Below are 55,210 nucleotides of genomic sequence, written 5' to 3'. Positions count from 1 at the left end.
TCGCCTACGAGCCGGTCTGGGCGATCGGCACCGGCGAGGTCGCGACCCCCGAGGACGCGCAGGAGGTCTGCGGCGCGATCCGCGGCCGCCTCGCCGAGCTGTACTCGCAGGAGCTGGCCGACAAGGTCCGCATCCAGTACGGCGGCTCCGTGAAGGCGAAGAACGTCGCCGACATCATGGCGCAGCCCGACGTCGACGGTGCCCTGGTGGGCGGCGCCGCGCTGGACTCGGACGAGTTCGTCAAGATCGTCCGGTTCAGCGACCAGTGAGTATGCGGTAGCGGCGATACGTCGTACCCTTGCGGGGGTCGGAGGCTCGACAAGCTGGCTGGAATGCCCGCCGGCGAGAAGCCCCCGGCCCCCGTCGTCGAATCAGATCCGAGGAAGTTGGTCCAGCCGTGGTTATGGGGTTCTCGATCGCCCTGATCGTCTTCAGCCTGCTGATGATGCTGCTGGTGCTGATGCACAAGGGCAAGGGCGGCGGTCTGTCCGACATGTTCGGTGGCGGCATGCAGTCCTCCGTCGGCGGATCCTCCGTCGCCGAGCGCAACCTCGACCGCATCACGGTCGTGGTCGGTCTGCTGTGGTTCGCGTGCATTGTCGCTCTGGGGCTGCTGATGAAGGCGAACAACTAGCGCCAGGCACTCGCCGCTTGTCCGGTGCGCGCTCGCCTGCGCGGCTTATCATGGGGCTTGCGTCCGGGAGAGGGGTGTAACTCCCCACGCTGGACGCGCGTTGGGCCTTACGTAAACTGAGGCGCCCGCAGCAGCACCATCACGCAGGGAGTTACGACCGTGGCAAGTGGCAACGCGATCCGAGGAAGTCGGGTCGGGGCGGGGCCGATGGGCGAGGCCGAGCGCGGTGAGTCCGCGCCGCGACTGCGCATCTCCTTCTGGTGCTCCAACGGGCACGAGACGCAGCCGAGCTTCGCCAGCGACGCGCAGGTCCCCGATACGTGGGACTGTCCCCGCTGCGGCTTTCCGGCAGGTCAGGACAGGGACAACCCGCCGGACCCGCCGCGCACCGAGCCGTACAAGACGCACCTGGCGTACGTACGCGAGCGGCGCAGCGACGCGGACGGCGAGGCCATCCTCGCGGAAGCGCTCGCCAAACTGCGGGGCGAGATCTAGTACTTGAGAACCGGCCGGACACCGAGAAGGTGTCCGGCCGGTTTCTTATGTCGGTACGGGTGCGGACAGACAGTTTCAGACATCTCATACCGGTCCCTGATCGATTAGGTTGGAGGGTGCAGCGGGGCAATGGACGTACGCGGGTACGAGAGAAGGCTGAAGTCCGAGATGAACGCAGAAAGCCGCGCCAGGCTCAACACGACGCCCGAGTGGGCGGCGCTCACGCACCACCGCGAGCAGCTCGGGGAGGTGCGGCTGCGCGAGCTGTTCGCCGCCGATCCGGCGCGCGGCACGACGTACACCCTCCAGGTCGGTGACCTGCACGTCGACTACTCCAAGCACCTGATCACCGGCGAGACGCTGACGCTCCTGCGCGAGCTGGCCGCCGCCACCGACGTCTTCGGGCTGCGGGACGCCATGTTCCGCGGCGAGAAGATCAACACCACCGAGGACCGCGCGGTCCTGCACACGGCGCTGCGCGCCCCGCGGGACGCCGTCGTCGAGGTCGACGGGGAGAATGTCGTCCCGGCGGTGCACGCCGTCCTCGACAAGATGAGCGCCTTCTCCGAGAAGGTCCGCTCCGGCGAGTGGACCGGCCACACCGGCAGGCGCATCAAGAACATCGTCAACATCGGCATCGGCGGATCCGACCTCGGTCCGGCGATGGCGTACGAGGTCCTGCGCTCCTTCACCGACCGCGACCTCACGGTCCGCTTCGTGTCCAACGTGGACGGCGCGGACCTGCACGAGGCCGTGCGGGACCTGGACGCGGCCGAGACGCTGTTCATCATCGCCTCGAAGACGTTCACCACCATCGAGACGATCACCAACGCCACCTCCGCGCGCGACTGGCTGCTCACCGAGCTGAAGGCCTCTCAGGACGCGGTGGCCCAGCACTTCGTGGCCCTGTCGACGAACGCCGAGAAGGTCTCCGAGTTCGGCATCGACACGGACAACATGTTCGAGTTCTGGGACTGGGTCGGGGGGCGCTACTCCTACGACTCGGCGATCGGCCTCTCCCTGATGATCGCCATCGGGCCCGACCGCTTCCGTGAGATGCTCGACGGCTTCCACCTCGTCGACGAGCACTTCCGCACCGCGCCCGCCGAGTCCAACGTCCCCCTGCTGATGGGCCTGTTGGGCATCTGGTACGGCAACTTCCACGACGCGCAGTCGCACGCCGTCCTGCCGTACTCGCACTACCTCTCCAAGTTCACCGCCTACCTCCAGCAGCTGGACATGGAGTCCAACGGCAAGTACGTCGACCGGGACGGCGCGGAGGTGGCCTGGCAGACCGGCCCGGTCGTCTGGGGCACCCCGGGCACCAACGGCCAGCACGCCTACTACCAACTCATCCACCAGGGCACGAAGTTGATCCCGGCCGACTTCATCGGCTTCGCCGAGCCGGTCGCCGACCTGCTGCCCGGCCTGGTCGCCCAGCACGACCTGCTGATGGCCAACTTCTTCGCGCAGACGCAGGCGCTGGCGTTCGGCAAGACGCCCGACGAGGTGCGCGCCGAGGGCGTCGCGGAGGAGCTCGTCCCGCACAAGACGTTCAAGGGCAACCACCCGACGACGACGATCCTCGCCAAGGAGCTGACCCCCTCGGTCCTCGGCCAGCTCGTCGCGCTCTACGAGCACAAGGTGTTCGTCCAGGGCGCCGTGTGGAACATCGACTCCTTCGACCAGTGGGGCGTCGAGCTCGGCAAGGTGCTCGCCAAGCGCGTCGAGCCCGCGCTCACCGAGGGCGTCGAGGTGCCCGGCCTGGACGGCTCGACCACGGCCCTGGTCGCCAAGTACCGCGACCTGCGCGGCCGTTGAGCCCGCGACGCTGAATCCCGGCGGGCGTTAATCGGATGCGGGCGCCCCACCCGGCGGGTGACACTGCTTCGGCTCTGTCATCCGCCGGGAGGGACCCCGTCATGGACCAGCTGCACGCCGCGCTCGCCGACCCCGACAGACTCAGGCTGTACGCACGCATAGTCCTGGACGACCTGCCGCCGCGCGAGGCCGACTCCGCCGTCGCCCGCAAGCACCTGGGCAGGCTGCTGGCCACCGGACTCGTCGAGCGGCTGCCCGACGGATCGCTGCGGGCCGACCCGGGCGTCTTCCGCCGCTCCCCGGGCCCCGTGGACATCCACCCCACCGTGCCGCGCCGCCTCACCGGCTTCTTCGCGCACGGCCGCCTCACCGCCATCCCGGTACGCCCGGTCGTGCGCCACGAACTCCTCGTCCACCTCACGGGCACCCTCTTCGACGCCGGGCGCGCCTACAGCGAGCGCGAGGTCAACGACGCGTTCGGCACCGTCCACGACGACACCGCGGCCCTGCGCCGCTACTGCGTGTCCGACGGGCTCCTGGTGCGCGAGCAGGACGGCAGCAGCTACCGGCGCGTCCTCGTCGACGCCTGAGGGCCCCGCACCGGGTGGTGCGGGGCCCTCAGGACGTGTGCGGCGCGGCGGCTACGCCACGGCCGGCGGATACAGCTCCGGGGGGAGCTGCGCGGCCGCGGCGGCGTCGAGCAGCCACAGCGTGCGCGCGCGGCCGTAGGCCCCGGACGCCGGCGACTGCACCTCGCCGGCGCCCGACAGGGCGATGGCCGCGGCCTGCGCCTTGTCCTCGCCCGCCGCGAGCAGCCACACCTCGCGGGCCGCCCGGATCGCCGGGAGCGTGAGCGAGACACGGACCGGCGGGGGCTTCGGCGCGCCGTGCACGCCGACCACCGTGCGCTCGGTCTCGCGCACCGCGGGCAGCTCGGGGAAGAGCGACGCGACGTGCGTGTCCGGGCCGACGCCGAGCAGCAGGACGTCGAACGTCGGCACCTGGCCGTGGTCCTCGGGCCCCGCGGCGGCGGCCAGTTCGGCGGCGTAGACCTCGGCCGCCGCGTCCACCTCGTAGGCGCCGTCGGACGCCGGCATCGGGTGCACCCGGGCCGGGTCGAGCGGCACCGAGTCCAGCAGCGCCTCGCGGGCCTGCGTGTAGTTGCGCTCCGGGTCGCCGTCCGGCAGGAAGCGCTCGTCGCCCCACCACAGATCCAGGCGCGACCAGTCGATCGCGTCCTTGGCCGGGGAGGAACCGAGCGCCGCCAGCAGGCCGTTGCCGTTGCGCCCGCCGGTGAGGACCACCGACGCGTGGCCGCGGGCGGCCTGCGCGTCGACGATCTTCGTGATGAGGCGGGCCGCGGCGGCCTGCGCCATCAGCTCCTTGTCGCGGTGGACGACGAGCTGCGGGGTGCCGCTCACTTCGCGGCCGCCTTCTTCGCCGGGGCCTTCTTGGCCGGCGCCTTCCCCGCGGACTGCTTCGGCCCGTCGGCGGAGGAGTCACCGGCGGAACCGGTGGACTTCTCCTCGGCGGGCGCCACCTGCTCGGCGGACTCGCCCAGGCGGTCCACGCCGTACTTCAGCGCGGAGGCGTAGGTGTCGTCCGGGTCCAGGCGGCGCAGCTCCTCGGCGATCAGCTCGGCCGTCTCGCGGCGCTTGAGCGCCACCGCGCGGTCGGGCTGCCCCTGGATGGAGAGCGTCGCCAGCGAGCCGTCGGCGCGGTCGAGCACGATGGGACCGCAGCTGGTCTCCATGCGCACGCCGGTCAGGCCGGGGCCCGCCGACAGCGAGCGCTTGACCGGCACGTCGAGCCGGTCCGCGAGCCACATGGCGAGCAGCTCGCAGCTCGGGTTGAACTCCTCGCCCTCCACCTGCACCGAGGTGACCTTGCAGGTCACCTGGTCGAGTGCGGCGGCGAGCATGGAGCGCCACGGCGTGATGCGGGTCCAGGAGAGGTCCGTGTCGCCGGGGTGGTAGGCCTCGGCGCGCGCGGTCAGCTCGTGGATCGGCTGCTCGGCCGCGTAGGTGTCCGTGACGCGGCGCTGGGCCAGGGCGCCCAGGGGGTCCTTGGCGGGGTCCAGCGGGGCGTTCACCGGCCACCAGGCGACCACGGGGGCGTCCGGCAGCAGCAGCGGCAGGACGACCGACTGGGCGTGGTTGAGCACCTCGCCGTACAGCCGCAGGATCACCGTCTCGCCGGTGCCCGCGTCCGCGCCCACCCGTACCTCGGCGTCCAGGCGCGAGGTGGTGCGGTCGCGGGGCGAGCGGGCGGCGCGCTTGATGACCACGAGGGTGCGCGAGGGGTGCTCGCGGGAGGCCTCGCTGGCCGCCTTCAGGGAGTCGTAGGCGTTCTCCTCGTCGGTGACGATGACGAGGGTGAGCACCATGCCGACGGCCGGCGTGCCGATCGCGCGGCGGCCCTGCACGAGCGCCTTGTTGATCTTGCTGGACGTGGTGTCCGTAAGGTCGATCTTCATGGCCGACGCCAGCTCCGTCCGTCTCGTGCGAGCATTTCGTCCGCCTCGGTCGGGCCCCAGGTGCCTGCCGGGTACTGCGCGGGCTTGCCGTGCTTGTCCCAGTACTCCTCGATGGGGTCGAGGATGTTCCAGGACAGTTCGACCTCCTCCGTGCGCGGGAAGAGGTTGGCGTCGCCGAGCAGCACGTCGAGGATCAGGCGCTCGTACGCCTCCGGGCTGGACTCGGTGAAGGACTCGCCGTAGGCGAAGTCCATCGACACGTCCCGGATCTCCATGGAGGTGCCGGGCACCTTCGAGCCGAACCGGACCGTGATGCCCTCGTCCGGCTGGACGCGGATGACGATCGCGTTCTGCCCGAGCTCCTCGGTGGCGGTGTGGTCGAAGGGGGAGTGCGGAGCGCGCTGGAAGACCACCGCGATCTCCGTCACCCGGCGGCCGAGCCGCTTGCCGGTGCGCAGGTAGAACGGGACGCCCGCCCAACGGCGGTTGTCCACCTGCAGCTTGATGGCCGCGTAGGTGTCGGTCTTCGACTTGGGGTCGATGCCGTCTTCCTGGAGGTAGCCGACGGCCTTCTCGCCGCCCTGCCAGCCCGCGGCGTACTGCCCGCGCACGGTGTCCTTGCCGAGGTCCTTCGGCAGCTTGACCGCGCCGAGCACCTTCGCCTTCTCGGCGACCAGCGCGTCGGCGTCGAAGGAGGCGGGCTCCTCCATCGCGGTCAGCGCCATCAGCTGGAGCAGGTGGTTCTGGATGACGTCACGGGCGGCGCCGATGCCGTCGTAGTAGCCGGCCCGGCCGCCGATGCCGATGTCCTCGGCCATGGTGATCTGGATGTGGTCGACGTACGACCGGTTCCAGATCGGCTCGAACATCTGGTTGGCGAAGCGCAGCGCCAGGATGTTCTGGACGGTCTCCTTGCCGAGGTAGTGGTCGATCCGGAACACCTGGTCCGGGGCGAACACCTCGTGCACGATCGCGTTCAGGTCCTGCGCGGACGCCAGGTCGTGGCCGAACGGCTTCTCGATGACGGCGCGGCGCCAGGAGCCCTCGGGGGCGTCGGCGAGGCCGTGCTTCTTGAGCTGCTGGACCACCTGCGGGAAGAACTTCGGCGGCACCGAGAGGTAGAAGGCGAAGTTGCCGCCCGTCCCCTGCGCCTTGTCGAGGTCCTGGATGGTGGCCTTCAGCTGCTCGAAGGCGTCGTCGTCGTCGAAGTTGCCCTGGACGAAGCGCATGCCCTGGATGAGCTGCTGCCAGACCTCCTCGCGGAAGGGCGTGCGCGCGTGCTGCTTGACGGCGTCGTGCACCTCCTGCGCGAAGTCCTCGTCCTGCCACTCGCGGCGGGCGAAGCCGATGAGGGAGAAGCCCGGCGGCAGCAGACCTCGGTTGGCGAGGTCGTAGACGGCAGGCATCAACTTTTTACGGGACAAATCGCCCGTGACGCCAAAAATGACCAGGCCCGACGGCCCCGCGATACGCGGGAGCCGTCGGTCTGCGGCGTCACGCAGCGGATTGCTGCTTGACAAGGTGGTCAGCCCTTCGAGGGAGCGAGCCGGGAGAGTTCGGCCTCGGTCGACTTGAGCAGGTCGTTCCAGGACGCCTCGAACTTCTCGACGCCCTCGTCCTCCAGGAGCTGCACGACCTCGTCGTACGAGATCCCGAGCTTCTCCACGCCGGCGATCTCGGCGCGCGCGGCGTCGTAGGTGCCCGCGATGGTGTTGCCGGTGATCTGACCGTGGTCGGCGGTGGCCTCCAGGGTCGCCTCCGGCATGGTGTTCACCGTGTTCGGCGCGACGAGGTCGTCGACGTACAGGGTGTCCTTGTACGCCGGGTCCTTGACGCCGGTCGAGGCCCACAGCGGACGCTGCTTGTTGGCCTGCGCCTTGTCCAGGGCGGCCCAGCGGTCCGAGGAGAAGACCTCCTCGTACGCCTCGTAGGCCAGCCGGGCGTTGGCGAGGGCGGCCTTGCCCTTGAGGCCCTTGGCCTCGTCCGTGCCGATGCCGTCCAGGCGCTTGTCGATCTCGGTGTCCACGCGGGACACGAAGAAGGACGCCACCGAGTGGATCTTGGCGAGGTCCAGGCCGCGCTCCTTGGCCTTCTCCAGGCCGGCGAGGAAGGCGTCCATGACCGCGCGGTAGCGCTCCAGCGAGAAGATCAGCGTGACGTTGACGCTGATGCCCAGGCCGATGACCTCGGTGATCGCGGGCAGGCCCGCCTTCGTCGCCGGGATCTTGATGAGCGTGTTCGGGCGGTCCACCAGCCACGCGAGCTGCTTGGCCTCGGCGACCGTGGCCGCCGTGTCGTGCGCCAGGCGCGGGTCGACCTCGATCGACACCCGGCCGTCCTGGCCGCCGGTCGCGTCGAAGACCGGGCGCAGGATGTCGGCGGCGTCACGGACGTCCGCCGTCGTGATCATGCGGATGGCCTCTTCGACGGTGACCTTGCGGGCGGCGAGGTCGGCGAGCTGCTGCTCGTAACCGTCGCCCGACGAGATCGCCTTCTGGAAGATCGACGGGTTGGTCGTGACGCCCACGACGTGCTGCTGGTCGATCAGCTCGGCGAGGTTGCCGGACGTGATCCGCTTGCGCGACAGGTCGTCCAGCCAGATCGCGACGCCTTCTTCGGAGAGGCGCTTGAGTGCGTCTGTCATGGAATTACATCTCCTACTTGGTCGTATACGGGCGTCAGCGCTGAGCGGCGGCGATCGATTCCCGCGCCGCCTCGGCCACCGCGTCGGCGGTGAACCCGAACTCGCGGAAGAGCACCTTGGCGTCCGCGGAAGCACCGAAGTGCTCCAGCGAGACGATGCGGCCGGCGTCGCCCACGAAGCGGTGCCAGGTCAGACCGATGCCGGCCTCGACCGCCACCCGCGCCCTGACGGACGGCGGCAGGACGCTGTCGCGGTACCCCTGGTCCTGCTCCTCGAACCACTCGACCGACGGCATCGAGACGACGCGCGTCGGCACACCGGCGGCCTGCAGCTGCTCGCGCGCCTCGACGGCGAGCTGGACCTCGGAGCCGGTGCCGATGAGCACGACCTCGGGCGAGCCGCCCTCGGCCTCGAACAGGACGTAGCCACCCTTGGCGGCGTCCTCGTTGCGCTCGTAGGTCGGCACGCCCTGACGGGTCAGCGCGAGGCCGTGCGGGGCGCCCTTGCCGAACTCCTTCGTGTAGCGCTTGAGGATCTCGCGCCACGCGACGGCGGTCTCGTTCGCGTCGGCCGGGCGCACGACGTTCAGGCCCGGGATGGCGCGCAGCGAGGCCAGGTGCTCGACCGGCTGGTGGGTCGGGCCGTCCTCGCCGAGGCCGATGGAGTCGTGCGTCCACACGTACGTCACCGGGAGGTGCATCAGCGCGGACAGCCGGACGGCGTTGCGCATGTAGTCGGAGAACACCAGGAAGGTGCCGCCGTAGATGCGGGTGCCGCCGTGCAGCGCGATGCCGTTCATCTCCGCGGCCATGGAGTGCTCGCGGATGCCGAAGTGCACGGTGCGGCCGTACGGGTCCGCCTCCGGGAGGGGGTTGCCCGCGGGGAGGAAGGAGCTCGTCTTGTCGATCGTCGTGTTGTTCGAGCCCGCGAGGTCGGCGGAGCCGCCCCACAGCTCGGGGATGATCCCGCCGAGCGCCTGCAGCACCTTGCCGGAGGCGGCACGCGTGGCGACGGCCTTGCCGGTCTCGAACTCCGGGAGCTTCTCCTCCCAGCCCTCGGGCAGCTCGCCCGCGGCGATCCGGTCGAACTCCGCGGCGCGCGCGGAGTTCGCGGTGCGCCAGGCGGCGAAGCCCTTGCTCCACTCGGCCTTGGCCTCGCGGCCGCGGTCGAGGGCCTTGCGGGCGTGCGCGAGCACCTCGTCGGAGACCTCGAAGGTCTGCTCCGGGTCGAAGCCGAGGACGCGCTTGGTGGCGGCCACTTCCTCGTCGCCGAGCGCCGAGCCGTGCGCGGCCTCGGTGTTCTGCGCGTTCGGCGCGGGCCACGCGATGATCGAGCGCATCGCGATGAAGGACGGGCGCCCGGTCTCGGCCTTGGCGGCCTCGATCGCGGCGTAGAGCGCGGCGGGGTCGAGGTCGCCGTCCTCCTTGGGCGCCACGCGCTGGACGTGCCAGCCGTACGCCTCGTACCGCTTGAGGGTGTCCTCGGAGACCGCGGTCTCGGTGTCGCCCTCGATCGAGATGTGGTTGTCGTCCCACAGCAGGATCAGGTTGCCGAGCTTCTGGTGCCCGGCCAGCGACGAGGCCTCGCCGGAGATGCCCTCCTGGAGGCAGCCGTCACCCGCGATCGCGTACACGTAGTGGTCGAACGGGGACGCGCCCTCGGCGGTCTCCGGGTCGAACAGACCGCGCTCGTAGCGGGCCGCCATCGCCATGCCCACGGCGTTGGCGACGCCCTGGCCCAGCGGGCCCGTGGTGGTCTCCACGCCGACCGTGTGGCCGTACTCCGGGTGGCCCGGGGTCTTGGAGCCCCAGGTGCGGAAGGCCTTCAGGTCGTCCAGCTCCAGGCCGAAACCGGCCAGGTAGAGCTGGATGTAGAGGGTCAGGGACGAGTGGCCCGCAGAGAGGACGAACCGGTCACGGCCGGTCCACTCGGCGTCCGCCGGGTCGTGGCGCATCACCTTCTGGAAGAGGGTGTACGCGGCGGGCGCGAGGCTCATGGCCGTACCGGGATGGCCGTTGCCGACCTTCTGTACGGAGTCCATGGCCAGGACGCGAGCGGTGTCAACGGCCCGCTGGTCCAGTTCGGTCCACTCGAGGTCTGTGGTGGTCGGCTTGGTGCTCACCCTGAGTCAGGGCTCCTCTCCACATGTCGAATGCCGGCGGTGTAGATCCCACCGGCCGATGTCGAGCCTACCGCTGCTAGAACGCTCATTTTTTCGAGTCATTCCAGACTGCAGTGACATGCGAGGATCCGCCTCCCGAAAGGAAAGCGCGGGCATTCGGCAAGTGAATATGGGGTCGCTCATATGTCCGCTCATAAGGTCACCGGTACCGCCCGTTTGTCCGCTCAATGAACACCCGGTTCCGCTCAGCTGACGGCTCAACTCGCCACGGACGCCGTTCGACCGGTCGCCCAACACGAACCCACCCCCGCGAAGGGCGAGGTATGGGCAACGTCTACAGTGGCGTGGTACGCGCGGGCCTTTACCGCTTCTTCATGTCTGAAGGCGCTGGTCGGCCCGCTGGGATGTCTCTGTCAGGGGTGTGCGTGACGGCCGTTGAATCCCGTCCAGCGGGGGTTTCCGGGACGGACCTTAGCCCGAGCCATCGGCCGTTCGGGGCTCGTGTCAAGGCCTTCGTGGCGCTGACCAAGCCACGGATCATCGAGCTGCTGCTCATCACCACCGTTCCGGTGATGTTCCTCGCCGAGCAGGGGGTGCCCGACCTGTGGCTGGTCTTCGTGACCTGCCTGGGCGGATACCTCTCCGCGGGGGGCGCGAACGCCCTCAACATGTACATCGACCGCGACATCGACGCCCTCATGGACCGCACGTCGCAGCGGCCCCTGGTGACCGGCATGGTCAGCCCGCGTGAGTGCCTGGTGTTCGGCATCACCCTCGCGGTGGTCTCGACCCTGCTCTTCGGCCTCGCCGTCAACTGGCTGTCGGCCTGGCTCTCACTCGGGGCGCTGCTCTTCTACGTGGTCGTCTACACGATGATCCTCAAGCGCCGCACCTCCCAGAACATCGTCTGGGGCGGCATCGCGGGCTGCCTGCCGGTCCTCATCGGCTGGTCCTCGGTGACCAACTCGATGTCGTGGGCGCCGGTCGTCCTCTTCCTGGTGATGTTCTTCTGGACGCCGCCGCACTACTGGCCGCTCTCCATGAAGGTCAAGGACGACTACGCGCGCGTGGGCGTCCCGATGCTGCCGGTCATCGCCTCCAACAAGGTGGTCGCCCGCCAGATCGTCCTCTACAGCTGGGTGATGGTCGCCGTCTCGCTGCTGCTGCAGCCGCTCGGCTACACCGGCTGGTTCTACACCGCGGTCGCGCTGGTCACCGGCGGCTGGTGGCTGTGGGAGGCGCACGGGCTGCAGAACCGCGCCAAGGCCGAGGTCACCGGCGGCAAGCTCAAGGAGATGCGGCTCTTCCACTGGTCCATCACCTACGTCTCGCTGCTCTTCGTGGCCGTCGCGGTGGACCCCTTCCTGCGTTGATCCCGCGCTGATTCCCGCGCTGAGCACCGCCGCGCCGACGGGCGGGGTGCGTGGTGTCCAACACCACGCACCCCGCCCGTCGCCAGTTGATCTACCCGTCGGTAGCATCCTGCCCATGGCAGACACGCAGCAGGTGGACGACAGCAAGCAGGCCGCGAAGGCCGAGCGCAGGGCGGCCCGGCTCGCCCGGCAGATCGGCTCCTTCGCGCAGGCCCACGGCGGCGCCGAGGCGCAGGTCGCCTACATCGGCCACGAGGGCACCCGGATCGTCCTGGTGGGCGCGGACGGCGGCTGGGGCGACCTGGTGGCCCCCACGTACGCCATCGCGCGGAGCGCCGTCGAGAAGGCCGGGGTGACCGTCCACGAGGACTTCGACGGCGAGTTCGCGGCCAAGGTCAGGACCGGCCCGTACGAGTGGAAGCGGATGGCCGGCATCCAGCTCGGCGGCCCGAGCAACGGCTGACGTCCGGCCGTACTTCGGCCGAGACCGGCCGTGAGCAACACCTGACGCCCGGTTCACCCGTTAGGACCGTAAGAACGTAAGAACACGGTCCACTCATCGGGAGTCCGGATGATCGAAACGCCGTCCCTGGTGGACCAGTACTGCCACGGCGTCCTGCGCACGGAGCTGGGCCTCGGCACGTTCGAGGCCCACCTCGGCCGGGGCGGGGGCCCGCCCGCCCCCGGCACCACCTTCTTCGACACCCAGACCGGCTTCGCGGTGCGCCGCTGGTGCCCGCCGCTGCTCGGCATGGAGCCGCACTGCCCGCCGGCCCGCTATCTGGCCCGCCGCAGGGAGCTGGGCGTCCTGGAGTCCGGGCGGCGCCTGCTGCGCGGCAGCGGCATCACCACCTACCTCGTCGACACCGGGCTGCCGGGCGACCTGACGGGCCCCGCCGAGATGGCCTCCACCGGCGCCGCCGCCGCCCGCGAGATCGTCCGCCTGGAACTGCTGGCCGAACAGGTCGCCGACACCTCGGGCACCGCCGACTCGTTTCTCGCCAACCTCGCCGAGTCCGTGCACGCCGCCGCCGTCGGCGCCGTCGCCTTCACCTCGGTGGCGGGCGTGCGCCACCCCACCGCGCTGGCGCCCGAGCCGCCGGGGCCGGGCGAGGTGCGGGGCGCGGTGGGCCGCTGGCTCGCGGGGCGGCAGGTGGGCGGGGCGCTCGCCGATCCCGTGCTGCTGCGCCACCTGCTGTGGATCGCGGTGGCCTCGGGACGGCCGCTGCAACTGCACGCGGGCGCCGGGGACCCGCAGACCTACTTCGGGGACTTCGCGCGGGCCACCGCCGGGCTCGGCACCGACCTGGTGCTGCTGCACGGCTACCCCTACCACCGCAGCGCGGCCCACCTCGCGGCCGTCTTCCCGCACGTGTACGCCGATCTGGGCCCCGCCCTGGTCAGCACCGGGGCCCGGGCGGCCGCGGTGCTCGCGGAGATCCTCGAACTGGCGCCGTTCGGCAAGCTGCTCTTCTCCAGCGGCGCGCACGGGTTGCCCGAGCTGCACGTCGTGGGGGCACACCTGTTCAGGGAGGCCCTCGGACGGGTGCTCGGCACCTGGGTCGCGGAGGGCGCCTGGTCGCTCACCGACGCGCAGCGGGTGGCCGGGCTGATCGCCGCGGGCAACGCCCGGCGGGTCTACGGCCTGCCGGACGCGGGGGAGCCGTGCGGGGCGTAGGCCTCTCTGCGCGCGGCGCGGGCCCCGGGACGCGCCCCGCTCAGACCGTCGAGAGCCGTGAGTCGTCCGCCTGCGCGGGCAGGTCGGCCGTGGTCACCGGCCGCTCGCGCAGCGAGAGCAGGACCCGCAGGACCGCGATCCACACCAGGCACGAGCCGAACATGTGCAGGCCGACCAGGAGCTCCGGCAGGTCCGTGAAGTACTGGACGTAGCCGATCGCGCCCTGCGACAGGAGGATCAGGAAGAGCTGGCGGGTGCGGGCCAGCGGTCCCGGCGGCGCGTCGACCGCCTTCAGGACGAACCACAGGGCGAACGTCAGCGTCACCACGATCCACGCGAGGACCGCGTGCAGCTTGCTGACCGCCTCCCAGTCGAAGCCCATCCGCGGCACGTCGCTGGAGTCGCCCGCGTGCGGCCCCGAGCCCGTCACGACGGTGCCCACGGCGATCAGCAGCACGGAGGCGGCGACCAGCACCCAGACGAGCTGCACCACGGCCTTGCCGACCAGCGGGCGCGGCTCCGCGTCGCCCTCCCGGGTGCGCTGCCACATGGTCCCGGCGACCGCGATCAGGGCCGAGGAGAGCAGGAAGTGCGCCGCGACCGTCCACGGGTTCAGGCCGACGAGGACCACGATGCCGCCGAGCACGGCATTGCCCATGACCAGCCAGAACTGGGTCCAGCCGAGCCGGGTCAGGCTGCGCCGCATCGGCTTCTGCGAACGGGCCGCGATGATCGCCCAGCCGACGGCCGCGCACAGCACGTACGTCAGCATGCGGTTGCCGAACTCGATGACGCCGTGGAAGCCCATCTCGCTCGTCGCGGTCAGCGACTGGTCCGTGCACTTGGGCCACGTCGGGCAGCCCAGGCCCGACCCGGTCAGGCGCACCGCGCCGCCCGTCACCACGATGACCACCGTCATGACGAGCGAGATCAGGGCCGCCTGCTGGACGGTCCGCTGGGTGGGGGTCCAGCGCTCGGCGATGAAGGCGAGCGGGTTCCGTGCGGCTTGAGCGATGTCGGCTCGGGTCACGTTTGGCACGCGCACCATCGTAGGGGGCCGCTTGTGCATGTCTTCACGAGGGGGACGAGTCGGCCCAGAGCGACCGGTGGATGCCCTGCGCGCGAGACCGGAGCTCCGCCGCTGCCGCCGGGTCCGCGGCGCAGTCGGCGAGGAATGCGTACACCGCCACCAAGCAGGGGTGTTCCTCGCCCAGGCCGGTGACGAAGATGCGTTCGGCGGTGCGCAGCGCCCGCTCGGCGCCGTCCCGGTCGCCCGCGGCCCGCAGCACCGGGCCGAGCCGGGAGAGGGTCTTCGCCCGGTAGTGGTGGTCGGGGCCGTACGCCGTGACGTAGATCTCCTCGGCCTCGCGCAGCGTGGCGGCGGCCTGGTGCGGGTGGCCCTGCGCCCACTGGAGCGAGCCGAGCTTGTTGAGGCAGGCGGCGTAGGTGTGGGCCTCCGTCGTGCGGCGCTTGCCGAGCAGCGTCAGGACCGGCCCCAGGAGCTCGTGCGCCGCGGTGAGGCGGGCCTGCGCCTCGGCGCGCAGCCGGCGCTTGCGCAGCGGGCTGCGGGCGGCGCGGGAGTCCGCCTTGCACCGCTGGCCCGTGCGGCGCAGCACGTCCGCGAGGAACTTGGCGACCTGCGCGGTCTCGAAGTCCTCCGCGCCGCGCTTGGTGCGGAAGACCTCGTGGGCCGCCGAAAGCTCCCGCTCGGCGGTCGCCAGGTCGCCCCGGTCCTGCGCCACGATCCCCACGTCGCGGCGGAGCATGGCGTGGAACAGCACGTGCTCCTCCAGGCCGGTGGAGCCGCCGCCGCCGACCAGGTCGCGGGCGCGCCCGTAGCAGTCGAGGGCGTCGGTCAGGCGGCCCGCGTTGCGGTGGATCATGCCCGCCTCCTGTTCGGTGACCGCCCAGTCCAGCACCTCCCAGCCGGAGCCCTGGTGTTCGTAGATCCGCAGCGCCGCCTCCAGGTAGCCGCCCGCCTCGCGGAACCGGTTGCGCTCGCGCAGGATGCCGCCGAACTGCCGGCAGCAGCGCGCCCGCACCTGCTGGAAGGCCTCGTCGTCCTTGTGGGTGTCGCACAGCGCGAGCGCCCGGCCGCAGGCCGCCTCCGCCGTGTCCAGGTGGGCCAGCAGGTAGTGCTGGCGGGCGACGGCGAGATAGGAGGTGGCCAGGGCGTGGTCGGAGCCGGTGTCGATGCGGCGCAGCTCCGCCTCGCGGGTGAAGAAGGCCAGCGCGCTCTCCCAGTCGCAGCGGTGGTTCTGGTAACTGCCCGCCCGGTGCAGCAGGCGCACCAGGGCCTCCGGGTCGCGGGCCGCGCCCAGCTCGCCGTCGCTGTCCGCGGCCCAGGCGGGCTCGGCGGTGACCGCGTCGACGTGCGGCATGAGCCGCTCGCAGGAGCCGCGCGACTCCAGCTGGTCGGGGACCAGGGGGAAGGCGGCCTCGATCAGCCGGACCGCGGCCTGCGACCACTCCAGGCGCTCGTGGCCGGTCAGCCGGGAGCGGATGAAGATCTGCACCCGGGGGTGGATGCCGTACGTCACCGGTTCCGTGCGGCCGTCGCCCTGGCGGGTCATCAGGGAGTGGTGGACCAGCTTGAGGACGAGCCGGGTGAAGGCGAGCTGGTCGTCCATGACCAGGCGGAGCCGGTCGGGCAGGACCGAGCGGTAGCGGAAGAGGGTCGTGCGGGGCACGTCCTCGGAGGCGAGGAACGAGCACAGCCGCATCAGGTCCTCGGCGGCCGGCTGCTGCGCGCCGATCCGCTCGATCGCGAGCTCGAAGGTCTTGGCGTCGCTGTCGGCGCTCTGCTCGGAGAGCCGCTGCAGATAGGCGTCGTAGTCCTCGCCCCGGACGCTGATCTCGGCCTGCTCGATGTAGGCCCCCGCCTGCTCCAGGGCGAGCGGCTGCCAGCCGAGCTGCCGGCCGAGCCGGGCCAGGCGCTCGTCGGCGTCCGAGCCGGTCCGCAGCCGCAGGAAGGCCATGCCGTCGGCCTCGTCGTAGACGGCGAGCTCCACGGGGTCCGGGCACAGGCCGGTCCAGCCCTCGCGCAGCTGCGTGGTGATCAGCACCTCGCCGACGCCCTCGGGCGGCAGCAGGGGCTGCAGCCGCTGCTGGCGGTCGACGGGCCCCTCGCCGGTCGCCTCCGGGCCGTCGAGCTGGACGTTGTCGTAGACGAGGAGCCAGTCGGGGTGGTCGCGCAGCCAGCTCCACAGCCGGGTCAGGACGACGGTCTTCGACTCGTGGTACGGGATGCCGAGCAGCTCGGCCAGTTCGAGGAGGTCGCACAGCAGCCGGTCGGGGCTCGCGGCGTTGAGCCACCGGGTCAGGCTGTGGTCGGCCAGCTTGTCGTGCGCGTAGGCGGTGGCCAGCTGCGACTTCCCGACGCCGCCGGTGCCGTGGATGACGCAGACGCGGCGGTCCCTGCCGCCCTTGCGCGAGCGCAGGGACCGCTCGACGCGGGCCATCTCCCGCTCGCGGCCGACGAAGTAGCGGGAGCGGAAGGGCAGGTTGTTCGGGGGGTAGGCGGTGGGGGACGCGGGGTCCTCCACGGGGCGGCCCTGCGGCGGGGCGGCCGCGGCGACGAGCGACACCATCCCCAGCACGACGAAGCCGACGAGGATCCACATCAGCGGCCCGCTCGTCTTGTCCTTCAGCAGCGCGACGAGGGCGATGCCGACGCCGGAGAGGGCGGTGGCGCCCGCGGTGAGCCGTTTCACGGTGACGGAGACGCGCTTGCGCGTCAGGTCGAACTGCCTGCGGGCACCGGTGAATAAGCCGGAACTTAATACGGACATCAGTTCCCCCTGTCTGCCCCGCCCGTGCCGTGCGCAGTACAGTCCCATTCTCGGGGGAAAACCATGCCGGCCGGAATACGGCCGCAGCGGAATCTGGGGCTAGCATCTGCGCTTCGCGGATTCGACGGTACGGAGGCGGCATGGATCTCGGCGCGCAGGATCGACCCCCGGGAAACGGGATGCACATCGCGTTGATCCACTGGTCCTTTCCGCCCTGCGTGGGCGGGGTGGAATCCCACCTCTGGGACTATTCGCGGCTGCTGGCGCGCCGGGGAAACCGCGTCACCGTGCTCACCGGGACGCCCGGCGCGCACACGCCCGGTCAACCCGGGGTGGAGGTCCTCACCCACCCGGCGCTCGACCTCGCCCGGGTCGAGCGCGAGCCCGGCGACCGGGACCGGCTCATCCAGTGGTTCGCCGACGTGCTGTCCGAGCGGGGCATCCGGCTGGTCCACGGCCACAATCTGCACCACTTCAGCGAGGCCCCCGCCCGGGCCCTCGAAGCCCTGCGCGGCCCGCTCGGGCTCGTGCTCTGCCACACGTACCACAGCATCTGGGACGAGCCGGAGAGCCGGGACCGCGCCCTGAAGGCGTCGCGCTGGGACAAGCACTACGCCGTCTCCGCCTTCATGCGGACCGCCTGCGCCGACATCCTCGGGGTCGACGCCGAGCGCGCCTACCTGGGCATCGACACCACTCCGTACGCGACGGTCGCCCCCCTCGACAGTACCCCCCAGCAGGGCACGATCCTGCTGCCCGCACGGCTGATCCCCGACAAGGGGGCCATGCTCGCGCTCGGCGCCCTCGATCTGATCGTGCGGAACCGGATGTGCGCATTCACGCCCCGGCTCGTCCTGACGGACACCCGGCAGACGGTCGATTTCCACGGCGAGAAGATCGGCTTCCGGGAAAACCTCGAGAAGGAGATCGAAAAGCGCGGTCTCGGCCCCCACGTGGATTTCGTGGAAGCAGGTGTCGACCAAATGCCGGAGCGCTACGCCGAGTCCACCGTCGTCGTCTATCCCTCGGTATTCGACGAGCCGATGGGACTCGCCCCGCTGGAGGCCATGTGCGCGGCCCGGCCCGTCGTGGTGACCCGCATGGGCGGCCTGGACGAGGGCGTCGACGACGACGGCGTGATCGGCTACCTGGTGCCCCGCCGGGACGAGCGGCAGCTCGCGGAGCGCCTCGCCGGGCTGCTCGACGACCGCGCCACCGCACGGCTGATGGGCCTGCGCGGGCGGGCCCACGTCAAGGAGCACTTCGACCTGTGCGAGATCTACCTGGAGCGGATGCAGGACGACTACCGCGCGCTGCTCGCCCCGGCGGACGGAGCGTCAGGTGCCGTGCTCGCCACCGGCGCCCGCGCCGGTGCCTGAACCGGCGCCCGGCCCCGGCTGTGCGCCCGCCGCCCTGCCGGTCTCGACCCGCCAGCCGTCGGGCAGTCCGGTGACCGTCGTGCGCCCGTCCCGGCCGGTCCGCACCCCGAGCTCCGCGCCCGCCAGGCGCAGCCCCGACACGGCGAGCGGGCCGAGCAGCCCGGGGTGCACCGGGGCCAGCCGCAGCCGTCGCCGTGCCGCGTCCGGGCGCAGCCCGAGCAGGGCCGCGAGCACGGCGACGCCGGACGCCGCGGACCAGCCCTGGGGCCGGCAGGCCGCCGGGTAGGCCAGCGGGGCCGGGGACGTCTCCGTGCGGGCGTCGCCGCCGTACAGCTCCGGCATGCGGTACGAGAAGTGCACCGCCGCGTCGAGCAGGCCGTCGGTCAGGGTCGCCGCCTCCGCGTGGCGGCCCGAGGCGCACAGGCCCTGGACGGCGATCGCCGTGTCGTGGGTCCACACCGAACCGCCGTGGTAGCTCAGCGGGTTGAAGCCCGGCACGGCGGCGGACCGGCTGCGCAGGCCCCAGCCGGAGTTCAGTTCGGGCGCGGCCAGCCAGGCGGCGACGTCGGCGCAGCCCTGCGGGTCCAGGATGCCGGTGCCGAGCAGCTGGCCCATGTTCGACGCGGGCCCGCTGACCGGGTCGAGGCCGCGGCCGACCGCGATGGCGATGTAGCGCGCGGCGGGCCCCTCCTTGCTGTCGATCCAGAAGGCCTCGGCGAAGCGGGCGCGCAGCCCCGCGGCCCAGGTGCGCAGCTCCCGGGCCCGGCGGGCCGCCCCGCGCGAGGCCAGCAGGTCGGCGAGGCCCCGCGCCGCCTCGTAGGCGTAGCCCTGCACCTCGCAGAGGGCCAGCGGCGGTTCGACGTGCCGGCCCGCCGCGTCGCGCACCGCGTCCGCGGAGTCCTTCCAGGACTGGTGGAGCAGCCCGCCGGGGCGCGGGTAGTAGCGCAGCAGCCCGTTCAGGTCCTGGTCGCAGGTGCGCACCACCCAGTCCATGGCGCGCCGCGCGTACGGCAGCAGGCCGTCGACGTCGGCGGCGGGCAGGCCCCAGCGCCAGGCGTCGACGAGCAGCGAGACGAAGAGCGGCGTCGCGTCGACGGACCCGTAGTAGTGGGCGGGCAGCAGCAGACCGTGGCCGTGCTGCGACTCGGCGGGGCGCAGCTCGTGCAGGATCCGCCCCGGCGCCTCCTCGCGGAACTCGTCGTGGACCGTGCCCTGCCGGCGGGCGAGCGTCCACAGGGTGCCGCGGGCCAGTTCGGTGCCCAGCGGCAGCAGCATCCGGGCCGACCAGAGGGAGTCCCGGCCGAACAGCGTCAGGTACCAGGGGCAGCCCGCGGCGATGAACTGGTCGTCGCCCGGCGCGGCCCGGCGGCCCGAACCGTCCGCGAGCCGCAGCGCCCGCAGGTCGGCGAGGCCCTGGCGGACCAGCGCGATCAGCCGCCGGTCGCCGCGGACCACCGGGTCCGACCAGGGCACGTGCGGGGACGCGGCGACGGGGTGGCCCGGCGGGGCGGGTACCGCGCGGCCCGTGACGGCGAGCCGGATCCGCCAGGAGCCGCCCGCGGGCAGCACGACCCGGGCCCAGGTGAAGGTGCCGCCCGCCGGTCCCGCGACGGTCTCGGGGGCTTCGGGGCACTCGACGGCCCTGACCCGGGCCCGGCCGGTGGCCGAGCTCCAGTCGAGGGCCGCCGCCGGGACGTCCGGCGCGGTCGGCGGCACGGCCCGGCCGGTGAGTCCGCGCTTCACGTCGGCGATGTCGGCGAGGTCGGTGGCGGCGGTCAGTTCGACGCGCAGCGGACGGGCGACGGTGCCGACGTTGCGCAGCAGGACGCTCTCGCCCTCGCCCGCGGTGCGCACCCGCTCGACGATCAGCGTCGGGTCGTCGGTGCGGTCGCTCGGGTAGCGGTGCACGGAGGTGAAGCGCACCCGGTCGGGGCCGAGCGGCTGGACGCCGACCGGTTCCGGCTCACGGCCGTCGATCAGCAGGCACAGGGTGTGCAGCAGTCGCCGGTCGTGGTCGTAGAACCCGTCGGCGCGGGCCCCGCGGAGCTGGCCGTCGCGGGACGAGGCGGCGAACGCGGGCGCGGCGACGCAGATCACCACGTCGTGCAGCAGCGGCTGCAGGGCGCGGGTCCGCCGCGGTCCGGGTAAGTCCGGGGTGTCGGCTGATGCCGGGGTGTCGGCCACGGAACGGGAGTGCCCGTTCCGCGCTCACGTCATTCGCGGACGGGCCACCCGGGCTCGGGCCCGCGGCGGCCGGGGGCCCGGAACCGGCCGTTCCCGGCTCACTCCCGGGTTCCGGCTCATTCCCGGTTCCGGGTTCACTCCCGGTTCCCGGCTCATTCCCGGTTCCGGGTTCACTCCCGGTTCCGGGCTCACTCCCAGCGGAAGAACCGCCCCGCCGCGCCGAGTCCGAGCACCGCCCACACCGCGAGGATCCCGAGGTCGCCCCACGGGATGCCCGCGCCGTGCTGCAGGACGTCCCGCAGGCCGTCCGAGAGGGCCGAGATGGGGAGCAGGCCGAGGAGCGTCTGGGCCGCGTCGGGGAACTTGTCGAGCGGGACGATCACGCCGCCGCCCAGGAGGAGCAGCAGGAAGACGAGGTTCGCGGCGGCGAGCGTCGCCTCGGCCTTGAGGGTGCCCGCCATCAGCAGGCCGAGCCCGGAGAACGCGGCCGTGCCGAGCACCAGGAGCAGCAGGACGGAGACGGGGTTGCCGTGCGGCGACCAGCCGAGCGCGAAGGCGATGACCGTGAGCAGCACGATCTGCAGGACCTCGGTGACCAGGACGGAGAGCGTCTTCGCCGTCATCAGGCCCCACCGGGGCAGCGGCGAGGCGCCGAGCCGCTTGAGCACGCCGTAGCGGCGTTCGAAGCCGGTCGCGATGGCCTGGCCGGTGAAGGCCGTCGACATCACGGCGAGCGCGAGGACGCCCGGCGTGAGGAAGTCGACCGCCTCGCCCTTGCCGGTGTCGACGATGTCGACGGCGCTGAACAGCACCAGCAGGAGGGCGGGGATGACCACGGTGAGCAGCAGCTGTTCGCCGTTGCGCAGCAGCATCCTCGTCTCGAGCGCCGCCTGCGCGGCGATCATGCGGGGGAGCGGGGCGGCACCCGGCGCCGGCGCGTACGTCCCGGCGGCCCCGCGGCCGACGGAGGTGGGGGCCTGCGTCATGAGCGCAACTCCTTGCCCGTGAGTTCCAGGAAGACGTCTTCCAGGGTGTGGCGTTCGACTGCGATCTTCTCCGGCATGACCCCGTGCTGGGCGCACCAGGAGGTGACCGTGGCGAGCAGTTGCGGGTCGACCGTGCCGCTGACGCGGTAGGCGCCGGGTGTCAGCTCCGCCGCCGCCGAGTCCGGGGGCAGCGCCTTGAGGAGCGAGCCCACGTCGAGGCCGGGGCGGCCGGTGAAGCGCAGCGTGTTCTCCGCGCCGCCGCGGCACAGCTCGTCGGGGCTGCCCTGGGCGATGACCCTGCCCGCGTCGATGATCGCGACGTCGTCGGCGAGCTCCTCGGCCTCGTCCATGTGGTGCGTGGTGAGGATGACGCCGACGCCGTCGCGGCGCAGATCGCGTACGAGGTCCCAGGTCGCCCGGCGCGCCTGCGGGTCGAGGCCCGCGGTCGGCTCGTCGAGGAAGACCAGCTCGGGCCGGCCGACCACGGCCATCGCGAGCGCGAGGCGCTGCTGCTGGCCGCCGGACAGGCGCCGGTAGGTGGTGCGGCCGCAGCTGTCCAGGCCGAGGCGCTCGATCAGGGCGGCCACGTCCAGCGGGTGCGCGTGCAGCTTCGCGACGTGACGCAGCATCTCGTCGGCGCGGGCGCCGGAGTAGACGCCGCCGGACTGCAGCATCACGCCGATGCGGGGCCGCAGCGCGTCGGCCTCGCGGACCGGGTCCAGGCCCAGGACGCGGACGGTGCCGGAGTCCGGCCGCCGGTAGCCCTCGCAGGTCTCGATCGTGGTGGTCTTGCCGGCGCCGTTGGGGCCGAGGACGGCGGTGATGCCCGCTCCGGCCGTCAGGTCGAGACCGTCGACCGCGGTCTTGGTCCCGTACCGCTTGACCAGATTCGTGATCGCGACAACGGGGTGCGACGCGGAGCGTCCACTCGCGGGGCGGCGGTCGGGAGACGGACGGGCGGGCTCGTTGCGCATGGTGAGCCAGTCTAGGGACGGGCCCGAGGTCCCGGGCGCGCGGGGCGCCGGTCCTCGGGCCGGTGACCTTTTCCGGCGTTCTGGTGACCTTTTCCGGCGCCGCGGCGGCCCGGCGGGACCTAGCGTCGATCTGTGACCAGCATCGCGCAGAACGTCGAGGAGACGTCCGAACAGGCGGCCCACAAGGCCCACGACCTGCGGCGCACTCCACGCTATTTCGTCTCCGCCGTCCTCGCGGGCGCGTACATCGGGATCGGCGAGGTGCTGCTCCTGGTGGCGGTGTCGCCGTTCGTGGCCGCGGGCTCGCCGGCCGTCAAGATCCTGGAGGGCGCGGTCTTCCCGATCGCCCTGACGATCGTGATGTTCGCGGGCGCGCAGCTGTTCACCAGCAATGTGATGGTGATGCTGATCGGTGCGCTGACCGGCCGGACGGGCGCGCGCGACCTGGTCGGCAGCTGGGTGCTCTCGCTCGTCGGCAACCTCGTGGGCGCCTTCCTCTTCGGCGCCATGGTGCACGCCTCGGGCGTGACGTCGACGCCGTCCGCGCGGGCGATGCTCGCGGAGATGGTGCACGGCAAGGAGGCGCTGGCCGGCGGTCAGCTCTTCTGGCGCGCGGTGCTCTGCAACTTCCTGGTCTGCCTGGCCATCTGGATGTTCTACCGGGCCAAGGGCGACGGCGCGAAGATCTTCGTGCTGTGGATCCCGGTCCTGGTCTTCGTCGCGGTGGGCTTCGAGCACTGCGTGGCGAACATGGCGGTGTTCGCCCTCGCCCTCTTCGACGGCAGCACGGGCTTCTCCGACCTGTTGCGGAACCTGCTCTTCACAGTGCCGGGGAACGTGGTCGGGGGCGGTCTCCTGGTGGCCGGGTCGTACTGGTTCATGGGACGCCCCGAGCGCGAGGAGGACCTCTGAGCGGACTGCGCCGCGAGGAAGGCCGCTGCCGGGAGGACCTCCGCGCGGGATCACCGCCGCGCTAGGCCGGCCGCGGCCGGTTCCGGGCGAGCCAGCGCTCGGCGTGCGCGACGGCGTCCGCCACGGGGAACAGCCGCGTCACCGCGCCGCCGACGAAGCCCCGTACGACCCCGCCCTCCTTCTCGTAGGCCTCGCCGAGCTCCGCGAAGCCCTCGTCGCTGATGGACCGCTCCCTGACCGTCCGCCAGCGGCGGCCCTGGGACGTCATGACGGCGAAGGAGTTCTCCTCATCGGGGCCGGGGATGCGGTATTCGGCCAGGTGGAAGGCGGTGCAGGAGGCGAAGCCCGCGCCCAGCAGCAGGACCCGGGCACCGGCCTTCTCCAGGCGCGCCAGGGGGCTGCGCTCGCCGAGCCGGCAGTCGCGGGCGTGCCCGGCGGTGAGCGTGGCGGCGGCGGGACCCAGGGCCGCGAACGAGGTCTGGGGGTGCGCGCTGCGCCGCGCGCCGGGCCAGGTGCGCACGGCCTCCGGGACCACCCCGACGCCGAGGGTGGGGGTGGTCAGCGGGTCGTACGCGGGCAGCGACGCGCGCAGCCGCGGCCACCACTCCTCGGGCACCGGCGGGTTCCGCCACTGCGCCGGGTCGGAGTTCTCCCCGGACTGCGCGGGGACCACCAGGGTGCCGTCGGGGCCGAGCGCGTCCAGGAGCGCCTGGACGACCGCCACCGCGCCGCCGCTGACCCAGCCGAGGGCGCGCATCGAGGTGTGCGCGAGGAGCGTCTCGCCGGGCCGGACGCCGAGGGCGCGCAGCTCCTTCGCGAGGGAGTCGCGCGTGCACAAAGGGCCGGTGGGAGGGGGTGTCGGCATGGTTCAGGAGTGTGCTGCACCGGCCTCGCGCGCGCCACCGATTTGATCGATCAGTGATCGTTTCCGCAGGTCAGCTTAGGTATGCCTAAGTGATGCAGCGCACCAGGGGGCGCTTCCGGCGTGGGTTGTCAGGCTCTGAGGAATTACGCAACAATGGCGTTGTGAAAAACGTTGGCGAGGCTCCGCAGGAGGAACTCGCGACCGGTGAGCGCTCGACGCGCAACCGTGTCGCGCGGTCCATCCTGGATCACGGCCCGTCCACCGTCGCCGACCTCGCGGCGCGCCTCGGTCTCACCCAGGCGGCCGTCCGCAGGCACCTGGACGCCCTCGCCCACGAGAACGTCGTGGAACCCCGCGACCAGCGCGTCTACGGCGCACGGACCCGGGGCAGGCCGGCCAAGGTGTTCGCCCTGACCGACTGCGGGCGGGACGCCTTCGACCAGTCCTACGACAAGCTCGCGGCGGACGCGCTCCGGTGGATCACCGAGCAGCACGGCGAGGGCGCGGTCGTCGAATTCGCCCGGGCCCGGATCGCCGCCCAGGCGCAGGTCTACCAGCGGGCCATGGACGCAGCACCCCCCGAACGGCGCACCGAGGCTCTGGCGAAGGCGTTGACCGCCGACGGGTACGCTGCTACGGCGCGCAGCGCACCGGTCGGCGAGCAGCTCTGCCAGCACCACTGCCCGGTCGCCCATGTCGCCGAACAGTTCCCGCAACTGTGCGAGGCGGAGACCGAAATCTTCTCCACGCTGCTCGGCACGCATGTGCAGCGCCTTGCCACGATCGCCCACGGAGACGGCGTCTGCACGACGTTCATCCCGCGCAGCGGCACCGGCACGGGCGACGGCAGCAGCACCACACGGACCACCACATCAGCATCAGCAAGCACGGCCGGGAGGAACCCCGCATGACGCTCCCCACGGAGACTGCCCACCCTGAGCTCGAGGGTCTGGGCACCTACGAATACGGCTGGGCCGACTCCGACGTCGCCGGTGCCTCTGCCAAGCGCGGCATCAACGAGGACGTCGTCCGCGACATCTCGGCGAAGAAGAACGAGCCGGAGTGGATGACCAAGCTCCGCCTCAAGGGCCTGCGCCTCTTCGACAAGAAGCCCATGCCGAACTGGGGCTCGGACCTCTCCGGCATCGACTTCGACAACATCAAGTACTTCGTGCGTTCCACGGAGAAGCAGGCGGCCTCCTGGGAGGACCTGCCCGAGGACATCAAGAACACGTACGACAAGCTCGGCATCCCCGAGGCGGAGAAGCAGCGCCTCGTCGCCGGTGTCGCGGCCCAGTACGAGTCCGAGGTCGTCTACCACCAGATCCGCGAGGACCTGGAGGAGCAGGGCGTCATCTTCCTGGACACCGACACGGCGCTGAAGGAGCACCCGGAGCTCTTCAAGGAGTACTTCGGGACCGTCATCCCCGTCGGCGACAACAAGTTCGCGTCGCTGAACAGCGCCGTCTGGTCCGGCGGCTCGTTCATCTACGTCCCCAAGGGCGTGCACGTCGAGATCCCGCTCCAGGCCTACTTCCGCATCAACACGGAGAACATGGGCCAGTTCGAGCGGACGCTGATCATCGTCGACGAGGACGCCTACGTCCACTACGTCGAGGGCTGCACCGCGCCGATCTACAAGTCGGACTCGCTGCACTCCGCCGTCGTCGAGATCATCGTCAAGAAGGGCGGCCGCTGCCGCTACACGACGATCCAGAACTGGTCGAACAACGTCTACAACCTGGTCACCAAGCGCGCCGTGGCGTACGAGGGCGCGACCATGGAGTGGATCGACGGCAACATCGGTTCCAAGGTCACCATGAAGTACCCGGCCGTCTACCTGATGGGCGAGCACGCCAAGGGCGAGACGCTGTCCATCGCCTTCGCGGGCGAGGGCCAGCACCAGGACGCCGGCTCCAAGATGGTCCACATGGCGCCGAACACGTCCTCCAACATCGTCTCCAAGTCGGTGGCGCGCGGCGGCGGTCGTACGTCGTACCGCGGCCTCGTCGAGATCGGTGAGGGCGCCGCCGGATCCAAGTCGAACGTGCTCTGCGACGCGCTGCTCGTCGACACGATCTCGCGCTCGGACACCTACCCCTACGTCGACGTCCGCGAGGACGACGTCTCCATGGGTCACGAGGCCACCGTCTCCAAGGTCTCCGACGACCAGCTCTTCTACCTGATGAGCCGCGGCATGACCGAGTTCGAGGCCATGGCGATGATCGTGCGCGGCTTCGTCGAGCCGATCGCGAAGGAGCTGCCCATGGAGTACGCGCTGGAGCTGAACCGGCTGATCGAGCTGCAGATGGAGGGTTCGGTCGGTTAACACCGGCCGCGTCCCGGCCGGTGCGAACCGGCCGGGCCCCCGCAGCGACAGACTTCTTTACGCAGAGAGAGAGCACGACGACAGCCATGGCTGAGGCTCAGAACATCCCGGTGGGATCGACCACCGCAGGATCGATCGCGGTGGCCGCCGAGTCCACCGTCGCTACCCGCATGAGCGCGCCCCCGTCCTACGACGTGGACAGCTTCCCGGTCCCGCACGGCCGCGAGGAGGAGTGGCGGTTCACCCCGCTGGAGCGCCTGCGCGGGCTGCACGACGGCACCGCGGTCGCGAGCGACGGCATCCGCGTCGAGGTGAGCGCCCCCGAGGGCGTCATCCAGGAGACCGTCGGCCGGGACGACGCGCGCGTCGGCAAGGCGGGCAAGCCCGTCGACCGCATCGCCGCCCAGGCGTACTCGTCCTTCGAGAAGGCCTCGGTCGTGTCCGTCCCCAAGGAGACGGTCCTCACCGAGCCGATCCGCATCTCCGTGCACGGAGAGGGCGGCACCGCCTTCGCGCACCAGGTCATCGAGCTGGGCGCGTTCGCCGAGGCCCTGGTCGTCATCGACCACACCGGTGACGCCGTGCTCGCCGCCAACGTCGACTTCCTCGTCGGCGACGGCGCCAAGCTCACCGTCGTCTCCGTCCAGGACTGGGACGACAAGGCGGTGCACGTCGCCCAGCACAACGCGCTGGTCGGCCGCGACGCCACCTTCAAGTCCGTCGTCGTCACCTTCGGCGGCGACCTGGTCCGCCTGCACCCGCGCGTGCACTACGCGGGCACCGGCGGCGAGGCCGAGCTCTTCGGCCTCTACGTCACGGACGCGGGCCAGCACCAGGAGCACCGCCTCCTGGTCGACCACAACACCCCGCACTGCAAGTCGAACGTCGTCTACAAGGGCGCGCTCCAGGGCGACGACGCCCACGCGGTGTGGATCGGCGACGTCCTCATCGAGGCCGCCGCCGAGGGCACGGACACGTACGAGATGAACCGGAACCTGGTGCTGACCGACGGTGCCCGGGTCGACTCGGTGCCCAACCTCGAGATCGAGACCGGCGAGATCGTCGGCGCGGGCCACGCCTCGGCGACCGGCCGCTTCGACGACGAGCAGCTCTTCTACCTGCAGTCGCGCGGCATCCCCGAGGAGGACGCGCGCCGCCTGGTCGTCCGCGGCTTCTTCGCCGAGCTCGTCCAGCAGATCGGCCTGCCCGACGTCGAGGAGCGCCTCATCGCCAAGATCGAAGAGGAGCTGGAGGCGACGGTCGCATGACGTTCGTACGCGCCTGCGGCCTGAGCGAGCTGGAGAAGGACACCCCCAAGCGGGTGGAGCTCGACGGCACGCCGGTCTCGGTCGTCCACACCGAGGACGAGGTGTACGCGATCCACGACATCTGCTCGCACGCGAACGTCTCGCTCTCCGAGGGCGAGGTGGAGGACTGTCAGATCGAGTGCTGGCTGCACGGCTCCAGCTTCGACCTCCGCACCGGCAAGCCGTCCGGCCTCCCCGCGACGCGCCCCGTCCCCGTATACCCCGTAAAGATCGAAGGGGGCGATGTACTCGTTGACGTGCACGCCTCCCCTTCCCAGGAGTCCTGAGGCACCCATGGCAACGCTTGAAATCAAGGACCTGCACGTCACCGTCGAGGCCGACAACTCCACCAAGGAGATCCTCAAGGGCGTCGACCTGACCGTGAAGCAGGGCGAGACCCACGCCATCATGGGCCCGAACGGCTCCGGCAAGTCGACGCTCGCCTACTCCATCGCGGGTCACCCCAAGTACACGATCACGCAGGGCACCGTCACCCTCGACGGCGAGGACGTCCTGGAGATGTCCGTCGACGAGCGCGCCCGCGCCGGCATGTTCCTCGCCATGCAGTACCCGGTCGAGGTCCCCGGCGTCTCGGTCTCCAACTTCCTGCGCACGTCGGCGACGGCGATCCGCGGCGAGGCCCCCAAGCTGCGCACCTGGGTGAAGGAGGTCAAGTCCGCGATGGAGCAGCTCCAGATGGACCCGGCCTTCGCCGAGCGCAACGTGAACGAGGGCTTCTCCGGCGGTGAGAAGAAGCGCCACGAGATCCTGCAGATGGAGCTCCTCAAGCCGAAGATCGCGATCCTCGACGAGACGGACTCGGGCCTGGACGTCGACGCGCTGCGCCAGGTCTCGGACGGCGTCAACCGCGTCCGGGAGAGCGGTGAGGTCGGCACCCTGCTGATCACGCACTACACGCGCATCCTGCGCTACATCAAGCCCGACTTCGTGCACGTCTTCGCGAACGGCCGCATCGCCGAGTCCGGCGGCGCCGAGCTCGCCGACAAGCTCGAGGCCGAGGGCTACGAGGCCTACACGAAGGGTGGCGCATCCGCGTGACAGTGGCCCACCAGGGGCTTTCCGGCCTCCTCGACACCGAGGCGATCCGCAAGGACTTCCCGATCCTGGATCGCACGATCCACGACGGCAAGAAGCTCGTGTACCTGGACAACGCGGCGACCTCCCAGACGCCGCGCCAGGTCCTCGACGTGCTGAACGAGTACTACGAGCAGCACAACGCCAACGTTCACCGCGGCGTGCACGTCCTCGCCGAGGAGGCCACGGCGCTGTACGAAGGCGCCCGTGACAAGGTCGCGGAGTTCATCAACGCGCCCAGCCGCGACGAGGTGATCTTCACGAAGAACGCCTCCGAGTCGCTCAACCTCGTGGCCAACATGCTGGGCTGGGCCGACGAGCCCTACCGGGTGGACCACGAGACCGAGATCGTCATCACGGAGATGGAGCACCACTCCAACATCGTGCCGTGGCAGCTGCTCTCGCAGCGCACCGGCGCGAAGCTGAAGTGGTTCGGCCTGACCGACGACGGCCGGCTCGACCTCTCGAACATCGACGAGGTCATCACCGAGAAGACGAAGATCGTCTCCTTCGTGCTGGTCTCCAACATCCTGGGCACGGTCAACCCGGTCGAGGCGATCGTGCGCCGCGCCCAGGAGGTCGGCGCGCTCGTCCTGATCGACGCCTCGCAGGCCGCCCCGCACATGCCGCTGGACGTGCAGGCGCTGCAGGCCGACTTCGTGGCCTTCACCGGCCACAAGATGCTCGGCCCGACGGGCATCGGCGTGCTGTGGGGCCGCCAGGAACTCCTGGAGGACCTGCCGCCCTTCCTCGGCGGCGGCGAGATGATCGAGACGGTGTCGATGCACTCGTCGACGTACGCTCCCGCGCCGCACAAGTTCGAGGCGGGCACGCCCCCGGTCTCCCAGGCCGTGGGCCTGGGCGCGGCCGTGGACTACCTGTCCGCGATCGGCATGGACAAGATCGCCGCGCACGAGCACGCGATCACCGAGTACGCGGTCAAGCGTCTCCTCGAGGTCCCGGACCTGAAGATCATCGGTCCGTCGACCGCCGAGGACCGCGGCGCCGCGATCTCCTTCACGCTCGGCGACATCCACCCGCACGACGTGGGCCAGGTCCTCGACGAGCAGGGCATCGCGGTCCGCGTCGGCCACCACTGCGCGCGCCCCGTGTGCCTGCGCTACGGAATTCCTGCGACCACGCGAGCGTCGTTCTATCTGTACTCCACGCCCGGCGAGATCGACGCTCTCGTCGACGGCCTGGAGCACGTACGGAACTTCTTCGGCTGAGGGGCTGGCTGGGAACGTGAAGCTGGATTCGATGTACCAGGAAGTCATCCTGGACCACTACAAGCACCCCCACGGGCGTGGTCTGCGCGATGGCGACGCCGAGGTGCACCACGTCAACCCGACGTGCGGCGACGAGATCACGCTGCGCGTGAAGTACGACGGGTCGACGATCGCCGACGTGTCGTACGAGGGGCAGGGCTGCTCCATCAGCCAGGCCAGCGCGTCGGTCCTGAACGACCTGCTGGTCGGCAAGGAGCTCGCGGAGGCCCAGAAGATCCAGGAGGTCTTCCTGGAGCTGATGCAGTCCAAGGGCAAGGTGGAGCCGGACGACGCGATGGAGGAGGTCCTGGAGGACGCGGTCGCGTTCGCCGGGGTCTCCAAGTACCCGGCGCGGGTGAAATGCGCGCTGCTGAGCTGGATGGCGTGGAAGGACGCGACGGCCCAGGCGCTCGGTACCGACGGCGCCGACGTCGCTGAGAGGAAGACCGCATGAGCGAGAACGGTACGCCCGAAACACTGACGACCAAGCCGGCCTCCGAGGAGGAGGTCCGTGAGGCGCTGTACGACGTCGTCGACCCCGAGCTGGGCATCGACGTCGTCAACCTCGGCCTGATCTACGGCATCCACGTCGACGACGCCAACATCGCCACGATCGACATGACGCTGACGTCTGCGGCCTGCCCGCTGACCGACGTCATCGAGGACCAGGCGAAGTCCGCGACGGACGGCATCGTCAACGAACTCCGGATCAACTGGGTCTGGATGCCGCCGTGGGGCCCGGACAAGATCACGGACGACGGACGCGAGCAGCTTCGGGCGCTCGGGTTCAACGTCTGAGCCGATCGACCGCCAGGTCACGGAGTACGACCGCCCACGGGGGCCCCGGCATGCGTGCCGGGGCCCTCGTGCGTGTCACCCGCGCCGCCGCACGGCCTCGGCGAAGGCCCGGACGGCCGCCACACGCTGCGCGCCGCTCGGGTTCCGGACAGTTGCGTACGCCCGTACGCATCGATATGTACACTCGTACGCATGGGATACGCACTGCTGGCCGCGGCCATCGCGGCGGAGGTGGCCGGGACCACCGCCATGAAGTACAGCGAGGGGTTCAGCAGGCTGTGGCCCTCCCTGATCACCGTCGTGGGCTATCTGCTCGCCTTCACGCTGCTCGCGCAGACCCTCAAGACGCTCTCCGTGGGGACCGCCTATGCCATTTGGGCGGGCATCGGCACCGCCGCCGTCGCCGTGATCGGCATGCTGTTCCTGGGGGAGTCCGCGGGCCTCGTCAAGATCACCGGGATCGCGCTGGTGATCGTGGGGGTCGTCGTGCTCAACCTCGGCGGGGCGCACTGATGCCCCGCCGCTACGACCCCGAGCGCCGCCAGCGCATCATCGACGCCGCGATCCGCGTGGTCGGCGCGAAGGGGATCGCCGGGCTCAGCCACCGCTCGGTGGCCGCCGAGGCCGACGTGCCGCTCGGCTCCACGACGTACCACTTCAAGACGCTCGACGACCTGATGGTCGCCGCGCTGCGGCAGGCGAGCGAGGGCTTCGCGAAGGCCGTCGCTGCCAGCAGCGCCTTCGAGGACCCGGACGCCGACCTCGCCGCGGAGCTCGCGCGGCTGCTCGGCGCGTGGTTCGCGATGGGGCGCTCCGGCGCCGAACTGGAGTACGAGCTCTATCTCGCCGCGATGCGCAGGCACGCGCTGCGCCCGGTGGCCGCCGAATGGTGCTGGGGCATGACCGAGGTCCTGGTGCGCCGCACCGATCCGGTCACCGCGCGCGCCCTCATTGCCCTGATGGACGGCATCTGCCTCCAGGTGCTGCTCACCGGCGGCGAGTACGACGAGGCGTACACGCGCGAGGTGCTCAACCGGCTGCTGCCGACCCCTGCTTGACCGTCCCGGGCGCCGCCCCGATGCCCTCCGGGCCGGGCGGGTGCGCGGTGCCGGCGGCGGGCCGTGGGACGCGCAAGGGAGATGGGTTGGGGGCACCGGCCGGGTCCGGGCGCGCCGGGCGGTCCGGGGGCGGACGGCGGGGGCGCACCGGGGGCGGCGGCGGTGCGGAGCCCGGACCCTGAGACCGGTTCGCCCGCGCGCCGCACCTCCGGTTAGGTTTCACCCATGACCGACACGAATGCTTCTCGCACCACCGGCGCCGTCGCCGCAGGCCTCGCCACCGTCACCACCGACGGCACCGTTCTCGACACCTGGTTCCCCGCTCCCGAGCTCGTCGCCGAAGCGGGTCCCGCCGGCACCGAGCGGCTGACCGCCGAGCGTGCCGTGGAACTGCTCGGTGCGGGCGCCGCCAAGGCCGTCGGCCCGGACGCCCGCCGTGGCGTGGAGATCATCGCCGTACGTACGGTCATCGCCTCGCTCGACGAGAAGCCGCTGGACGCGCACGACGCGTACCTGCGTCTGCACCTGCTCTCGCACCGCCTGGTCACGCCGCACGGCCAGAACCTGGACGGCCTCTTCGGCCTCCTCGCCAACGTCGCCTGGACCTCGCTGGGCCCGGTCGCCGTCGACGACGTCGAGACCGTCCGCCTGAACGCCCGCGCCGAGGGCCTGCACCTCGCCGTGACGTCCATCGACAAGTTCCCGCGCATGACGGACTACGTCGCGCCCAAGGGCGTCCGCATCGCCGACGCCGACCGCGTCCGCCTCGGCGCGCACCTGGCCGAGGGCACCACGGTCATGCACGAGGGCTTCGTGAACTTCAACGCGGGCACGCTCGGCACCTCCATGGTCGAGGGCCGCATCTCCGCGGGCGTCGTCGTCGGCGACGGCTCGGACATCGGCGGCGGCGCCTCCACGATGGGCACGCTGTCCGGCGGCGGCAACGTCCGCATCGTCATCGGCGAGCGCTGCCTGGTCGGCGCCGAGGCGGGCGTCGGCATCGCGCTGGGCGACGAGTGCGTCGTCGAGGCCGGCCTGTACGTCACCGCCGGCACGCGCGTGACGATGCCCGACGGCCAGATCGTCAAGGCCCGCGAGCTCTCCGGCGCCTCGAACATCCTCTTCCGCCGCAACTCGGTCACCGGCACCGTCGAGGCCCGTCCGAACAACGCGGTGTGGGGCGGCCTGAACGAGGTCCTGCACAGCCACAACTGACCGCCCGCGGCCGTGACGTACGGCCGCCGCCCGGTCCGACGGCGAGCGCCCTTCCACGGCCCCACGGCCGCGGGAGGGCGCTCGTGCGCGACCGGACCCGCCCGTGGCACACGGCGGCCCGCGGAGGTCCCATGGGGCACACTGAGCGCACTGGGCGCCCGATTCGCGGGCGCTGTGGCTCTTCGAGTCTTAGGCTCTTCGGCTCTGCAGGGGGAACGACATGAACAGAACGGGTGCACGGGCTCTGGCCCTGGGCGCGGTGGCGGTGTTCGGGCTGGTGGCCGGGTGCGGCCAGAGCGCCGGGCAGGCACCGTCCCGCGGCGACGCCGTCGGCGCGGCCGCGCAGCAGGTCGACCGGGCCGCCACCGGCGACCACAGCTATCCGCTGCGCAAGAGCGACATCCCTTGGAGCGGCAGCCCGAGCCCGTTCAACGCGCAGGTCAAGCTCACCGACGGGCGCCGCGTGGCCATGCACTACATGAAGGCCAAGGGCCTCTTCGTGCAGGACTACAGCCCCACCGCCAAGGGGTGGTCCAAGCCCGCCGTCGTGTACAAGACCAAGACCGAAGCCTGCCAGGGCATCACGCTCAAGGCCAAGGACGGCACCGTCGCGGCCTTCGCCGACTTCGGCGTGTACTGCGCGGACGGCGAGCCGCCGACCGAGTCCGTCGCCGCGGTGGCCGTGGGGCCGCTGACGAAGTGGGCCACGCACCTCACGAAGAACTTCGACGGCTGGGAGAAGATCGTCGTCGCCACCGGCGGCAAGAAGGTCACCTTCAGCGGGGGCGGCGAGACGCTGCGCTGGACGAAGGGCACGGGCTTCCCCGCGACGCGCAAGACCGCCACGGGTGCGGGCGTCGCGTCCTGAGCCTTCTTCGTACGGGAGTCTCCTGTGCGGGTCAGTCCTGCCCGCCCCCGCCTCCGCCCCGCGCCTCCTCGTAGGCCGCGAGCAGCCCGTCGACCGTGCCGCGGTCGGCGGGCAGCAGCGGGGCCCGGACCGGACCCGCGGGCAGCCCGAGCGCGCCGAGCAGCGCCTTCGCGGTGACCGTGCCGGGCAGATCCGCCGCCGTCATCGCGGCGATCAGCGGGGTGGCGGCCAGCTGGGCCCGGCGCGCGGCCTCCGTGTCGCCCGCGTCGTACGCGTCGAAGACCGCCCGGGGCAGGCCGGGCAGCGCGTTGGCCACCGTGCTGACGCAGCCCGCGCCGCCCACCGCGTACAGCGCCAGCAGGAACTCGTCGCAGCCCGCGTAGTACGCCAACTCCGTTCGGGAGATGACCTGCTGGCTGCCGAGAAGGTCGTACGCGCAGTCCTTCACGCCGACGATGCGCGGGTGCTCCGCGAGGCGCAGCAGCGTCCGCGTCCCGATCCGGGTTCCGGTGCGGCCGGGGATGTCGTAGAGCAGGACGGGCAGACCGCACGCGTCGGCGACCGTGCGGAAGTGCGCCTCGACGGCCTCGCTGGGCGGCAGGCTGTAGTACGGCGTGACCACCAACAGGCCGTGCGCGCCCGCCTTTTCGGCCTGGCGGGCCAGCTCGGCGGTGTGCCGGGTGTCGTTGCTGCCGACGCCCGCGACGACGGACGCGCGGGCGCCGACCGCCTCGGTCACCGCCCGTACCAGCGCCGTCTTCTCGGCGTCCGACGTGGTCGGCGACTCGCCGGTCGTGCCGGACAGCACGAGCCCGTCGCAGCCCCGGAACACCAGGTGGTCGGCGAGGCGCTGGGCGCCGTCCAGGTCGAGGGCGCCGGTGTCCGTGCAGGGCGTGATCATGGCGCAGAGGGCGCGGCCGAAGGGCGCGGCGGTTCGGGAGGTCATGTCGGCAGTCTCGGCGCACCGACGCTGAAGCTCCACTTAATTCTCCTACGAGGTACCGGTCAATTCTCCTACGGAGTACCGGGCGGAAGAGCTACCCGGAAGAGCGGCGAGGCGCGACAGGCACTGGTGCCAACTCGCCCCTGTGTGGGTCACTATGGCGGGACAGTCGGTGACAGTCGGTCCCTAGGAGGCGTCATGAGGCTCGGCAAGGCACTCGCCACCGGAATCGCCGCGGAACAGCCGTCCACGCACGACGAGCAGGCCGCGGGCCACCGCGCCGCCGCCCCCGAACCCCCCACCGAACAGCGCGAGTCGACAGTCCCCGACCGGCCGGTCGAGGCCGCCGCCCGATGAGGCTGCGGCTCCCCGAGGAACGCCCGACGGAGCCGCCCACCGGATACAAGATCGCCCGCCCGGTGCTGTCCCACGACGGCACCCGGGCCGGCTTCACCGGCGTCTCCCTCGGCGCGGGACTGCCCTACGGCGTGCTCGACGAGGCCGGCTGCGTCTACGGCCGGCGCCACCGCGCCCCGCACCGCCGCTGCGACTGCGGCTTCCACTGCGTGCACGACCGCGCCACGGCCGAGGCCCTGCTGTGCACCGCCGAACACCGCAGGGCGGCCCTCCTGGAGGTGACGGTCCTCGGCGCGTACATCCGCTTCGAGCGGGGCTTTCGCTACGCCCGCCAGCGGGTGCGCACGGCGACCCTGCCGCCCTGCCCGTGCGGTGCCGCGGCCGTGCTGCTGGCCGACGCGGGCTGGGGCAGGCCCGGGTGGCGGGTGGTCGAGTCGGCGTGCGGGCGGTGCCGGGGCGGCCGGGCGGCGCTGACACCCGCGGAGTTCGCGCGGCTCGCCGGACAGGGGCTGCGGGTCCTCGCCGCCCCGGAGTCGTCCGGCGGGGAGCCGCCGGGGCTCGGCATGCCCGAGCTGATGGCCGAGGCGGCGCTGCTCCAGGCGCGACTGGACTGGTTCCAGTCGGAGTTGGCGCGCTTCACCGGCGATCAGCGGGGATAGCCCGGCGCGGGACGGGTACCCGGACCTCCCAGCCAGAAGGGAGGCGGACTGTGACCGGGACCACGGGCGAACAGCCCACGCGCGACCACGCGCAGCACTCGGTGGGAGAACTCGTCGAACGGGCCACCGCACAGCTCTCCGAACTCGTGCGCCAGGAAATGCGGCTCGCCGCCCACGAGATGGCCGCCAAGGGCAAACGCGCGGGCCGCGGCGGCGGACTGCTCGGCGCGGCCGGCGCGATCTCCTACGTCGGCGTCATGGCGCTCGCGGCCACCGCGATCGCGGCGCTCTCACTGACGCTGCCCGTGTGGGGCGCCGCCCTCATCGTCACCGGCGTGCTCTTCGTCGTGGCGGGAGTGCTCGGCGCGATGGGCCGCAGCCAGCTCGCCCGCGCCGTACCGCCGGTGCCGAAGGCGGCGATGGACAGCGTCAAGGCGGACGTCGAGGAGATCAAGGAGAGGGCGCACCGATGACGAACAGCCCGAAGGACGCGAAGGACGCGAAGGATCCGGGCCTGCAGGGCTCCGACGAACTGCGCAAGCAGATCGAGGAGACCCGCGGCGACCTGGGCGAGACCGTGCAGGAACTGGCCGCGAAGGCGGACGTGAAGGCCCGCGCCAAACACCGGGCCGACGTGGTCAAGGGACAAGTGCGAGGAACGGCGGCACAGGTGAAGGACAAGGTGACGGAGCAGGCGGCGCGCGCCAGGGGCAAGGCCACCGACGAGGCGGGCCACGCACGCAGCGCGACGGCCGACGGCGCCGCGCGCGCCAAGGACAAGGCCGCCGAGGGCGCGGGACGCGCCAAGGACAAGGCCATCGAGGGCGCGGCGCGGGCGAAGGACCTCGCCGCCGAGGGCGCGGGACGCGCCAAGGGTGCCGTGCTCAGCGGCAAGGCCCGCGCCGAGGAGCACCAGGCCGTCGTCCAGGCCGAGGAGAAGGTGGCCGAGGTCGCGCGCCGGGTGCAGGACGGCACGCCCGAGCCGGTGCGCAACGCGGCGAGCGGTGTCGTACGGACCGGCGGACGCCACCCGAAGACGTTCCTCGCGGCCGGGGCGGGCCTCCTGCTCGCCGTCGCCGCGCTGCGCCGCCGCAAGCGGGCAGGCCGCCGATGAGCGGGACCAAGCTGCTCTACAAGCCGCTCGGCATGGGCTTCGGCATGCTCGGCGGCGCGCTCGCGGGCGCGCTGTTCCGGCGGACCTGGAAGGCCGTGGCGCACGAGGACGACGCGCCGGACGCCCACGACGAGGAGCGCGCCTGGGGCGAGATCCTCGCCGCCGCGGCACTGCAGGGCGCGATCTTCGCCGTGGTCAAGGCGGCCGTGGACCGCGGCGGCGCGGTCGGCGTGCGGCGCCTGACGGGCCGCTGGCCGGGCTGACCCGGAGCGCGGCCCGGGCCGCTCCGGGGCGCCCGTCCGGCCGCCCCGGCGGCCGTCTGGCATGATCGGCGCGGGCGCCGACAGGCCGGACGGACACAGAGGCTTAAGGCACATGAACGACAACAGCAACCAGCACAGCGCCGGCGGTACGGCAGGCGACGGCGGGCACACGGCGGAACAGGGCGAGCGGCGGGTCGCACTGGTGACGGGCTCCTCGTCCGGCATCGGCGCCGCCGTCGCCCGCCGCCTGGCCGCCACCGGCATCCGCGTGGTCGTCAACTCCGCGCGCTCGGTGGAGGCGGGCCGCCAGCTCGCCGCCGAACTCCCCGACGCCGTCTACGTGCAGGCCAGCGTCGCCGACGAGGCCGACGCCGCCCGGCTGGTGCAGAGCGCCGTCGACACGTACGGCCGCCTGGACATCCTGGTCAACTGCGCGGGCACCACCCGCTTCATCGACCACGACGACCTCGACGCCGCCCGCCCCGAGGTGTGGCGCGAGCTCTACGACGTCAACGTCATCGGCGTGTGGCAGACCATCACCGCGGCCGTCCCGCACCTGCGGGCGAGCGGCACGGGCAGCATCGTCAACATCTCCTCGCAGGCGGGCGTGCGCCCCAGCGGCAGCTCGATCCCGTACGCGGTCAGCAAGGCCGCCGTGAACCACATGACCAAGCTGCTCGCCAAGACGCTCGGCCCGGCCGTGCGGGTCAACGCCGTCGCGCCCGGCATGATCGACACCCCCTGGTTCGACGGGGTGGAGGGCATCGGGGCGGCCATGGAAGAGGTCGCGGGACGCCTCCCGCTGGGCCGCGTCGGACGGCCCGAGGACATCGCCGAGGCGGTCCTCGACCTCATCGGTGCCTCGTACATCACCGGCGAGGTGCTCCTCGTCGACGGCGGCGGCCACCTGCTGTGAGGCGCCCGCGCCGGGCCCGCCCCGCCGCGCGTTGACGGGCGGCGACGCCCGGGGGGAAGCTCGGCGCATGGCCACCACCCCGCACCACCCGTACCGCCGCTATGTCGCGCTCGGCGACAGCCAGACGGAGGGGCTCGGCGACGGCGGCGAGGAGCGCGGCCACCGCGGCTGGGCCGACCGGCTCGCCGAGCTCCTCGCCGCCGGGAACCCGGACCTCGGCTATGCCAACCTCGCCGTGCGCGGGCGCCGCACGGCGGACATCAAGGCGGAACAGCTGGGGCCCGCGCTCGCCCTGGAGCCGGACCTCGTGACCGTCATGGCGGGCATGAACGACCTGGTGCGGCCGGGCTTCGACGCGGCACGCGTCGCCGCCGACATCGAGGAGATGTTCACCGAACTCACCGCGGCGGGCGCGCGCGTGGCCACCGTGACCTTCCCCGACATCGGCCGGATCTCCCCGCTCGCGCGCCGCGCGGTGCCCCGGGTCCTGGACCTGAACGCCCGCATCCGCGCCGCCGCCGACCGGCACGGCGTGGTCGTCCTCGACACGTTCCCGCACCGCGTCACCACCGACCCGCGGCTGTGGAGCGGCGACCGGCTGCACGCGAGCCCGCTCGGGCACGCCCGGATCGCCGCGGGCATGGCGGACGCGCTGGGCGTCCCCGGGCACGCCGACTGGCTGCGGCCGCTGCCGCCCCTGCCCCCGGTCTCGGTGTTCGGCGCGACGGCGGCCGAGGCGCGCTGGTTCGCGGGGTTCCTGGGGCCGTGGCTGTGGCGGCGCCTGCGCGGGCGCTCCTCCGGCGACGGCCGCGCGGCCAAGCGCCCCGCGCTCGGCCCGGTGACGGTGCCGCGTCCCGAACGGGCTTGACTTCAAGTGCGGTTGAAGTCCGACCGTGGTGCGTACGGGGAGCGCACCGCCCCCGGAGCCGCTTCCACCGAGACGGACGGACCCGCCATGCCCGAGAACACCACCGCCCCCGGCGCCCCCACCCGCAGCACCGGTGCTCCCCCCGATCCGGCCCTTGCCGCCGACGGCGGCCTCACCTTCATCAGCACCTGGAGCACCGGCTCGCCCGCCCGGCAGCGGGCCACCCTGGACGCCATCGCCGAAGCCTGGCGGAGCAGGCCCTGGCCGCACGCGGGCCTGCTCTCGTACGCGGTCCACGCGGGTGCCGACGGCTCGACCGTCCTGCACCACTCGCAGTGGCGGGACGAGGGCTCTTACCAGGAGTTCTTCGCGGGCGCGGCGAACGGCAGGGACGCCAGGAACGACGACATCGACGCGGCCGTCCCGGGCATCGCGCGCCTCGGCCTCAACAAGACGCGCCTGTACCGCAGTTGGACCGACGGGCGGGAGCGCGCGGGTCGTGAGCCCGGCGCGGTCGTGATCGTGCGGGCCGACGTCGAGGGGCCGGGCCCCGACCGCGGGCGCGCCTGGGCGGACGCCGTCATCGACGCCCTGGACGACGACGGGCCCCAGGACGGCGCGCCGCTGTCCGCGCACTTCCACCTCAGCACCGACGGCACCCGGGTCCTCCTCTACGCGCAGTGGGAGAGCGGGCAGGCCCACGCCGACGCGCTCGCCGCGCCCGGCGACGGCATCGTCCCGCCCACCCCGCCGTGGCGGCGCGTGCGGGACTTCCCCGGCGTCCTGCGCGACGACGCGGTCGCCCGGTACCGGTTCGCGTACGGCTTCGTACCGAGCACGGCGTAATTTCCCGGCGCCGTCCCGCGGAGCGCCCGCACCCTCCTGGACAGCGACAGGTGCCGGCGGGACGGTGGGGCCATGCTCGACGTCACCCCGACCGACGCCCCCGCCCCCGCCCGCGCCCTCCGGAGGCCGTCATGAGCGGCGGACGGACCGGTGACGAGAGCCCGGGCCGGGGCAGGCCGGGCCGGCGCAGGCCCGGCAGGCCCGGTGCGACCGCCGCGGACGGCACGGCGGACGACGGCGCCGCGCAGGCCTTCGAGCTCGTCAGGGAGCTGGAGATCGAGGGCTCGCCCGCCCGGCTGTGGGCCGCCCTGACCACCGGCACCGGCGGCTGGCTGTGGCCCGTCGAGTACGAGCCCCGCGAGGGCGGCGCCGCCCCCTCCGGCGGCACCGTCACCCGCTGGGACCCGCCCCGCCGCCTCACCGCCCGCGTCGAGGACCCCGACCGCGTGCCGGGGCAGACCCTCGACCAGGTCGATCACACCATCGAGCCCCGCGACGGCGGACGGCGCTCCTGGCTGCGCCACGTCCACAGCGGCATCTTCACCGGCGACCGGGACGCGCGCTACGAGACGCTCGGCCGGTACACCGACTTCCGCCTGCACACCCTGGGCCAGTACATGGCGTACTTCGAGGGCCGCCCCGTCGCCTTCTCCGGCCTGCACGGGCCGCGCGCCTCCGCCGCCCCGGACGCGTTCGCGCGCCTGGCCAGGGCGCTCGGGCTGCCCGACGACGCCTCGGAGGGGGCCCGCGTCCGCGTGCAGGCCCCCGGCGGCGAACTGGACGCCGTCATCGACTTCCGCAGCCGCCACTTCATCGGCCTGCGCACGGACGAGGCACTGCACCGCTTCCTGGGCCGCAACCACTTCGGTGCCCCCGTCGGCATCAGCGTGCACGACTTCGGCGCGCACGCGAACGCCAAGGGCACCGAACTGGCCTGGCAGGACTGGCTGGACCACCTCTACGGCTGAGGCGGTCCGCGCCGGCTACGGCCGGAAGCGCAGCACCTGCGGGTCGTGGTCGCTGTTCTGCTCCGCGAACTCCGCGTTGATGTGCACGCTGTCGTAGCCGAAGTCGCCGCCCACGCCGGGGCTGGTCAGGATCTGGTCGAGGACCTGCGAGTTGCCCTGGTAGACGTACGAGTAGCGCTCGCTCCTGGGCAGCGAACGGAAGGCCGAGCGCAGCGCGCCGCCGTCCTCGAGGGCCCGGGTGGTCGCGGAGAACTCGAAGTCGTTGATGTCGCCGAGCACCACGACGTCCGCGTCGCGCCGGACCGCGCGCAGATCCTTCACGAAGCCGTTCACGGCCTGCGCCTGCTGCAGCCGCTTGGCCTCCGAGGAGCGCACCGGCGGCTGGTGGTGCGAGGGCAGGCCCTCGTCGCCGCCCTTGGAACCGAAGTGGTTGGCGATCACGAAGACCGTCCGGCCGCGGAAGACGAACTCGCCGGCCAGCGGCTTGCGGCTGTCCGCCCACGCCGCGTTGCCCGGGTCGATCCGCCCGGGGGAGTGGCTCAGCGCCGCCTGCTTGCCCTGGCGCACGACCTCGGTGGGCGTCGTCGCGTCGCCCGGCGCCCGGTCGGTGAAGGAGACCCGCTCGGGGTTGAAGAGGAACACCTGGCGGATGTTGCCGCCCGGCTCGCCGCCGTCCTTGTTGTTCTCCGGGTCGACGGACCGCCAGGCGTAGCGCGGCCCGCCCGCGGCGACGACCGCGTCGGTGAACTTCTTCAGGGTCGCCTCCGCGGAGACCGTGCCGTCGTTCTTCGCGCCGTTGTCGTCCTGGATCTCCTCCAGGGCGACGATGTCGGGCGAGGACAGGTTCGAGACGACCGCGCCGGCGAGCGCGTCGAACTTCTCCTGCGGGTCCGTCGGGTCGAGGTTCTCGACGTTGTACGTGGCCACGGCGAGCTCGCCCCTGGCCTGCCGGCGGGTCTTCTCGCGGGTGAGGCCCTTGTCCGTGACCGTGCCGAGCTCGCGGGCCACCAGGGTGTAGCCGCCGAACTGGTTGAAGTCCAGGGGCCCTTCGGCGCCGCCGCGCAGCACGTCGCCGACGTTCGCCTTGGGGAAGGGCCGCTCGGAGACGGGGGCGAGCTGCTGGATCTGCAGCCGCCCGCCGTTCTGCGCGCCGTAGGAGCCGTAGACGGTGCCGCCGCGCCGGTTGGCGTTCTCGTGCTTCTTCACGGTCACCCACAGCTCGTTGTACGCGTCGGTCGCGCCGACCACGCGCGAGCTCGCCACCCGTACGTTCATGCCCTCCAGGGACTCGTACAGGTCCAGGGCGTACGAACGGGGCTTCAGCGGCAGCGCGTTGATGCTGCCGCCCTGCGCCGGGTCGCCCGCGGGCGCGTACGCGGCGGGCACGGACTTCGCGTCGAGGGTGACCGGCGCGGGCAGCGCGTTGCCGGACGACTCGACGGTCACCGTCGGCCTGGTGATCTGGGTGAGCGACTGGTTGCCGGAGGCGGCGCCCCCGGGGACGTACTCCCCGACGGTCCCGGAGACGCGGACCGCGTCGCCCGGCCTGACGGTGAGCGGCGCCGAGCCGGTGAAGACGAAGACGGCCTCGCTGGTCGCCGGGTCCTGGTCGGCGTCCCGGGCGGCCGACTGGATCCAGAAGCCCTTGGAGCCGTATCCGCGGACCCCGGTCACCAGACCGGACACGTCCGTGACCTGCTGTCCCGCCAGCGGCGATATGCGGGTGGTGCCCTGGATGTCGTGGATCCGCACCGCGTCGGCCGATGCGGCCGAGGAGGAGGCGGCGAGCAGGCCCGCGGCCAGGGCGGTGGCGACGACGGCGCCCACGGCGGCGGATCTCGGTGCGCGGGAGGACAAGGTCTGAGGCATCGGCGATTCTCCGGATGAGGGTGTGGTCGGGCGGGGACGTGCGGGAGGAACGGTGCGGCGGCGCAGGCCCGGACGGGCGCTCTACGCGCGTCAATCTCTTGTGTGGGCAGGGGAGTTGTCAAGGTGCTCCGGGTGTTCCCACGCTGTACGTTTCCTGACAGGGACATGAACCGGGCGGCATGGTGCCAAATCCGTCTAGGCTTGCGCACTGCCGACCGCCCCACCTCCGGAGGAGAACCAGCCGATGTCCGTAAGCCCCGCCACCCTGCCGCCGGTGCTGCTGCACTCCGAAGCGGAACTCGCGCGGGCCGCGCTCGCCACACCGCTGCTGTCCCGCGCCGTGCGGCTGGCCCGCTGGGCCGGGCCCGACACCCGCGTCGGCGCGGGCGGCGAGCTCGTCGACGCCCAGCTCGGGGCCGCCGCGGCCGAGCTGGGCCTGCCGGCGGACGACCCGGACTCGGCCGCGTACGCGAGCGAGGCCTGGCGGGTCGCGGTGGACACCGGACTCGTGGACGTCACGGACGCCGAGGAGGAGGGCGCGGAGGGCACCGTCACCCGGGGCGAGGACCTCGCGCTGCTCGCCGAGGGCGGCCCGCAGGACGTCCTCGGCATCTGGCTCGGCGCCCTCGACACCGTGTACGCCGACGCCACCGTGCCCGACATGGAGGGCCTCCTGGACGTCCTGGAGGAGAACGGCGAGGTCAATTTCGACGAGCTCGGCTGGGACCCGCAGGCCGAGGCGGACTTCCTGGACGGCGTCCTCGGCAACCTCTACCTGCTCACCGTGGGCGACGCCGCGGCCGGCGAGGGTCCGGTGCCGCTGCCCGCGCTCGCCGCCTCGATGATCGTCCCCGACGACATGGGCGAGCCCACGGACGACATCCTGGAGCAGGTGTCGGACGCGATGATGAAGCTCGACGACCAGTTCCGGCTCTTCGAGCCGCTCGGCCTCGTCGAATACCAGCCGGTCGACGAGGCGCTCATGGCCGACATCGACGACGAGAGCGCCCCCGAGCCCCCGCAGATCGACGACGAGGACGTCAGCCGCTACGGCATGGTCCGGCTCACCCCGCTCGGCCTGTACGGCGTGCGCGCCCGCATGCTGGAGGCCGGCGTCGACGCGCCCGCCGTCGGCGACCTCGCGGACAAGGGCGCCGACGCGCTCCTGGACGGCACCTCCGGCTTCCCGCAGGCCGCCGCGCAGGCCGAGATCGAGCAGTGGCTCGCCCGGCACGAGACGCCGGTCGCCGCCCGGGAGCTGCTCGCCGCGGCGCGCGGCGGCGACGAGGGCGCGCCGCTGCGCAGGCTCCGCTGCCAGCAGGCGCTCTCCCTGGTCGGCGCCGAGGCCGAGCCCGCGCTGCGCGAGGTCCTCGACGACCCCGAGCTCGGCGGACTGGCCCGGGTGTGGCTGGCCGAGCACGGCGCCGCGGACGTGCCGGCGCCCTCGGAGACGCTGATCTTCTGGCTGACCATCGACACGCTCGCCGCGCAGCTCGCCGCCGAGGGCAACTCCGACGAGCTGCAGGGCCTGGTCGAGGGCCTCGCCCAGCAGCACAGCGGCTTCTTCGCCACGGCGTGGCGCGTCGAGCACCCCGCCACGGCGGACGTCCTGGAGGCGATGGGCCGCCTGCACCCCGACAAGAAGGTGGCGAAGGAGGCCCGCAAGGCGGCCTTCAAGGCGAGGAACCTGTAGCCCCTGCCGCACCGGAGGACGAGCCCCGGAGGCCGACGGACGGCACCCCGGGTGGGCCGAGCAGCACGACCCACCCGGGAACCCGCTCACCCGCCGACGGCATACCTCGTGGTGTGCTTGAACGAGGACGACGCCCCGTCGAATCCGTACGTACCCCGGTACGCCGGAGGGTTCTGGTACTCGCCCACGATCGTGATCGTGCTCGCGCACGACCCCTGCCCCGACCGCTTCGCGTCCAGCCGCATCGTGTCGCCGAGCGTGCCGCCCGTGATGTCCCACGGCGCCCCGCAGATGCCGGACGTGATCTGCCCGCCGGTCACCACGTGCGGATAGGTGTTGGGGTTGTACTTCACCTCGACGGTGAACGTCACCGCGCCGCTGTGCAGCGTCAGCGTGCAGTCCGTCGAGAAGGCCTCGGCCGACACGTCGGCGGCCGGCGCGGCGAACGCCTCGTCGCGCGTCTTGACCTCGGCGCCCTGCGGATTGTGGAAGCGGTGCTCCGTTCCCGTCCTGCCCTTGCTCTTGCGTGCCTGAGTGGTCATGGGAATCCCTCCTTCCGTCCTGACCGTCAGGCCAGCAGCTCGGCGATCTCCACGCGCAGCAGCGCGCGGACGTTCTCGATGTGGTTGACGATGGTCGCGACCGAGGAACCGGCGAAGAGCAGGCCCACCGCGACGTCGTCCTGCGAGGCGACCAGCGAACCGGAGTCGCCGCCCGCCGAGATGTTCGTCGTGACGATCTGGTCCTTGAACCGGGCGGTGCCCGCCGTCCCGTAGTTCACGTCGACGGTCGCGTCCACCGCGATGATCCGGCCGAAGCTGATGTTCGTGGTCCTGCCGGACTTCTTCACCAGGTCGCCGACGGCCACATTGGCCTTGCGCCGCCAGGCCCGCGGGGCGCCGCTGAAGTACTGCTCGCGGGTCGCGTCCTGGAAGTCGACCGCGCCGAGCGCCGCGTCCACCACGTTGTTGTGCCGCTCCAGCGGGATCTGCGGGGCGAACTGGATGGTGATGAACCGCTCCAGCGTCGCGATCCGGTCCGCCGGGTCCTGCCCGCCGTCGAAGACGCCCGGCTGCACGATCGCGCTGCCCAGCTGCGCCCGGTTGGAGTCGGCCAGCACGTGGTTGTTGGACAGGATGGAGAACTTCGCCGGGATGCCGAGGCCGGACCCCGGCGGATCCACGGAGGCACCGGGCAGGAAGTCGTAGACCACGCTGCCGAGCGTGCCCGCGGTCACCCGGACGTTGCCGACCGAGAAGCCCGACGGGCACGGACGCATCCGGCGCTTGAGGAGCTGCGGCTCGAACGCGCCGCGCCCGGCCAGCTCTTCGAGCTGCGGCTGCCCGAGGCCCGCCAGCTGCTCGCTGATGCTGCCGTCCGGGCCGTACGCGGCGGGCGCGCGGTCCTCGGCGCGGCGGCCGCCGGACCTGCTCTGCTGACGCTGCGCCGCGATGTGGCCCACCGCGACGACGTCGGTCGGGGTGCCGTCGTCCATCCGGCGCGGCACGACGTCCCGCTCCGGGAGCATGGACTCCGGGACCTTCTGGGTGACGAACACGACGACAGCGGGCTCGCCGGTGGGCTGCCCCTCCCGCCACTTCACGCCGTGGCCGAAGCCGACCACGTTGGCCAGCGGCTGCTGGGGCCGCAGGAAGTCGGACACCGCCTGCTGACGGGAGCTGTCGGTCAGCTGACCGCCGGTCGGTCCACGCATCAGTTCGGGCTGGCTCACCACGCCAGACCACCTCTTCCCCTGTGCAGGGTGGGGGCTCCGGGCCGTGCCGGGGCATCGCGCCCGCTACGTACCGCCGTCCTGCGCGTCGACCTCGCCGATGGCGAGCACGCGCACGGGGACACCGTCGAGCTCGTCCGGAACCACGTCTTCGTCCCGGAGCCGGTCACGGGGCACTCGGTGGGTGACGAAGACGACGATCACGTCCTGACCCGAGTGGTCGTCCCTTCCGGTGCCGACGCCGGTGACATTGGCCAGCTGCATCAGCCGGTCCTCATGGAGGCTGCGTGCCTGATGTGCGTCCACTCGGCTCGCCTCCCCGCGCGGGTGCTGCGGTTGCACGTACGAGCTGTCTATTGCCGTGCGCGGCGCCGGTCAAGGTGTGCCGCGCTGATTCTTCGCCGCACGGCACGGCTCAGGTGCGCAGGTGCGAGGCGCCGTTCAGGTCGAGCACCGTGCCCGACGCCCACTCGGCGACCGGCGACGCCAGCCACAGGACGGCGGCCGCGATCTCCTCGGCGGTCCCGGCCCGCCCGAACGGGCTCTGCGCGCGGATCGCCTCGCCCTCCGCCCCGGCCAGACGGTGCGCCACCCGCTCCGTCCCGAAGAACCCGGGCGCCACCGACGCCACCGCGATCCCGTGCGGCGCGAGCGACACGGCGAGCGACTGGCCGAGCGCGTGCACGGCCGCCTTCGTCGCCCCGTACGCCGGGTGGTCCGGCTCGCCCCGGAACGCGCCGCGCGAGCCGATGTTCACGATCCGCCCGCCCGTGCCCTGGTCGATCATGCGCCGGGCCGCGAGATGGCTGAGGTTCGCCGTCGCGAGGAGGTTCACGGACACGTGCCGCTGCCACAGCCGCGCCCACTCCTCGTACGGCGTCTCGGCGAGCGGGTGCGGGAGGTTCACCGCCGCGTTGTTCACCAGCACGTCGAGGCCGCCGAGCGCCCCGGCCGCGCGCTCCGCGACGTCCGCCGCGCCCGCCGGGTCGGACAGGTCGCCGCCCACCAGGACGTGCCCGTCGCCCGCCAGCGAGGCGAGTGTCGCCCGCGCCTCCTGCACGCGCGAGCCGTAGTGCACCGCGACCCGGTCGCCGTTCTCGGCGAAGGCGCGGGCCAGCGCGCGGCCGAGCCCCCGGGAGGCTCCGCTGACCAGGACCCGGCGGCCGGACGCGGGCATGTTCACGGGCAGGTTCATGGAAGGTGGCCCCTCGACGTCGAACAGTGTTCAACCGCCGTTTATACGCGAGCGGGACGGTGGCGCCGAACACCGCCCGGCCGTACGTCCCGTTCTCGCACCCCGGCCCTCAGGAGACACCATGTCGCTCACCCGCAGGGATTTCACCAGACGCTCCGCGCTCACCGGGGCGGGGGTCGCGCTGGCCGGCAGCGTCGGCGCGCTCGCCACCGCGCCCGGCGCCCTGGCCGCGACGGACTTCCAGGACGCCGTGGACGCCGAGGGCGCGGCGGACGTCCCGGGCCACGGCCACCACGGCCCCGGCTACGGACCGCTGCTGCCCGACCCCGAGGGCCTGCTCGCGCTGCCCGCCGGATTCTCCTACCGCGTCCTGACGCACAGCGGCAGGACCACGCTGGAGAGCGGCGAGCCCACTCCCTCGAACCACGACGGCACCGCCGCCTTCCGCGGCCCGCGCGGCACGACGCTGCTCGTCAACAACCACGAGCTGGCGGGCCCCCGCAGCAAGTGGCCGCACCCCGTGCCGCTCACCGAGGGCCTCGTCTACGACCCGGCGGCCGCCGGCGGCTGCACCGTCGTCGAGGTCCGCCCCGACGGACGGGTCGCCGAGTGGGTCGGCATCGCGGGCACCGCCACCAACTGCGCCGGTGGCTCCACCCCGTGGGGCACCTGGCTCACCTGCGAGGAGACCGAGGACAGGGCCGGCCAGAACGGCATGACCAAGGACCACGGCTACGTCTTCGAGGTCGACCCCCTCGACGCCCGCGCCAACCGCGCCCCCAAGCCCGTCAAGGCGCTCGGCCGTTACGCCCACGAGGCCGTCGTCGTCGACCCGAAGCGCGGCCACCTCTACCTCACCGAGGACGCCTCGGGGCCCAACGGCCTCTTCTACCGCTGGACCCCGCCGCACGGCTTCCGGCACGGCCGGGGCAGGCTGCGCACGCTCGCCGACGACGCGGGTGTCCTGAAAGCGCCCAAGTGCTTCGACTCCGGCGGGCGTTTCGTCGACGACCTGTCCCGCGCCACGCGGATCGGCACGGTGTACGGCGTGGACTGGGTCGAGGTGCCGGACCGCGACGCACGGAGCGTGCCGGTGCGCAAGCAGTTCGCCGACGGCGACGTCACGCGCGCCCGCAAGCTCGAAGGCATGTGGTGGGGCGACGGCGGCGCCTACCTCGTCTCGTCCTTCGCCCGCACCGAGAGCCCCCTGCAGCACGACGGCCAGGTGTGGTTCTACCACCCGGGCCGCCGCACCCTCACCCTGAAGGTGCTGCTCGGCGTCAACCCCGACCCGGGCACGGACGGCGCCTTCGACGGCCCGGACAACATCACCGTCTCGCCGTACGGCGGCCTGGTCGTCGCGGAGGACGGCGACGGCGTCCAGCACCTGTTCGGCGCGACGGAGAGCGGCCGTACGTACCCGATCGCGCGCAACGAACTCAACGCGGGCACCCCGGAGAAGCCCGAGTACAGCGAGTTCACCGGCGTCACGTTCTCGCCCGACGGCCGCACGCTCTACGCCAACATCCAGACGCCCGGCATCATGCTCGCCATCACCGGCCCCTGGAAGCGGCAGCGCCGCTGACTCACGGCGCGTTGAACGCCCGCAGGGACGAGGTGCCGATCCGCGCGTACCAGCCGTCGTCGTCGGCGGCGAGCCAGGTGACCGCCTCGTCCACCGGCCACTCCCGCCGTGTCCGGCCGGTGCGCAGGTCCAGCGCCCGGCACTCCTGTCCCGCCGTGACGTAGGCCGTGCCGCCGCCGGCCGCGGGCGGGCAGCGGGCGACGGCGTCGAACGACGTCCGCCACAACTGCCGTCCGCCGTCGGCGAGATCGACCGCCTGCAGCGTCCTGGCGTCCAGCCAGTTCAGCAGGACGCCGTCCGCGACGACCGGGGCGCGCCGGCCGCCGCCCGCCGACGGCGGCCACCCGGTGTCCAGCCCGGCGGTCGCATGGCTCCACAGCCGCTTTCCGCTCACCGGGCTGAAACCGATCAGGTCCTCCCCGGCGGTGAGCAGCAGCCCGGTGTCCGCGGCGTGGCCGAGCGCCGTGGCGCCGCTGCCCGCGGTCAGCTCCAGCGGCTCCCTGGCCAGCCGGTCGCCGGTGCGCACGTCGACGAGGTGCAGGTCGTCGGCGTCGCTCAGCAGCGCGAAGCGGTCACCGCCCCGGCCGCCCGGCGCGGGCAGCGTCACCGGCGCGGTCCGCACCTGCCCCGTCCTGCCGAGTCCGGCGTACGTCCACGGCTCCTTGCCCGTGACCGCGTCGAGGCAGATCACGCCCGGGTCCGGCGACCCGGTGTCCGGCACGAGGAGCAGCCGCGGGCCCGACACGGCGGGCGCCCGCCAGTCGCGGCTCTCGTCCTTGCCCCGCGTCCGGGGCGAACCGCCCGAGGGCAGCGCGCGCGAGCGCAGCACCCGGTCGCCCGCCGACCCGCCGCCGGTGTCCAGCACGACGAGCCGCCCGCCCGCGACGGTGAACCACTTCACGCTCCCGCGCCAGGGCGGCTCCGCCCGCCACGGGTCGCCGTTCCGCATCCCGTACACCCGGTCCATGAGGTCGGGGGCGATCAGCAGGCCGCCCGTGACGCCCCACAGCTGTTCGCGGGCGGCGTCCGCGGGCGCCTTGTCGTACTGCCAGCGGCGCGTCCCGTCCGCCGTGTCGACGGCGCGCACCTGGCCCTGTGTGCTGAGCCCCGCGCGCGGCCCGTGCGCCAGCACGGTGGTGCCGGCGAGCAGCGCGGAGACGACACCGCTTCCGTCGTCGCCCCCGACCAGCGCCCAGCGCTCGCGCCCGGCCCGCGCCGACCCCTTCTCCAGGACGGGCCCGCCGTCCTGATCCTCCGTGTCCGGCGCCCCCGGCGACCGCGCGACGGCCCAGCCCGCGAGCCCCGCGAGCCCGGCACCCCCGACACCGAGGAGGCCGCGCCGGGTGAGGGTGCGCAGACGGGTGGGGGCGGAGGTGCGGGTGGGGTCCGGGCCGTCGGCCGTGGTCGGCCGCCCGGCGGGGCTCGGTCGCCCGGCGGGGTTCGGCCCCGGTCCGTGGACCGTCGCGGTCGGTCCCGGAGCGGCGCCCGGTCCCGGGCCGGTCTCCCGGTCCGTCGCCGCGCCGGGGTCCGGGCCCGGTCCTGCCCCCGGCTCCCCGGGCGCCGGGTTCCCGGACGCATGCGGCGCCGGACGCGCGTCCTCCTCCGCGGGAGCGCCCCGCTCGGCGGCTATCAGCGACCGCAGGGGCTCCTCGCGCCACCACAGGGGCGCGTCCCGCGCCGAGGCCAGCGTCAGGACCTCGGCCACGGACGGCCGCCGCTCCGGCACCTTGTGCAGGCAGTCGGCGACGAGCGCGCGCAGCCCCGCCGTCTCCGGTACGCCGACGAGATGCGGCTCCTCGTGCGTGGCGCGGTAGAGCAGCACGGCGACGGGCCCGGAGCCGAAGGGCTGCTCGCCCGTCGCGGCGAACGCGAGCACCGCGCCGAGCGCGAACACGTCGGCGGCGGGCCCGACATCGCCGCCCACGACCTGCTCCGGCGCCATGAACCCGGGCGTGCCCAGCAGGGACCCGGCCTCGGTGAGCCCGAGCTCCCCGGCGGCCCGTGCGATGCCGAAGTCGATGACGCGGGGGCCGTCGGCGGTGAGCAGCACGTTGGACGGCTTGAGGTCGCGGTGCACGATGCCCGCCGCGTGGATGCTCGCCAGCGCCTCCGCGAGGCACGCGCCGAGCGAGCGGACCGCGGCAGCACCCAGGGGCCGCCCCGCGGCGACCGCGCGGCGCAGGGTGACGCCCGGCAGGAACGCGGTGGCGAGCCAGGGCACGGCGGAGTCGGGGTCCGCGTCGAGCACGGCGGCGGTGTGCGCCCCCGTGACGGCCCGCGCCGCGGTGGCCTCGCGCCGGAACCGCTCGCGGTAGTGCGGGTCGGCGGCGAGGTGCGGGTGCACGGTCTTGACGGCGACGAGCCGCCCGCCGGGACTGCGCCCCAGGAAGACCTGCCCCATCCCGCCGGCCCCGAGCCGCCGCACGATGCGGTGCCCACCGAGGCGCCGGGGGTCGCCGGGCAGCAGCGGAGTTCCGGTCATGCGGCAGGACCTCCGGGGTCAGGGGAGCGGGGACAGCGCCGGTGAAGGCCGCCGGGGACGGCGGAGCGCCCCCGTCACGGCCGGGTGTCCGCAGGGCCCCGGACCGTGTAGAGCGTGCGGCCCGCGCACACGTGGACCAGGCCGCCCCGCGCCGCCGCCAGGCTCATGTCCGACGCGGGCCCCACCCGCACCGCCCAGGCGGCCTCGCCGGTCCGCACGTCCAGCGCGTACACCCCCCACAGGCCCTCGCCCGAGCCGCCCGGCTCCGGCCCCGCGACCAGCGCCAGGCCGTCCGAGACCAGCGGCGCGCCCGGTCCGATCACCCGGAACCCGGGCCGCGACCAGCGCTTGCGGCCCGTCCGCGCGTCGAGCGCGGCGATGCCCTCGGAGGTGGCGACGGGCAGCAGGCCGCCGGTGGCCCGCGGCGCGACGGCCGTGACCGCCCCCGCGGCCCGGTCCCACACGGTGCGGCCGGTCGCCAGGTCGACCGCCTCGATCCGCTCGTCGGACGCGTAGTAGCCGGTGCCCGCGGCGCCGGGGTGGGCCTGCGGACGCCGGGCCCCCTTCGCCACCTCCCGCTCCACGGTGCCGTCGGACGCCCTGAGGACGGTCAGCGGGTCGTCCGCCGCGAACCGGTCCGTGCCGGGCGTGCCCGAGTCCGCGGACGCGGCCGCCACCGCGATCCGGCCACCCGCCCCGTCCACGCCGATGACTCCCGCCGCGCCGCCCTCGTGGAACCAGAGCTCCTCGCCCGTACGGGAGTCGAAGCCGTACGCGCGCCAGGGCCGGTCGCCGGTGGTGCGGCGCTCCCACGCCGTGCCGTAGGGGGCGTAGGTGAACAGGCAGGTCACGTCGCCGGAGACGACGAACTGGCCCCGGTTTCCCTCCGCCTGGCCCTTCGGGGCGTCGAGGGGGCGCGGCGGCCGGTGCTTGTTGCGCAGCAGGACGCCCGACGTCCAGGCCTCCCGGCCACCGGTCGCGCGCAGGGCGATCAGCTCGGGCTCGAAGAGGCTGTCCCGCAGGACGTAGACGAGGTCGCCGCGCGCGTCGACGCTCCGCAGGTTCTCCTGCGGGTAGGTCCAGCGCAGCGTGCTGGTCTCCGCGTCGAGCCGGGTGAGGCCCTTGTCGTCCAGGACGTAGAGGTCCTTGCCGCTGCGCAGCAGAGCGCCGCCGTACGCGACCTCGCCGATGTCCCGGCTCCAGAGCACCTCACCGGTGGGCGGACGCGGCACCGCCCGGCCGGTGGCGCCGTTCCCGCCGCCGTTCCCGCGGTCCTCCTCGCTCAGGAGGACCGCCGCCGTCGTGGTCCCCACGGCCGCGAGGGCCGCGCCCCAGGCCAGGAGACGGCGCCGCGCGGTGCGGGCCACGGGCGGCGGGGAGCCGTCCTGCGGGGAGCTGTCCTGCGCGGTGTCGTGCGGCGGGTTGCCGTGCGGTGGCGTGTCCTGCCGTTCCGTGGCGGGGAGGCCGGCCGGTGCGTCGGCCGGCCCGGCGGTGGGGGCGTCCGCCGCCGGGCCGCCCGGGGCCTCGCGGCGGGCCGGCGGAGGCCACACGAGGTCCGCGTCGCCGTCCCCGTCCCGCGCGCCGCCCGGCCCCGCGGCCCCGCCCCCGCCGTCCTGCCCCAGCAGCTCCGCGACCTTGTCCTCCTGACGGCGGATCAGCCCGGCGACCGGCTCCTGCTCCCACCAGGGCTCGTCCGCGGCCCGCCCGGCGCACCAGGCGAGCACCTCCGCGACCGGGGGCCGCGCGGCGGGATCCTTGGCCAGGCAGCGGCCGATGAACTCCTCCCAGGAGCCGTCCGGCACGCCCAGCAGGTCGGGCTCGTCGTGCAGCGTGCGGTAGAGGACCTCGGGGGCGCCGCCCGAGCCGAAGGGGCCGCGCCCGGTCGCCGCCACGGTGAGGACCGCGCCGAGCGCGAACACGTCCGCGGCGGGCCCCGGCCGCCCGGCATCCGACGCCAGTTGCTCGGGGGCGATGAAGCCGGGCGAGCCGATGGCCTCGCCGCCCGCGGTGAGGCTCTCGTCGGCCGCGCTCTTGGCGATGCCGAAGTCGATGACCTTGGGCCCGTCCCGGGTGATGACCACGTTGGACGGCTTCACGTCCCGGTGCACGAGCCCCGCCGCGTGCACCGCGGCCAGCGCCTCGGCGAGCGCGGCGCCCAGTGCGGCGAGCTCCGCGGGACCGAGCGGGCCGTGCGCGGCCACCGCCTTGGGCAGGCCGGGACCCGCGCAGAACTCGATGGCGAGCCACGGCTGTTCGGCGTCCGGGTCGGCGTCCAGGACGGCGGCGGTGTACGGGCCGGTGACCGCCCGCACGGCGAGGGCCTCGCGGCGGAAGCGCTCGCGGAACTCCGGGTCGGCGGCGAGGTGCCCGTGGACCGTCTTGACGGCGACCGGCCGCCCGGACACGGACCGCGCCAGGTGGACGCGGCCCATCCCGCCCTCACCCAGCAGCGCGACGATCCGGTACCCGCCGAGCTCCACGGATGCTCCTTCCGGTGGCCCGCAGGGGCCCTGCGACGACGGGACGTTCCGACGATCTGTGCGACGCCTGTGAGGCATCGTACGGTTGCGTCCGCCGGGGAGTCGCCGGGGACCGGCACACCCCGGCGCTGCGCCGGGCGCACCCGCTGGAGCAGACGCTCGGTCACTCGCCGGCGAACGTGCCGTCGCTGCCCGGCCGGACCCCGATCCTGGAACCGGTCCGGCTCGATGTGGGCGCCGCTGTCGGAGACCGACCCGGTCTACGCGGGGAAGTCGATGGCCGCGCTTGTCGATCCGGTCACCACCGGCGAGATTCCGCGGGACGCCACCGTGCTCTCCGCGCACCTCGGCGGACAGCCCGCCCTGAATGCCTGCAGTGACCTGTTTTGAGCGCATCGTCGGCCGGGAACGGCGGATGATCGCGTACGCACCGCGTCGGGGGCGGTACGGGCCGTCACCGGGTAGTCCGTTCGGGTCGTGTCCGAAACGGGCGGACCGGGTGCTGCGGCTGCGATTTGTGTGTCTGTTCCATACCGATGTGAGGGCAGTGTGAGGTCGGAGCATGGTGCGCCGGGTGCTCGGGGGCCCATACTGCGAACATGACGAGGCCCCCCGGCTCGCGCCGCCATCTGCCGAACAGTCCCTTCAACGTGCCCGCTCCGCCCGCCCCACCCGTGGAGCACTTCGAGGTCGGTGACAGGGTTTCCCACGACCAGTACGGCCTGGGAAGGATCGTGGGCGTCGAGGGCGAGGACGCGGTGGTCATCGACTTCGCAGGCCGCCAGGGACGGTTCCTGAGCCCCTACCCGAAGCTGGCCAAGCTCTGATCCCCACCACCCGGCACGACTGAGGGGCGGGGGGGGGGGGGGGGGGGGGGGGCGCGCCGCCCCCCCCCCCCCCCCCCCGCGCCCGGCCCCCCCCCCCCCGCGCGCCCCCCCCCCCCCCCCCCCCCCCCCCCCGCCGCGACG

53 protein-coding genes and 1 pseudogene (1 of these 54 cut by a window edge) are annotated in these 55,210 nt (G+C 72.9%); 35 read left to right on the top strand and 19 right to left on the bottom strand.

What is annotated here, in order from left to right:
• From tpiA to ACFYXE_RS33115, 5 genes are all read left to right on the top strand, one after another.
• Window positions 1–269, top strand: partial view of a triose-phosphate isomerase gene (gene tpiA / locus ACFYXE_RS33135; RefSeq protein ID WP_389318985.1) — the 3' end only. It extends 517 nt beyond the left edge of the window; 269 of the gene's 786 nt are visible here — the last part of the coding sequence; its start codon lies beyond the left edge, outside the window; it ends in the stop codon at window positions 267–269.
• Between the two features lie 134 nt (window positions 270–403).
• Window positions 404–634 carry a preprotein translocase subunit SecG gene (gene secG, locus ACFYXE_RS33130; RefSeq protein ID WP_055702100.1) on the top strand — a complete coding sequence of 77 codons (231 nt, stop codon included), beginning with the start codon at window positions 404–406 and terminating at the stop codon, window positions 632–634.
• Between the two features lie 159 nt (window positions 635–793).
• Window positions 794–1,129: an RNA polymerase-binding protein RbpA gene (locus ACFYXE_RS33125; RefSeq protein ID WP_003957010.1), complete on the top strand. Its 336-nt coding sequence runs from the start codon at window positions 794–796 to the stop codon at window positions 1,127–1,129.
• A gap of 168 nt (window positions 1,130–1,297) precedes the next feature.
• The gene (pgi, locus tag ACFYXE_RS33120) at window positions 1,298–2,950 is read left to right on the top strand and encodes a glucose-6-phosphate isomerase (RefSeq protein ID WP_389318983.1); all 1,653 of its coding nucleotides are present in this window, start codon (window positions 1,298–1,300) and stop codon (window positions 2,948–2,950) included.
• A gap of 101 nt (window positions 2,951–3,051) precedes the next feature.
• Complete coding sequence (locus ACFYXE_RS33115) at window positions 3,052–3,540, top strand: DUF2087 domain-containing protein (protein ID WP_389318981.1); 489 nt, start codon at window positions 3,052–3,054, stop codon at window positions 3,538–3,540.
• A gap of 51 nt (window positions 3,541–3,591) precedes the next feature.
• On the opposite strand, the gene pgl is transcribed toward ACFYXE_RS33115, so the two are convergent.
• The 5 genes from pgl to tkt are packed head-to-tail and all read right to left on the bottom strand — an operon-like array spanning window position 3,592 to window position 10,192.
• The gene (pgl, locus tag ACFYXE_RS33110; RefSeq protein WP_361175135.1) at window positions 3,592–4,371 is read right to left on the bottom strand and encodes a 6-phosphogluconolactonase; all 780 of its coding nucleotides are present in this window, start codon (window positions 4,369–4,371) and stop codon (window positions 3,592–3,594) included.
• Window positions 4,368–5,426, bottom strand: coding sequence for a glucose-6-phosphate dehydrogenase assembly protein OpcA (gene opcA / locus ACFYXE_RS33105; RefSeq protein ID WP_361175132.1), 1,059 nt, complete (start codon window positions 5,424–5,426; stop codon window positions 4,368–4,370). Before opcA ends, pgl begins: the two co-directional genes overlap by 4 nt.
• Window positions 5,423–6,946 carry a glucose-6-phosphate dehydrogenase gene (gene zwf, locus ACFYXE_RS33100; protein ID WP_389318978.1) on the bottom strand — a complete coding sequence of 508 codons (1,524 nt, stop codon included), beginning with the start codon at window positions 6,944–6,946 and terminating at the stop codon, window positions 5,423–5,425. The genes opcA and zwf overlap by 4 nt, the downstream gene beginning before the upstream one ends.
• A gap of 5 nt (window positions 6,947–6,951) precedes the next feature.
• Window positions 6,952–8,070 carry a transaldolase gene (gene tal, locus ACFYXE_RS33095; RefSeq protein WP_389318976.1) on the bottom strand — a complete coding sequence of 373 codons (1,119 nt, stop codon included), beginning with the start codon at window positions 8,068–8,070 and terminating at the stop codon, window positions 6,952–6,954.
• A gap of 34 nt (window positions 8,071–8,104) precedes the next feature.
• On the bottom strand, window positions 8,105–10,192 hold the full coding sequence (gene tkt, locus ACFYXE_RS33090) for a transketolase (protein ID WP_389318974.1): 2,088 nt from the start codon (window positions 10,190–10,192) through the stop codon (window positions 8,105–8,107).
• A 419-nt stretch (window positions 10,193–10,611) separates the two neighbouring features.
• Between tkt and ACFYXE_RS33085 the strand changes: the two genes are divergently transcribed.
• The 3 genes from ACFYXE_RS33085 to ACFYXE_RS33075 all read left to right on the top strand — a co-directional run bounded on the left by ACFYXE_RS33085 (window position 10,612) and on the right by ACFYXE_RS33075 (window position 13,243).
• On the top strand, window positions 10,612–11,565 hold the full coding sequence (locus ACFYXE_RS33085) for a heme o synthase (protein WP_361175195.1): 954 nt from the start codon (window positions 10,612–10,614) through the stop codon (window positions 11,563–11,565).
• A gap of 115 nt (window positions 11,566–11,680) precedes the next feature.
• Window positions 11,681–12,028, top strand: coding sequence for a hypothetical protein (locus ACFYXE_RS33080; RefSeq protein WP_389318972.1), 348 nt, complete (start codon window positions 11,681–11,683; stop codon window positions 12,026–12,028).
• Window positions 12,029–12,136: 108 nt separating this feature from the next.
• The gene (locus tag ACFYXE_RS33075; protein WP_389318970.1) at window positions 12,137–13,243 is read left to right on the top strand and encodes an amidohydrolase family protein; all 1,107 of its coding nucleotides are present in this window, start codon (window positions 12,137–12,139) and stop codon (window positions 13,241–13,243) included.
• 40 nt (window positions 13,244–13,283) lie between these two features.
• Here the strand turns inward: ACFYXE_RS33075 and ACFYXE_RS33070 are convergent, their stop codons facing one another.
• Together ACFYXE_RS33070 and ACFYXE_RS33065 are read right to left on the bottom strand one after the other, a co-directional pair.
• Window positions 13,284–14,312: a COX15/CtaA family protein gene (locus tag ACFYXE_RS33070; RefSeq protein WP_361180629.1), complete on the bottom strand. Its 1,029-nt coding sequence runs from the start codon at window positions 14,310–14,312 to the stop codon at window positions 13,284–13,286.
• A 4-nt stretch (window positions 14,313–14,316) separates the two neighbouring features.
• Complete coding sequence (locus tag ACFYXE_RS33065) at window positions 14,317–17,034, bottom strand: tetratricopeptide repeat protein (protein ID WP_389318968.1); 2,718 nt, start codon at window positions 17,032–17,034, stop codon at window positions 14,317–14,319.
• Window positions 17,035–17,213: 179 nt separating this feature from the next.
• On the opposite strand from ACFYXE_RS33065, the gene ACFYXE_RS33060 reads away from it, so the two are divergent.
• The gene (locus tag ACFYXE_RS33060) at window positions 17,214–18,413 is read left to right on the top strand and encodes a glycosyltransferase family 4 protein (protein WP_389318966.1); all 1,200 of its coding nucleotides are present in this window, start codon (window positions 17,214–17,216) and stop codon (window positions 18,411–18,413) included.
• On the opposite strand, the gene ACFYXE_RS33055 is transcribed toward ACFYXE_RS33060, so the two are convergent.
• The 3 genes from ACFYXE_RS33055 to ACFYXE_RS33045 all read right to left on the bottom strand — a co-directional run bounded on the left by ACFYXE_RS33055 (window position 18,372) and on the right by ACFYXE_RS33045 (window position 22,557).
• Window positions 18,372–20,597: a glycogen debranching N-terminal domain-containing protein gene (locus ACFYXE_RS33055; RefSeq protein ID WP_389318964.1), complete on the bottom strand. Its 2,226-nt coding sequence runs from the start codon at window positions 20,595–20,597 to the stop codon at window positions 18,372–18,374. The two genes, ACFYXE_RS33060 and ACFYXE_RS33055, sit on opposite strands and share 42 nt — an antisense overlap.
• 188 nt (window positions 20,598–20,785) lie before the next feature.
• Window positions 20,786–21,583, bottom strand: a complete 798-nt coding sequence (locus tag ACFYXE_RS33050; RefSeq protein WP_389318962.1) for an ABC transporter permease — start codon at window positions 21,581–21,583, stop codon at window positions 20,786–20,788.
• The gene (locus ACFYXE_RS33045; RefSeq protein WP_389318960.1) at window positions 21,580–22,557 is read right to left on the bottom strand and encodes an ABC transporter ATP-binding protein; all 978 of its coding nucleotides are present in this window, start codon (window positions 22,555–22,557) and stop codon (window positions 21,580–21,582) included. Before ACFYXE_RS33045 ends, ACFYXE_RS33050 begins: the two co-directional genes overlap by 4 nt.
• Window positions 22,558–22,689: 132 nt before the next feature.
• Between ACFYXE_RS33045 and ACFYXE_RS33040 the strand changes: the two genes are divergently transcribed.
• Window positions 22,690–23,469, top strand: a complete 780-nt coding sequence (locus tag ACFYXE_RS33040; RefSeq protein WP_389318958.1) for a formate/nitrite transporter family protein — start codon at window positions 22,690–22,692, stop codon at window positions 23,467–23,469.
• 61 nt (window positions 23,470–23,530) lie between these two features.
• Here the strand turns inward: ACFYXE_RS33040 and ACFYXE_RS33035 are convergent, their stop codons facing one another.
• Window positions 23,531–24,334, bottom strand: a complete 804-nt coding sequence (locus tag ACFYXE_RS33035; protein WP_389318956.1) for an aminoglycoside N(3)-acetyltransferase — start codon at window positions 24,332–24,334, stop codon at window positions 23,531–23,533.
• A gap of 161 nt (window positions 24,335–24,495) precedes the next feature.
• On the opposite strand from ACFYXE_RS33035, the gene ACFYXE_RS33030 reads away from it, so the two are divergent.
• From ACFYXE_RS33030 to ACFYXE_RS32975, 12 genes are all read left to right on the top strand, one after another.
• On the top strand, window positions 24,496–25,245 hold the full coding sequence (locus ACFYXE_RS33030; protein ID WP_361176163.1) for an ArsR family transcriptional regulator: 750 nt from the start codon (window positions 24,496–24,498) through the stop codon (window positions 25,243–25,245).
• A complete protein-coding gene (sufB, locus tag ACFYXE_RS33025; protein WP_389318953.1) occupies window positions 25,242–26,663 on the top strand; it encodes a Fe-S cluster assembly protein SufB in 1,422 nt (473 codons plus the stop codon). Before ACFYXE_RS33030 ends, sufB begins: the two co-directional genes overlap by 4 nt.
• Window positions 26,664–26,749: 86 nt before the next feature.
• Window positions 26,750–27,931: a Fe-S cluster assembly protein SufD gene (gene sufD / locus ACFYXE_RS33020; RefSeq protein WP_361176167.1), complete on the top strand. Its 1,182-nt coding sequence runs from the start codon at window positions 26,750–26,752 to the stop codon at window positions 27,929–27,931.
• The gene (locus tag ACFYXE_RS33015) at window positions 27,928–28,257 is read left to right on the top strand and encodes a bifunctional 3-phenylpropionate/cinnamic acid dioxygenase ferredoxin subunit (RefSeq protein ID WP_361176169.1); all 330 of its coding nucleotides are present in this window, start codon (window positions 27,928–27,930) and stop codon (window positions 28,255–28,257) included. The genes sufD and ACFYXE_RS33015 overlap by 4 nt, the downstream gene beginning before the upstream one ends.
• A gap of 7 nt (window positions 28,258–28,264) precedes the next feature.
• Window positions 28,265–29,029 carry a Fe-S cluster assembly ATPase SufC gene (gene sufC, locus ACFYXE_RS33010; RefSeq protein WP_361176171.1) on the top strand — a complete coding sequence of 255 codons (765 nt, stop codon included), beginning with the start codon at window positions 28,265–28,267 and terminating at the stop codon, window positions 29,027–29,029.
• Entirely contained in the window at window positions 29,026–30,294 is a 1,269-nt protein-coding gene (locus tag ACFYXE_RS33005) for a cysteine desulfurase (protein ID WP_389318950.1), read from the top strand. The genes sufC and ACFYXE_RS33005 overlap by 4 nt, the downstream gene beginning before the upstream one ends.
• A 16-nt stretch (window positions 30,295–30,310) precedes the next feature.
• Window positions 30,311–30,787, top strand: coding sequence for a Fe-S cluster assembly sulfur transfer protein SufU (gene sufU / locus ACFYXE_RS33000; RefSeq protein WP_361176175.1), 477 nt, complete (start codon window positions 30,311–30,313; stop codon window positions 30,785–30,787).
• Window positions 30,784–31,131, top strand: coding sequence for a metal-sulfur cluster assembly factor (locus tag ACFYXE_RS32995; protein WP_361176177.1), 348 nt, complete (start codon window positions 30,784–30,786; stop codon window positions 31,129–31,131). Before sufU ends, ACFYXE_RS32995 begins: the two co-directional genes overlap by 4 nt.
• Before the next feature lie 192 nt (window positions 31,132–31,323).
• On the top strand, window positions 31,324–31,644 hold the full coding sequence (locus ACFYXE_RS32990; RefSeq protein ID WP_361176179.1) for a multidrug efflux SMR transporter: 321 nt from the start codon (window positions 31,324–31,326) through the stop codon (window positions 31,642–31,644).
• Window positions 31,644–32,189 carry a TetR family transcriptional regulator gene (locus tag ACFYXE_RS32985; RefSeq protein WP_361176181.1) on the top strand — a complete coding sequence of 182 codons (546 nt, stop codon included), beginning with the start codon at window positions 31,644–31,646 and terminating at the stop codon, window positions 32,187–32,189. Before ACFYXE_RS32990 ends, ACFYXE_RS32985 begins: the two co-directional genes overlap by 1 nt.
• A gap of 225 nt (window positions 32,190–32,414) precedes the next feature.
• Window positions 32,415–33,404, top strand: coding sequence for a 2,3,4,5-tetrahydropyridine-2,6-dicarboxylate N-succinyltransferase (gene dapD, locus ACFYXE_RS32980; RefSeq protein WP_361176183.1), 990 nt, complete (start codon window positions 32,415–32,417; stop codon window positions 33,402–33,404).
• Between the two features lie 220 nt (window positions 33,405–33,624).
• Window positions 33,625–34,272 (top strand): hypothetical protein, encoded by a 648-nt coding sequence (locus tag ACFYXE_RS32975; RefSeq protein WP_389318947.1) that lies wholly within the window; start codon window positions 33,625–33,627, stop codon window positions 34,270–34,272.
• Window positions 34,273–34,303: 31 nt separating this feature from the next.
• Here ACFYXE_RS32975 and dapA read toward each other — a convergent pair whose 3' ends face one another.
• A complete protein-coding gene (gene dapA, locus ACFYXE_RS32970) occupies window positions 34,304–35,218 on the bottom strand; it encodes a 4-hydroxy-tetrahydrodipicolinate synthase (protein ID WP_389318945.1) in 915 nt (304 codons plus the stop codon).
• 195 nt (window positions 35,219–35,413) lie between these two features.
• Here dapA and ACFYXE_RS32965 point away from each other — a divergent pair, with 195 nt between their 5' ends.
• The 9 genes from ACFYXE_RS32965 to ACFYXE_RS32925 all read left to right on the top strand — a co-directional run bounded on the left by ACFYXE_RS32965 (window position 35,414) and on the right by ACFYXE_RS32925 (window position 41,206).
• Window positions 35,414–35,572 (top strand): hypothetical protein, encoded by a 159-nt coding sequence (locus tag ACFYXE_RS32965; protein ID WP_389318943.1) that lies wholly within the window; start codon window positions 35,414–35,416, stop codon window positions 35,570–35,572.
• Window positions 35,569–36,231, top strand: coding sequence for a hypothetical protein (locus ACFYXE_RS32960; protein ID WP_389318941.1), 663 nt, complete (start codon window positions 35,569–35,571; stop codon window positions 36,229–36,231). Before ACFYXE_RS32965 ends, ACFYXE_RS32960 begins: the two co-directional genes overlap by 4 nt.
• A gap of 50 nt (window positions 36,232–36,281) precedes the next feature.
• Window positions 36,282–36,704, top strand: a complete 423-nt coding sequence (locus ACFYXE_RS32955) for a phage holin family protein (protein ID WP_361176192.1) — start codon at window positions 36,282–36,284, stop codon at window positions 36,702–36,704.
• Window positions 36,701–37,345, top strand: coding sequence for a DUF3618 domain-containing protein (locus tag ACFYXE_RS32950; protein WP_389318939.1), 645 nt, complete (start codon window positions 36,701–36,703; stop codon window positions 37,343–37,345). Before ACFYXE_RS32955 ends, ACFYXE_RS32950 begins: the two co-directional genes overlap by 4 nt.
• Entirely contained in the window at window positions 37,342–37,608 is a 267-nt protein-coding gene (locus ACFYXE_RS32945; protein ID WP_361176196.1) for a DUF4235 domain-containing protein, read from the top strand. Before ACFYXE_RS32950 ends, ACFYXE_RS32945 begins: the two co-directional genes overlap by 4 nt.
• Before the next feature lie 112 nt (window positions 37,609–37,720).
• Entirely contained in the window at window positions 37,721–38,524 is an 804-nt protein-coding gene (locus tag ACFYXE_RS32940) for an SDR family NAD(P)-dependent oxidoreductase (RefSeq protein WP_389318936.1), read from the top strand.
• Window positions 38,525–38,591: 67 nt separating this feature from the next.
• Complete coding sequence (locus tag ACFYXE_RS32935) at window positions 38,592–39,392, top strand: SGNH/GDSL hydrolase family protein (RefSeq protein WP_389318934.1); 801 nt, start codon at window positions 38,592–38,594, stop codon at window positions 39,390–39,392.
• Window positions 39,393–39,479: 87 nt separating this feature from the next.
• Window positions 39,480–40,238 carry an antibiotic biosynthesis monooxygenase gene (locus tag ACFYXE_RS32930; RefSeq protein ID WP_389318932.1) on the top strand — a complete coding sequence of 253 codons (759 nt, stop codon included), beginning with the start codon at window positions 39,480–39,482 and terminating at the stop codon, window positions 40,236–40,238.
• Between the two features lie 131 nt (window positions 40,239–40,369).
• Complete coding sequence (locus ACFYXE_RS32925; protein ID WP_389318930.1) at window positions 40,370–41,206, top strand: SRPBCC domain-containing protein; 837 nt, start codon at window positions 40,370–40,372, stop codon at window positions 41,204–41,206.
• 15 nt (window positions 41,207–41,221) lie between these two features.
• Here ACFYXE_RS32925 and ACFYXE_RS32920 read toward each other — a convergent pair whose 3' ends face one another.
• Window positions 41,222–43,075: an endonuclease/exonuclease/phosphatase family protein gene (locus tag ACFYXE_RS32920; RefSeq protein ID WP_389318928.1), complete on the bottom strand. Its 1,854-nt coding sequence runs from the start codon at window positions 43,073–43,075 to the stop codon at window positions 41,222–41,224.
• A 244-nt stretch (window positions 43,076–43,319) separates the two neighbouring features.
• Between ACFYXE_RS32920 and ACFYXE_RS32915 the strand changes: the two genes are divergently transcribed.
• Entirely contained in the window at window positions 43,320–44,768 is a 1,449-nt protein-coding gene (locus ACFYXE_RS32915) for a hypothetical protein (RefSeq protein ID WP_361176204.1), read from the top strand.
• Window positions 44,769–44,854: 86 nt separating this feature from the next.
• On the opposite strand, the gene ACFYXE_RS32910 is transcribed toward ACFYXE_RS32915, so the two are convergent.
• The 4 genes from ACFYXE_RS32910 to ACFYXE_RS32895 form a co-directional block, all read right to left on the bottom strand.
• Window positions 44,855–45,310: a hypothetical protein gene (locus tag ACFYXE_RS32910; protein ID WP_389318926.1), complete on the bottom strand. Its 456-nt coding sequence runs from the start codon at window positions 45,308–45,310 to the stop codon at window positions 44,855–44,857.
• Window positions 45,311–45,336: 26 nt separating this feature from the next.
• Window positions 45,337–46,500 carry a hypothetical protein gene (locus tag ACFYXE_RS32905; RefSeq protein ID WP_389318924.1) on the bottom strand — a complete coding sequence of 388 codons (1,164 nt, stop codon included), beginning with the start codon at window positions 46,498–46,500 and terminating at the stop codon, window positions 45,337–45,339.
• Window positions 46,501–46,566: 66 nt separating this feature from the next.
• Window positions 46,567–46,764: a hypothetical protein gene (locus ACFYXE_RS32900; RefSeq protein WP_389318922.1), complete on the bottom strand. Its 198-nt coding sequence runs from the start codon at window positions 46,762–46,764 to the stop codon at window positions 46,567–46,569.
• Window positions 46,765–46,915: 151 nt separating this feature from the next.
• Entirely contained in the window at window positions 46,916–47,695 is a 780-nt protein-coding gene (locus ACFYXE_RS32895; RefSeq protein WP_361176208.1) for an SDR family oxidoreductase, read from the bottom strand.
• 121 nt (window positions 47,696–47,816) lie between these two features.
• On the opposite strand from ACFYXE_RS32895, the gene ACFYXE_RS32890 reads away from it, so the two are divergent.
• Entirely contained in the window at window positions 47,817–49,280 is a 1,464-nt protein-coding gene (locus tag ACFYXE_RS32890; protein ID WP_389318920.1) for an alkaline phosphatase PhoX, read from the top strand.
• Between the two features lies 1 nt (window position 49,281).
• Here the strand turns inward: ACFYXE_RS32890 and ACFYXE_RS32885 are convergent, their stop codons facing one another.
• Entirely contained in the window at window positions 49,282–51,762 is a 2,481-nt protein-coding gene (locus tag ACFYXE_RS32885) for a protein kinase (protein ID WP_389318918.1), read from the bottom strand.
• A 74-nt stretch (window positions 51,763–51,836) separates the two neighbouring features.
• Window positions 51,837–54,242 (bottom strand): PQQ-binding-like beta-propeller repeat protein, encoded by a 2,406-nt coding sequence (locus ACFYXE_RS32880; RefSeq protein WP_389318916.1) that lies wholly within the window; start codon window positions 54,240–54,242, stop codon window positions 51,837–51,839.
• A 249-nt stretch (window positions 54,243–54,491) separates the two neighbouring features.
• On the opposite strand from ACFYXE_RS32880, the pseudogene ACFYXE_RS32875 reads away from it, so the two are divergent.
• Window positions 54,492–54,632: pseudogene (locus ACFYXE_RS32875) on the top strand (aminocyclopropane-1-carboxylate deaminase/D-cysteine desulfhydrase family protein); the annotation flags it as partial.
• Window positions 54,633–54,841: 209 nt separating this feature from the next.
• On the top strand, window positions 54,842–55,069 hold the full coding sequence (locus ACFYXE_RS32870) for a CarD family transcriptional regulator (protein ID WP_055564387.1): 228 nt from the start codon (window positions 54,842–54,844) through the stop codon (window positions 55,067–55,069).
• The last annotated feature ends 141 nt before the right edge of the window (window positions 55,070–55,210 follow it).

This window comes from Streptomyces sp. NPDC002564, assembly GCF_042889645.1.
Lineage (GTDB): Bacteria > Actinomycetota > Actinomycetes > Streptomycetales > Streptomycetaceae > Streptomyces.
The sequence above is the reverse complement of the archived record's forward strand: the minus strand, read 5'-3'. Positions and strand labels throughout refer to the sequence as shown.

Excerpts from the sequence above, each read along its gene's own strand:
- ACFYXE_RS32910 (WP_389318926.1), bottom strand. The coding sequence starts at position 45,310 with ATGACCACTCAGGCACGCAAGAGCAAGGGCAGGACGGGAACGGAGCAC.
- ACFYXE_RS32925 (WP_389318930.1), top strand. The coding sequence starts at position 40,370 with ATGAGCGGCGGACGGACCGGTGACGAGAGCCCGGGCCGGGGCAGGCCG.
- ACFYXE_RS32990 (WP_361176179.1), top strand. The coding sequence starts at position 31,324 with ATGGGATACGCACTGCTGGCCGCGGCCATCGCGGCGGAGGTGGCCGGG.
- ACFYXE_RS33080 (WP_389318972.1), top strand. The coding sequence starts at position 11,681 with ATGGCAGACACGCAGCAGGTGGACGACAGCAAGCAGGCCGCGAAGGCC.
- ACFYXE_RS33115 (WP_389318981.1), top strand. The coding sequence starts at position 3,052 with ATGGACCAGCTGCACGCCGCGCTCGCCGACCCCGACAGACTCAGGCTG.
- ACFYXE_RS33050 (WP_389318962.1), bottom strand. The coding sequence starts at position 21,583 with ATGACGCAGGCCCCCACCTCCGTCGGCCGCGGGGCCGCCGGGACGTAC.
- ACFYXE_RS32995 (WP_361176177.1), top strand. The coding sequence starts at position 30,784 with ATGAGCGAGAACGGTACGCCCGAAACACTGACGACCAAGCCGGCCTCC.
- ACFYXE_RS32985 (WP_361176181.1), top strand. The coding sequence starts at position 31,644 with ATGCCCCGCCGCTACGACCCCGAGCGCCGCCAGCGCATCATCGACGCC.
- ACFYXE_RS33075 (WP_389318970.1), top strand. The coding sequence starts at position 12,137 with ATGATCGAAACGCCGTCCCTGGTGGACCAGTACTGCCACGGCGTCCTG.
- sufC (WP_361176171.1), top strand. The coding sequence starts at position 28,265 with ATGGCAACGCTTGAAATCAAGGACCTGCACGTCACCGTCGAGGCCGAC.
- opcA (WP_361175132.1), bottom strand. The coding sequence starts at position 5,426 with ATGAAGATCGACCTTACGGACACCACGTCCAGCAAGATCAACAAGGCG.
- sufD (WP_361176167.1), top strand. The coding sequence starts at position 26,750 with ATGGCTGAGGCTCAGAACATCCCGGTGGGATCGACCACCGCAGGATCG.
- ACFYXE_RS32915 (WP_361176204.1), top strand. The coding sequence starts at position 43,320 with ATGTCCGTAAGCCCCGCCACCCTGCCGCCGGTGCTGCTGCACTCCGAA.
- secG (WP_055702100.1), top strand. The coding sequence starts at position 404 with ATGGGGTTCTCGATCGCCCTGATCGTCTTCAGCCTGCTGATGATGCTG.
- ACFYXE_RS33065 (WP_389318968.1), bottom strand. The coding sequence starts at position 17,034 with ATGTCCGTATTAAGTTCCGGCTTATTCACCGGTGCCCGCAGGCAGTTC.
- ACFYXE_RS32885 (WP_389318918.1), bottom strand. The coding sequence starts at position 51,762 with ATGACCGGAACTCCGCTGCTGCCCGGCGACCCCCGGCGCCTCGGTGGG.
- dapD (WP_361176183.1), top strand. The coding sequence starts at position 32,415 with ATGACCGACACGAATGCTTCTCGCACCACCGGCGCCGTCGCCGCAGGC.
- ACFYXE_RS32900 (WP_389318922.1), bottom strand. The coding sequence starts at position 46,764 with ATGCAGCTGGCCAATGTCACCGGCGTCGGCACCGGAAGGGACGACCAC.
- tal (WP_389318976.1), bottom strand. The coding sequence starts at position 8,070 with ATGACAGACGCACTCAAGCGCCTCTCCGAAGAAGGCGTCGCGATCTGG.
- ACFYXE_RS32895 (WP_361176208.1), bottom strand. The coding sequence starts at position 47,695 with ATGAACCTGCCCGTGAACATGCCCGCGTCCGGCCGCCGGGTCCTGGTC.
- ACFYXE_RS32870 (WP_055564387.1), top strand. The coding sequence starts at position 54,842 with ATGACGAGGCCCCCCGGCTCGCGCCGCCATCTGCCGAACAGTCCCTTC.
- ACFYXE_RS32960 (WP_389318941.1), top strand. The coding sequence starts at position 35,569 with ATGAGGCTGCGGCTCCCCGAGGAACGCCCGACGGAGCCGCCCACCGGA.
- ACFYXE_RS32935 (WP_389318934.1), top strand. The coding sequence starts at position 38,592 with ATGGCCACCACCCCGCACCACCCGTACCGCCGCTATGTCGCGCTCGGC.
- ACFYXE_RS32940 (WP_389318936.1), top strand. The coding sequence starts at position 37,721 with ATGAACGACAACAGCAACCAGCACAGCGCCGGCGGTACGGCAGGCGAC.
- ACFYXE_RS33070 (WP_361180629.1), bottom strand. The coding sequence starts at position 14,312 with ATGCACAAGCGGCCCCCTACGATGGTGCGCGTGCCAAACGTGACCCGA.
- pgi (WP_389318983.1), top strand. The coding sequence starts at position 1,298 with ATGAACGCAGAAAGCCGCGCCAGGCTCAACACGACGCCCGAGTGGGCG.
- ACFYXE_RS32945 (WP_361176196.1), top strand. The coding sequence starts at position 37,342 with ATGAGCGGGACCAAGCTGCTCTACAAGCCGCTCGGCATGGGCTTCGGC.
- ACFYXE_RS32965 (WP_389318943.1), top strand. The coding sequence starts at position 35,414 with ATGAGGCTCGGCAAGGCACTCGCCACCGGAATCGCCGCGGAACAGCCG.
- ACFYXE_RS32950 (WP_389318939.1), top strand. The coding sequence starts at position 36,701 with ATGACGAACAGCCCGAAGGACGCGAAGGACGCGAAGGATCCGGGCCTG.
- ACFYXE_RS33060 (WP_389318966.1), top strand. The coding sequence starts at position 17,214 with ATGCACATCGCGTTGATCCACTGGTCCTTTCCGCCCTGCGTGGGCGGG.
- ACFYXE_RS33045 (WP_389318960.1), bottom strand. The coding sequence starts at position 22,557 with ATGCGCAACGAGCCCGCCCGTCCGTCTCCCGACCGCCGCCCCGCGAGT.
- sufB (WP_389318953.1), top strand. The coding sequence starts at position 25,242 with ATGACGCTCCCCACGGAGACTGCCCACCCTGAGCTCGAGGGTCTGGGC.
- dapA (WP_389318945.1), bottom strand. The coding sequence starts at position 35,218 with ATGACCTCCCGAACCGCCGCGCCCTTCGGCCGCGCCCTCTGCGCCATG.
- ACFYXE_RS32890 (WP_389318920.1), top strand. The coding sequence starts at position 47,817 with ATGTCGCTCACCCGCAGGGATTTCACCAGACGCTCCGCGCTCACCGGG.
- ACFYXE_RS32920 (WP_389318928.1), bottom strand. The coding sequence starts at position 43,075 with ATGCCTCAGACCTTGTCCTCCCGCGCACCGAGATCCGCCGCCGTGGGC.
- ACFYXE_RS33035 (WP_389318956.1), bottom strand. The coding sequence starts at position 24,334 with ATGCCGACACCCCCTCCCACCGGCCCTTTGTGCACGCGCGACTCCCTC.
- ACFYXE_RS32930 (WP_389318932.1), top strand. The coding sequence starts at position 39,480 with ATGCCCGAGAACACCACCGCCCCCGGCGCCCCCACCCGCAGCACCGGT.
- ACFYXE_RS33015 (WP_361176169.1), top strand. The coding sequence starts at position 27,928 with ATGACGTTCGTACGCGCCTGCGGCCTGAGCGAGCTGGAGAAGGACACC.
- ACFYXE_RS32975 (WP_389318947.1), top strand. The coding sequence starts at position 33,625 with ATGAACAGAACGGGTGCACGGGCTCTGGCCCTGGGCGCGGTGGCGGTG.